52 protein-coding genes (1 of these 52 cut by a window edge) are annotated in these 56,447 nt (G+C 61.5%); 15 read left to right on the forward strand and 37 right to left on the reverse strand.

The window, feature by feature from the left end; translation table 11 throughout:
• The 3 genes in view from QO005_RS12875 to QO005_RS12885 are tightly spaced (at most 16 nt apart) and all read right to left on the reverse strand, a layout consistent with a single transcriptional unit that may run on beyond the window.
• Nucleotides 1–426, reverse strand: the start of a protein-coding gene (locus tag QO005_RS12875) for a sarcosine oxidase subunit alpha (RefSeq protein ID WP_307158443.1). The gene continues 2,571 nt to the left of window position 1, outside the view; only the first 426 of its 2,997 coding nucleotides appear in the window; its start codon is at nt 424–426; its stop codon lies off the left edge, out of view.
• Nucleotides 423–743 carry a sarcosine oxidase subunit delta gene (locus tag QO005_RS12880; RefSeq protein WP_307158444.1) on the reverse strand — a complete coding sequence of 107 codons (321 nt, stop codon included), beginning with the start codon at nt 741–743 and terminating at the stop codon, nt 423–425. The genes QO005_RS12875 and QO005_RS12880 overlap by 4 nt, the downstream gene beginning before the upstream one ends.
• 16 nt (nt 744–759) lie before the next feature.
• Complete coding sequence (locus QO005_RS12885; protein WP_307158445.1) at nt 760–2,013, reverse strand: sarcosine oxidase subunit beta family protein; 1,254 nt, start codon at nt 2,011–2,013, stop codon at nt 760–762.
• Nucleotides 2,014–2,326: 313 nt separating this feature from the next.
• On the opposite strand from QO005_RS12885, the gene rpsU reads away from it, so the two are divergent.
• Nucleotides 2,327–2,557 carry a 30S ribosomal protein S21 gene (gene rpsU / locus QO005_RS12890; RefSeq protein WP_027488780.1) on the forward strand — a complete coding sequence of 77 codons (231 nt, stop codon included), beginning with the start codon at nt 2,327–2,329 and terminating at the stop codon, nt 2,555–2,557.
• Between the two features lie 462 nt (nt 2,558–3,019).
• On the forward strand, nt 3,020–3,874 hold the full coding sequence (locus tag QO005_RS12895; RefSeq protein ID WP_307158508.1) for a tetratricopeptide repeat protein: 855 nt from the start codon (nt 3,020–3,022) through the stop codon (nt 3,872–3,874).
• Between the two features lie 113 nt (nt 3,875–3,987).
• Here QO005_RS12895 and glgX read toward each other — a convergent pair whose 3' ends face one another.
• The 7 genes from glgX to QO005_RS12930 all read right to left on the reverse strand — a co-directional run bounded on the left by glgX (nt 3,988) and on the right by QO005_RS12930 (nt 15,587).
• Nucleotides 3,988–5,922, reverse strand: coding sequence for a glycogen debranching protein GlgX (glgX, locus tag QO005_RS12900; protein WP_307158446.1), 1,935 nt, complete (start codon nt 5,920–5,922; stop codon nt 3,988–3,990).
• A gap of 25 nt (nt 5,923–5,947) precedes the next feature.
• Nucleotides 5,948–7,576 carry an alpha-D-glucose phosphate-specific phosphoglucomutase gene (locus tag QO005_RS12905; RefSeq protein ID WP_307158447.1) on the reverse strand — a complete coding sequence of 543 codons (1,629 nt, stop codon included), beginning with the start codon at nt 7,574–7,576 and terminating at the stop codon, nt 5,948–5,950.
• Between the two features lie 6 nt (nt 7,577–7,582).
• Nucleotides 7,583–9,019 (reverse strand): glycogen synthase GlgA, encoded by a 1,437-nt coding sequence (gene glgA / locus QO005_RS12910; protein WP_307158448.1) that lies wholly within the window; start codon nt 9,017–9,019, stop codon nt 7,583–7,585.
• Between the two features lie 3 nt (nt 9,020–9,022).
• The gene (gene glgC / locus QO005_RS12915; protein ID WP_307158449.1) at nt 9,023–10,285 is read right to left on the reverse strand and encodes a glucose-1-phosphate adenylyltransferase; all 1,263 of its coding nucleotides are present in this window, start codon (nt 10,283–10,285) and stop codon (nt 9,023–9,025) included.
• Nucleotides 10,286–10,315: 30 nt separating this feature from the next.
• Nucleotides 10,316–12,535, reverse strand: a complete 2,220-nt coding sequence (gene glgB, locus QO005_RS12920; protein ID WP_307158450.1) for a 1,4-alpha-glucan branching protein GlgB — start codon at nt 12,533–12,535, stop codon at nt 10,316–10,318.
• The gene (locus QO005_RS12925; RefSeq protein WP_307158451.1) at nt 12,535–14,997 is read right to left on the reverse strand and encodes a glycogen/starch/alpha-glucan phosphorylase; all 2,463 of its coding nucleotides are present in this window, start codon (nt 14,995–14,997) and stop codon (nt 12,535–12,537) included. The genes glgB and QO005_RS12925 overlap by 1 nt, the downstream gene beginning before the upstream one ends.
• A 161-nt stretch (nt 14,998–15,158) precedes the next feature.
• Nucleotides 15,159–15,587, reverse strand: a complete 429-nt coding sequence (locus QO005_RS12930) for a MerR family transcriptional regulator (protein ID WP_307158452.1) — start codon at nt 15,585–15,587, stop codon at nt 15,159–15,161.
• A 155-nt stretch (nt 15,588–15,742) separates the two neighbouring features.
• Between QO005_RS12930 and QO005_RS12935 the strand changes: the two genes are divergently transcribed.
• Nucleotides 15,743–16,753 carry a cation diffusion facilitator family transporter gene (locus tag QO005_RS12935; protein ID WP_307158453.1) on the forward strand — a complete coding sequence of 337 codons (1,011 nt, stop codon included), beginning with the start codon at nt 15,743–15,745 and terminating at the stop codon, nt 16,751–16,753.
• A gap of 34 nt (nt 16,754–16,787) precedes the next feature.
• On the opposite strand, the gene QO005_RS12940 is transcribed toward QO005_RS12935, so the two are convergent.
• Nucleotides 16,788–17,417 (reverse strand): alpha/beta hydrolase, encoded by a 630-nt coding sequence (locus tag QO005_RS12940; RefSeq protein ID WP_307158454.1) that lies wholly within the window; start codon nt 17,415–17,417, stop codon nt 16,788–16,790.
• A 116-nt stretch (nt 17,418–17,533) separates the two neighbouring features.
• A complete protein-coding gene (locus QO005_RS12945) occupies nt 17,534–18,466 on the reverse strand; it encodes a ring-cleaving dioxygenase (protein ID WP_307158509.1) in 933 nt (310 codons plus the stop codon).
• A gap of 220 nt (nt 18,467–18,686) precedes the next feature.
• On the opposite strand from QO005_RS12945, the gene QO005_RS12950 reads away from it, so the two are divergent.
• On the forward strand, nt 18,687–19,595 hold the full coding sequence (locus QO005_RS12950) for a LysR family transcriptional regulator (protein ID WP_307158455.1): 909 nt from the start codon (nt 18,687–18,689) through the stop codon (nt 19,593–19,595).
• Between the two features lie 34 nt (nt 19,596–19,629).
• On the opposite strand, the gene QO005_RS12955 is transcribed toward QO005_RS12950, so the two are convergent.
• The 5 genes from QO005_RS12955 to QO005_RS12975 form a co-directional block, all read right to left on the reverse strand.
• Nucleotides 19,630–20,889: a TadE/TadG family type IV pilus assembly protein gene (locus tag QO005_RS12955; RefSeq protein ID WP_307158456.1), complete on the reverse strand. Its 1,260-nt coding sequence runs from the start codon at nt 20,887–20,889 to the stop codon at nt 19,630–19,632.
• 184 nt (nt 20,890–21,073) lie between these two features.
• Entirely contained in the window at nt 21,074–21,952 is an 879-nt protein-coding gene (locus QO005_RS12960) for a transglutaminase family protein (protein ID WP_307158457.1), read from the reverse strand.
• A gap of 18 nt (nt 21,953–21,970) precedes the next feature.
• Nucleotides 21,971–24,403: a circularly permuted type 2 ATP-grasp protein gene (locus QO005_RS12965; protein ID WP_370878064.1), complete on the reverse strand. Its 2,433-nt coding sequence runs from the start codon at nt 24,401–24,403 to the stop codon at nt 21,971–21,973.
• Between the two features lie 4 nt (nt 24,404–24,407).
• Complete coding sequence (locus QO005_RS12970) at nt 24,408–27,734, reverse strand: transglutaminase family protein (protein WP_307158458.1); 3,327 nt, start codon at nt 27,732–27,734, stop codon at nt 24,408–24,410.
• Nucleotides 27,735–27,850: 116 nt separating this feature from the next.
• Nucleotides 27,851–29,278: a mannose-1-phosphate guanylyltransferase/mannose-6-phosphate isomerase gene (locus QO005_RS12975; RefSeq protein WP_307158459.1), complete on the reverse strand. Its 1,428-nt coding sequence runs from the start codon at nt 29,276–29,278 to the stop codon at nt 27,851–27,853.
• Nucleotides 29,279–29,642: 364 nt separating this feature from the next.
• On the opposite strand from QO005_RS12975, the gene gshB reads away from it, so the two are divergent.
• Nucleotides 29,643–30,593, forward strand: coding sequence for a glutathione synthase (gshB, locus tag QO005_RS12980; RefSeq protein ID WP_307158460.1), 951 nt, complete (start codon nt 29,643–29,645; stop codon nt 30,591–30,593).
• Between the two features lie 34 nt (nt 30,594–30,627).
• Nucleotides 30,628–31,407: a cyclase family protein gene (locus QO005_RS12985; RefSeq protein WP_307158461.1), complete on the forward strand. Its 780-nt coding sequence runs from the start codon at nt 30,628–30,630 to the stop codon at nt 31,405–31,407.
• A 17-nt stretch (nt 31,408–31,424) separates the two neighbouring features.
• On the opposite strand, the gene QO005_RS12990 is transcribed toward QO005_RS12985, so the two are convergent.
• The 11 genes from QO005_RS12990 to QO005_RS13040 all read right to left on the reverse strand — a co-directional run bounded on the left by QO005_RS12990 (nt 31,425) and on the right by QO005_RS13040 (nt 42,424).
• Nucleotides 31,425–32,768 (reverse strand): LLM class flavin-dependent oxidoreductase, encoded by a 1,344-nt coding sequence (locus QO005_RS12990; RefSeq protein WP_307158462.1) that lies wholly within the window; start codon nt 32,766–32,768, stop codon nt 31,425–31,427.
• A gap of 2 nt (nt 32,769–32,770) precedes the next feature.
• On the reverse strand, nt 32,771–33,544 hold the full coding sequence (hutC, locus tag QO005_RS12995; protein ID WP_307158463.1) for a histidine utilization transcriptional repressor HutC: 774 nt from the start codon (nt 33,542–33,544) through the stop codon (nt 32,771–32,773).
• A 17-nt stretch (nt 33,545–33,561) separates the two neighbouring features.
• Nucleotides 33,562–34,353, reverse strand: a complete 792-nt coding sequence (locus QO005_RS13000) for an amino acid ABC transporter ATP-binding protein (protein WP_307158464.1) — start codon at nt 34,351–34,353, stop codon at nt 33,562–33,564.
• Nucleotides 34,350–35,018, reverse strand: coding sequence for an amino acid ABC transporter permease (locus tag QO005_RS13005; RefSeq protein ID WP_307158465.1), 669 nt, complete (start codon nt 35,016–35,018; stop codon nt 34,350–34,352). The genes QO005_RS13000 and QO005_RS13005 overlap by 4 nt, the downstream gene beginning before the upstream one ends.
• A complete protein-coding gene (locus QO005_RS13010; protein WP_307158466.1) occupies nt 35,015–35,656 on the reverse strand; it encodes an amino acid ABC transporter permease in 642 nt (213 codons plus the stop codon). The genes QO005_RS13005 and QO005_RS13010 overlap by 4 nt, the downstream gene beginning before the upstream one ends.
• Before the next feature lie 259 nt (nt 35,657–35,915).
• A complete protein-coding gene (locus QO005_RS13015; RefSeq protein ID WP_307158467.1) occupies nt 35,916–36,743 on the reverse strand; it encodes a transporter substrate-binding domain-containing protein in 828 nt (275 codons plus the stop codon).
• Between the two features lie 411 nt (nt 36,744–37,154).
• Entirely contained in the window at nt 37,155–38,321 is a 1,167-nt protein-coding gene (locus tag QO005_RS13020; RefSeq protein WP_307158468.1) for a polysaccharide biosynthesis/export family protein, read from the reverse strand.
• A 368-nt stretch (nt 38,322–38,689) separates the two neighbouring features.
• Nucleotides 38,690–39,316, reverse strand: a complete 627-nt coding sequence (locus QO005_RS13025) for a nucleoside triphosphate hydrolase (RefSeq protein WP_307158469.1) — start codon at nt 39,314–39,316, stop codon at nt 38,690–38,692.
• Nucleotides 39,313–40,095, reverse strand: coding sequence for an ATP-binding cassette domain-containing protein (locus QO005_RS13030; RefSeq protein WP_307158470.1), 783 nt, complete (start codon nt 40,093–40,095; stop codon nt 39,313–39,315). The genes QO005_RS13025 and QO005_RS13030 overlap by 4 nt, the downstream gene beginning before the upstream one ends.
• On the reverse strand, nt 40,095–41,177 hold the full coding sequence (locus tag QO005_RS13035) for an ABC transporter permease (protein ID WP_307158471.1): 1,083 nt from the start codon (nt 41,175–41,177) through the stop codon (nt 40,095–40,097). The genes QO005_RS13030 and QO005_RS13035 overlap by 1 nt, the downstream gene beginning before the upstream one ends.
• A 221-nt stretch (nt 41,178–41,398) precedes the next feature.
• Entirely contained in the window at nt 41,399–42,424 is a 1,026-nt protein-coding gene (locus tag QO005_RS13040; protein WP_307158472.1) for a sugar ABC transporter substrate-binding protein, read from the reverse strand.
• Nucleotides 42,425–42,744: 320 nt separating this feature from the next.
• Between QO005_RS13040 and QO005_RS13045 the strand changes: the two genes are divergently transcribed.
• Entirely contained in the window at nt 42,745–43,974 is a 1,230-nt protein-coding gene (locus QO005_RS13045) for an ROK family transcriptional regulator (protein WP_307158473.1), read from the forward strand.
• A complete protein-coding gene (locus tag QO005_RS13050) occupies nt 43,974–44,402 on the forward strand; it encodes an RbsD/FucU family protein (protein ID WP_307158474.1) in 429 nt (142 codons plus the stop codon). Before QO005_RS13045 ends, QO005_RS13050 begins: the two co-directional genes overlap by 1 nt.
• A 222-nt stretch (nt 44,403–44,624) precedes the next feature.
• On the opposite strand, the gene QO005_RS13055 is transcribed toward QO005_RS13050, so the two are convergent.
• Nucleotides 44,625–44,789: a DUF1328 domain-containing protein gene (locus tag QO005_RS13055; RefSeq protein ID WP_307158475.1), complete on the reverse strand. Its 165-nt coding sequence runs from the start codon at nt 44,787–44,789 to the stop codon at nt 44,625–44,627.
• Nucleotides 44,790–45,016: 227 nt separating this feature from the next.
• On the opposite strand from QO005_RS13055, the gene QO005_RS13060 reads away from it, so the two are divergent.
• A complete protein-coding gene (locus QO005_RS13060; protein WP_370878065.1) occupies nt 45,017–45,235 on the forward strand; it encodes a NepR family anti-sigma factor in 219 nt (72 codons plus the stop codon).
• A complete protein-coding gene (locus QO005_RS13065) occupies nt 45,232–45,798 on the forward strand; it encodes an RNA polymerase sigma factor (protein ID WP_307158476.1) in 567 nt (188 codons plus the stop codon). The genes QO005_RS13060 and QO005_RS13065 overlap by 4 nt, the downstream gene beginning before the upstream one ends.
• A gap of 126 nt (nt 45,799–45,924) precedes the next feature.
• Here the strand turns inward: QO005_RS13065 and QO005_RS13070 are convergent, their stop codons facing one another.
• A complete protein-coding gene (locus QO005_RS13070) occupies nt 45,925–46,305 on the reverse strand; it encodes a hypothetical protein (protein ID WP_307158477.1) in 381 nt (126 codons plus the stop codon).
• A gap of 114 nt (nt 46,306–46,419) precedes the next feature.
• Here QO005_RS13070 and QO005_RS13075 point away from each other — a divergent pair, with 114 nt between their 5' ends.
• Nucleotides 46,420–47,175, forward strand: a complete 756-nt coding sequence (locus tag QO005_RS13075) for a Crp/Fnr family transcriptional regulator (RefSeq protein WP_307158478.1) — start codon at nt 46,420–46,422, stop codon at nt 47,173–47,175.
• Between the two features lie 85 nt (nt 47,176–47,260).
• On the opposite strand, the gene QO005_RS13080 is transcribed toward QO005_RS13075, so the two are convergent.
• A complete protein-coding gene (locus tag QO005_RS13080; protein WP_307158479.1) occupies nt 47,261–47,425 on the reverse strand; it encodes a DUF1328 domain-containing protein in 165 nt (54 codons plus the stop codon).
• Between the two features lie 250 nt (nt 47,426–47,675).
• On the opposite strand from QO005_RS13080, the gene exbB reads away from it, so the two are divergent.
• Genes exbB through QO005_RS13095 form a run of 3 tightly spaced genes read left to right on the forward strand, consistent with a single transcriptional unit; the run spans nt 47,676 to nt 50,051 of the window.
• Nucleotides 47,676–48,647: a tonB-system energizer ExbB gene (gene exbB, locus QO005_RS13085; RefSeq protein ID WP_307158480.1), complete on the forward strand. Its 972-nt coding sequence runs from the start codon at nt 47,676–47,678 to the stop codon at nt 48,645–48,647.
• A gap of 4 nt (nt 48,648–48,651) precedes the next feature.
• Nucleotides 48,652–49,113 carry a TonB system transport protein ExbD gene (gene exbD / locus QO005_RS13090; protein WP_307158481.1) on the forward strand — a complete coding sequence of 154 codons (462 nt, stop codon included), beginning with the start codon at nt 48,652–48,654 and terminating at the stop codon, nt 49,111–49,113.
• Nucleotides 49,110–50,051, forward strand: a complete 942-nt coding sequence (locus QO005_RS13095) for a TonB family protein (protein WP_307158482.1) — start codon at nt 49,110–49,112, stop codon at nt 50,049–50,051. The genes exbD and QO005_RS13095 overlap by 4 nt, the downstream gene beginning before the upstream one ends.
• A 550-nt stretch (nt 50,052–50,601) precedes the next feature.
• On the opposite strand, the gene QO005_RS13100 is transcribed toward QO005_RS13095, so the two are convergent.
• From QO005_RS13100 to rocF, 4 genes are all read right to left on the reverse strand, one after another.
• Nucleotides 50,602–52,005, reverse strand: coding sequence for a family 4 glycosyl hydrolase (locus QO005_RS13100; protein WP_307158483.1), 1,404 nt, complete (start codon nt 52,003–52,005; stop codon nt 50,602–50,604).
• Between the two features lie 76 nt (nt 52,006–52,081).
• A complete protein-coding gene (locus tag QO005_RS13105; protein WP_307158484.1) occupies nt 52,082–52,240 on the reverse strand; it encodes a YqaE/Pmp3 family membrane protein in 159 nt (52 codons plus the stop codon).
• 113 nt (nt 52,241–52,353) lie between these two features.
• Nucleotides 52,354–53,406 (reverse strand): ornithine cyclodeaminase, encoded by a 1,053-nt coding sequence (gene ocd, locus QO005_RS13110; protein WP_307158512.1) that lies wholly within the window; start codon nt 53,404–53,406, stop codon nt 52,354–52,356.
• A gap of 29 nt (nt 53,407–53,435) precedes the next feature.
• Nucleotides 53,436–54,371: an arginase gene (rocF, locus tag QO005_RS13115; protein WP_307158485.1), complete on the reverse strand. Its 936-nt coding sequence runs from the start codon at nt 54,369–54,371 to the stop codon at nt 53,436–53,438.
• 118 nt (nt 54,372–54,489) lie between these two features.
• On the opposite strand from rocF, the gene QO005_RS13120 reads away from it, so the two are divergent.
• Entirely contained in the window at nt 54,490–54,930 is a 441-nt protein-coding gene (locus QO005_RS13120) for an Lrp/AsnC family transcriptional regulator (RefSeq protein ID WP_307158486.1), read from the forward strand.
• Between the two features lie 15 nt (nt 54,931–54,945).
• On the opposite strand, the gene QO005_RS13125 is transcribed toward QO005_RS13120, so the two are convergent.
• Both QO005_RS13125 and QO005_RS13130 read right to left on the reverse strand, forming a co-directional pair.
• A complete protein-coding gene (locus QO005_RS13125; protein ID WP_307158487.1) occupies nt 54,946–55,251 on the reverse strand; it encodes a hypothetical protein in 306 nt (101 codons plus the stop codon).
• Nucleotides 55,252–55,383: 132 nt separating this feature from the next.
• A complete protein-coding gene (locus QO005_RS13130; RefSeq protein ID WP_370878067.1) occupies nt 55,384–56,445 on the reverse strand; it encodes a glycoside hydrolase family 5 protein in 1,062 nt (353 codons plus the stop codon).
• Nucleotides 56,446–56,447: the final 2 nt, after the last annotated feature.

Genomic DNA, 56,447 nt, shown 5'->3' on the forward strand with positions numbered 1-56,447 from the left:
GTAAATCTTGTGCCAAAAGCTCTTCGGCCACATGAAGGTCTTGTAGTAGAAACCGGCGGCGAAGAAGGGCGACAGCAGATCGTTGACCGCCCCAAAATCCAGCGAGATCGACGGCCAGCGGTTCTGCGTGGAAATCTTCATCCCATCGAACACATCCTGCACGGTGGCCCGTACATTCGGCTGGCGGCGGGAGGGATCGCGGGAGACATCCAGAAGCGCGTTCGGCTCTTCCGGCCCGGCGGTCAGGATACCGCGCGGACGGTGATATTTGAACGACCGGCCGGCAAGATGGATGCCGTTGGCGATCAGTGCCGAAGCCACCGTGTCGCCTTCCAGCGCCGTCAGAATGCGGCCATCGAAGGTGAAGCGGGCCGTTCTGGCGGGCGTGAGGCGGCCGAAGCCTGGAATGCGATTGGCGCCGCTCATTCGGCAGCTCCCTTGGTTTCAGAGGGATTGGGAAGGGCATCGAGATCGGGCTTGGGTTCGCCTGCCTTGTAGGAGAGGAGGAACCTGTCGCTCACCGTATCGCGCACGGCATTGAAGAAGCGGCCACAGCCATGAATATGCCGCCAGCGCTCGAAGATGATGCCCTTGGGATTGTCGCGGAAGAAGAAGTAATCGGCAAATTCCTGGTCGGAAATCTCGGCGATATTCGTCGGGCGGGCAATGTGGGCTTCGCCTGCGGCGCGGAACTCAAGTTCCGAACGCTCTTCATTGCAATAGGGACATTTGATCAGAAACATCGGTCATTTCTCCCTGTCAATGCGCCACGGCCGCGGCAGCAGCCTCGTCGATCAGACGGCCCGTGGTGAAGCGGTCGAGTGTCAGCCCCTTGGCCAGCGCGTGCGGCTCGCCCCTGGCAATGAGGTGGGCGAAGAGATGGGCGGAGCCCGGCGTCGCCTTGAAACCGCCCGTTCCCCAGCCGGCATTGACGAAGAGGTTCGGTACCGGCGTCACGCTTTGGATCGGCGACCGGTCCGGTGTGTTGTCGGTAATGCCGCCCCATTGGCGCATCATCTTCACACGGCGGAAGATCGGGAAAAGCTCGCAGATCGCGTCCAGCGTATGGGTGATGATCTGCAAGCCTCCGGTCTGCGAGAAGGAGTTATACTGGTCGGTGCCAGCCCCGATCACCAGCTCGCCCTTGTCCGATTGTGAAATATAGGCATGCACTGTGTTGGACATGACCACGCAGGGGAAGATCGGCTTCAGCGGCTCGGAGACCAGCGCCTGCAAGGGATTGGACTGGAGGGGCAGACGCACGCCCGCCATGCCCATGACCAGCGAATTGTGCCCGGAGGCGGAGACCCCGATCTTCTTTGCGCCGATAAAGCCCTTGGAGGTTTCCACCCCGGTCACTTCGCCATTGGCTCCACGGCGGATGGCGGTCACCTCGCAATTCTGGATGATGTGGACGCCACGATCCGAGGCGGCGCGCGCATAGCCCCAGGCCACGGCATCGTGACGGGCGGTGCCGCCGCGCCGCTGGAGGGCGGCGCCATTGATCGGATAGCGGGCGGTCTTGGAGATATCGAGCGGCGGACAGTAGGCTTTGGCCTGTTCGGGCGTCAGCCACTCATTGTCGATGCCATAGAGCGAGTTGGCATAAACGTGGCGTTTGAAGCTCTGCTGGTCGTGGATGTTGTGCGAGAGCATCATCACGCCGCGCGGCGAATACATGACATTGTAATTGAGATCCTGACTCAAGCCTTCCCACAGCTTGAGCGAATGCTCATACATGTCCATGCTCTCTTCATAGAGATAGTTGGAGCGGATGATGGTGGTGTTGCGTCCGGTATTGCCGCCGCCGATCCAGCCCTTTTCGATCACGGCGACATTGGTGATGCCGTGTTCCTTGGCCAGGTAATAGGCCGCGCCCAGCCCGTGCCCGCCACCGCCGATGATGATCACATCATAGGATTTCAGGGGCTCCGGCGAGGCCCAATGGGCGCCCCAGCCCTTGTGGGCACGCATGGCTTCCCGCGCCACGGCAAAAATCGAATATTTGCGCATCCGCATCCGCTCCTTGGATGGCGCACGGGTTAGTGCGCCACTTTGATCAATGTTAGCTCTTGCAGAACCTCGTATCGCATGAGCCCTTTTTTGCGACACGACGGTATCCCCGTTTCGACACGGAGGAAATATCGAACGGCGGATGGTTTTTTCCAGTCACCGAACGCTCGCATGTCTGGACTTCGCTGTGGGCTTCTGTTAAGAGCCCTCCCTAATCGCATGGTCGAGAGGCCAAGCGGATGATTATTTTTGTTCCGCCGTCTGCTCGGCTCCGGCGGATTTGAACCACAAAACCAAAGGAACGGGATTCGACGTGCAGGTACTTGTCCGCGATAACAACGTTGATCAGGCGCTCCGCGCCCTGAAGAAGAAGATGCAGCGCGAAGGCATCTTCCGTGAAATGAAAATGCGTGACTATTATGAAAAGCCGTCGCAGAAGCGTGCGCGTGAAAAGGCTGAGGCTGTTCGCCGCGTTCGCAAGCTCGCTCGTAAGCGCATGCAGCGCGAAGGCCTGATCGCAGGTCCGGCCCGTCCCGCACGTTGATTGGACCGGCGGAAAATAATTGCATTTTCCGCGATCCTGATGCGCGTCAAAAAAAGGGCCGCTTTCCGGCGCTTGACCAGATATGAAGCGGCGGCGACATGTTCGCAGCCGCTTTTTCTTTGCTTGAAGGTTACGCCTGACGTCGAGGGATCTACAGCGCCGTGCGCCATACATGGCGCACAAAGGTTCGCTGGTGCACTTTAAATCTGCTGCATAATTTTATCCTTAAATCCACTCCGATTTAAGGAATTATGCAGTAGAGCGCCGGACCGAAACGTCGGCACCGGTGGCGGAGCGTAAAAAACTGTGGGTGTCTGGCACGAGATGTCGTGCCGTGGTCGATGGTTGTTGAAAACAACTTTATAGAACCTTTAACCCTGTGCTGCGTTGGTGGGCATCCTGCCGAAGCATCATCGGCGTTATGAAGACAGGCGGAACGAAAGCATGGCGAAGAAAGCTGAGATGTCCTTGTGCTCCGGGGAGCGGCGGATACTGGTGGTAAAGCGGGGACTGTACGCCCTTGGCATCGCGTCAATGCTGGCTGTCGCGGGTTGCCAGTCCACCAACCAGACGGCGGACATGATCAGCATCGAGAAGGAGCAGGGGTCGCGCGAAAACATCGACTCGCTTTCTTCCGTCATCGCCGCAAACCCCAACGATCCGAACGCCTATAACGTTCGCGGTTCGGCCTATGGCCGCGCCGGTGAATTCACCAAGGCGGTCGCGGATTTCAACAGGGCGCTGCAGCTCAATCCGAATTTCTATCAGGCCTATGCCAACCGCGCACTGGTCTATCGCAATATGGGCAAGCCTGTGGAAGCCGCCAATGACTATACGGCGGCCCTCAAGCTCAATCCCAATTACGACATTGCCTATATCGGCCGTGGCAATATCTACCGTCAGGCGGGCCGGGTGGACGAGGCCTTCCAGGATTTCAACCGCGCCATCGAACTCGACACCACCGATGGCCGCGCCTATCACAATCGCGGCCTGATCTATCAGCTGCGCGGCCAGCACGATAAGGCGATTGATGATTTCTCCAAGGCCATCTCGCTGTCGCCCAGCGCGCCTGAGCCCTATAATGGCCGGGGTGTGAGCTATCTGGCGCTCAACGACGATGAAAATGCCTTCGCCGATTTCAATCATGCCATTGAACTCAACCCGAAGCTGGCCGAAAGCTGGGCCAATCAAGCGCTGGTCTATGAGCGCAAGGGCGACAAGGTCAAGGCGGCCAAGTCCTACCAGCACGCCGTCAATCTCGATCCGAAATACCAGCCCGCCCGCGATGGCCTGAACCGCACACGCGGTGCGTCATAAGGCATTGTCCCGAGAAAAGTGTGTAGCGGTTTTCCGTCCGGAAATGCGTAAAAACAAAGAGTTAGAGCGTTTCAATGTTTCCGTGAAACAATGAAACGCTCTAACGGCTGCGATCAGTCAGCCGCCGTTAGAATGGTGACGCTGCGGGCCGGGCATCGTACGGGCGACAATTGCGTTTCGCCGTCCAAAACCTTCCACCCTTTCTCTCCCGGCAGCGGCATCTCCAGCGCCTCATGGCCGCGATTGAAGATGATGGCGAGCTGCGGGCCGGTTTCACCGTTGAGCACCATGCCGAGCGCCGTGGCGGACGGATTTTCCCAATCCTCCACCGTCATGGGTTGGCCTGCTGCATTCAGCCATGTCACATCGCCCTTGCCGCTGAAAAAGTGCTGGTCCCGCAGCGACGCGCAGCTTTTGCGTAGCGCCGAGAGCTTTGCCGTCAGCCTTATCAGGTCCTCATCCCATGCCTGCCAATCCACCCAGGTCATCGCATTGTCCTGGGCATAGGCATTGTTATTGCCCTGCTGGCTGCGGCCCCCTTCATCGCCTGCGGTCAGCATGATGCTGCCCCGGCTGACGAACAGGGTGGATATGAGGGCGGCAAGATCGGCCTTGCGGGCGGCCAGCACGGCAGGATCGTGGCTTTCGCCTTCGACACCATTGTTCCAGGAGTGGTTGTCGTTATGGCCGTCGCGATTGTCTTCGCCATTGGCCTCATTATGCTTGAAGGCATAGGCGGTGAGGTCCGCGAGCGTAAACCCGTCATGGGCGGCAATGAAATTCACACTGCGGGTCTGGTCCTCGCCATTGCGCCCGAAAAGATCGGAAGACCCGGCAAGGGCGGTGGCAAAGGCGCCGGTCATGCCGGCATCGCCCCGCCAATAGCGGCGGATCGTGTCGCGGGCGCGGTCGTTCCACTCCAGAAAGGGGGGTGGAAAATTGCCGAGCTGATAGCCGCCGGGACCGATATCCCAGGGTTCGGCAATCATGACCCGGTCCTGCAACAGATCGTCGGAGAGCAGGGCTGTCAGCGTTTCGCCCCGTGGCTCGAAACCTTGCGACGTGCGTCCGAGAATGGGTGCTAGGTCGAAGCGGAACCCGTCCACCCCTGCCGAAGCTGTGAAATGCCGGAGCGTGTCGAGGATCAGCCGCCGCATCTGCGGATGGTCGCAGGCCAGCGTATTGCCGCAGCCGGTGTGGTTCACCAGCGTGGCAGGATCGCCCTCCACATGCCGGTAATAGCTGAGATTGTCGATACCGCGCATGGAGAGCGTCGTGCCATACCGGTCGCTTTCGCCGCTATGATTGAAGACGAGATCGAGAATGACGCCGATGCCAGCGTCTCTGAGCGCTGCCACCGTGCGGCGCAGTTCCGGAACCCCGCCGGGGCAAAGACGCGGATCGAGCGCCATCAGCGCCACCGGATTGTAGCCCCAGCTGTTGGAAAGTCCGAGCGGCGGCAGGTGCCGCTCATCGATCCAGGCGGTGATCGGCATGAGTTCTACGGCATCGACACCCAGCCGCTTGAGATGGGCAATGACCGCCGGATGGGAAAGCGCCGCCACCGTACCGCGTTGGGCCTCCGGCACCTGCGGATGCAGCCGGGTAAAGCCGCGCACGGAAATCTCATAGATCAGGCCGCCGGGAGTGAAGAGGGGAGGCTGCTGCTCGGCCTGGAGTGTACGCGTGACGATCGCCTTCGGCACGAGATCGGCTGTCTCCTCGCCGAACTGCGTGAGGCGAGGGTCGTGCCGAAAGGGGCGGTCGAGTTCTATCGCATAGGGATCGACCAGCAGCTTGGCGGGGTCGAACCACAGACCACGGTCGGGATCATAAGGCCCATAGGCCCTGTAGCCATACCGGTCTCCGGCTTTGACGCCGTCTACGAAAAGGCGATGCAGATCGCCGTCCCGGTTCATCCTCAGGCGGCGGAGTTCACGATGGCCCCTTGCATCGAACAGGCAAAGCTCCACCTGCTCGGCATGGTGGGACCAGAGCGAAAATTCCGCTCCGGCCTCCGTGAGGATCACGCCGCCGCCCGTTGTCATAGGGCCATCAGGTATGGGGGGACCATCAGGTAATGACGCTCGGTGCGTCGCGGCCTGTGCGGCGCTTGATGTCTGCCAGTTCCTCCGCTGCGGCGATCAGATCGGCCAGTGCTTCCTGGGTTTCGATGCCGTGGCGGGAGGAATCAGGCTCGTAGCGCTCGATATAGACGCGCAGCGTCGCACCCGATGTGCCGGTGCCGGACAGCCGGAAGACCACCCGCGAACCGCCCTGGAAGAGAATACGCACACCCTGTTTCTTGCTTTCCGAGTGATCGACCGGATCGTGATAGGCAAAATCATCCGCCTTTTCCACGGTCAACTGGCCGATCTTCGTGCCCGGAAGTGTGAGAAGCTTGCCACGCAGCGCCTCCATCAGGCCGTTGGCGGCGTCGGAATCCACTTCCTCATAGTCATGGCGCGAATAATAGTTGCGGCCAAAGGTGGCCCAATGCTGGCGCACGATTTCCTGCACGCTTTCGCCGCGCGAGGCCAGCACGTTCAGCCACAGCAGCACGGCCCAGAGACCGTCCTTTTCGCGCACATGGTTGGAGCCGGTGCCGGCGCTTTCCTCGCCACAGATCGTCACCTTGCCGGCATCCAGCAGGTTGCCGAAGAATTTCCAGCCGGTCGGCGTCTCGAAAATGCCGATCTTCAGCTTTTCAGCCACGCGGTCGGCGGCGGCGCTGGTCGGCATGGAGCGGGCAATCCCGGCAATGCCGCCGGAATAGCCGGGCGCCAGGCTGGCATTGGCGGCCAGAATGGCAAGGCTGTCGGATGGGGTGACGAAAATGCCCTGGCCAATGATCAGGTTACGGTCGCCATCGCCATCGGAGGCGGCGCCGAAATCCGGCGCATCCGGCCCCATCATCTCGTCATAAAGCTCCTTGGCATGCACGAGGTTCGGGTCGGGATGATGGCCGCCAAAATCCGGCAGCGGGGTGAAATTGCGCACCGTCCCTTCCGGCGCGCCGAGACGATTCTCGAGGATTTCCTTGGCGTAAGGCCCGGTGACGGCGCTCATGGCATCGAACACCATGCGGAAGCCGAGGCTGAACATGTTGCGGATGGCGTTGAAATCGAACAACTGCTCCATCAGCGCTGCGTAATCGGCCACCGGATCGATCACCTCCACATGCATGTCGCCGAGATCGAAGCTGCCGATCTGGTCGAGATTGATGTCCGGCGCATCGACCGTCTTGTAGGAGGTGATCGTCTTGGAATTGGCGTAGATGGCGTCGGTGATCTTTTCCGGCGCGGGGCCGCCATTGCCGATATTGTACTTGATGCCGAAATCTTCCGTCGGGCCGCCGGGATTGTGGCTGGCGGAGAGCACGATGCCGCCAAAGGCCTTGTATTTGCGGATGATGTTCGAGGCAGCCGGCGTCGAAAGAATGCCGCCCTGGCCCACCAGCACCCGGCCAAAGCCATTGGCCGCCGCCATCTTGATGGCCTTCTGGATGACGTCGCGGTTATAGAACCGTCCATCGCCGCCGATGACCAGGGTCTTGCCTTTGAAATCCTCCAGCGAATCGAAGATCGACTGGATGAAGTTCTCGGCGTAATTCTCCTGCTGGAAGTGCGGAACCTTCTTGCGCAGGCCGGACGTGCCGGGCTTCTGGTCAGAATAGGGTTTGGTTGGAACCGTGATGATCATGCGTTGTCAGCCTTTTTCGAGGAGGCGGTTATAGAGGTCGACATAGCGCCTGGCGCTCAAGCTCCAGGATACGTCGGTTTTCATGCCCTGCTTCTGGATCTGTTGCCATGTTTTTGTGTCGTGGAAGAGACGTATGGCCCGGCGAAGCGCCTGACGCAAGCCTTGGCGTGAGACAGAGGTGAACTGAATGCCCGTAGCGGCGGCACCGCCAAGGGCCGCTTCATTGGCATCGATGATGGTATCGTTGAGCCCGCCGGTGCGCGCCACCACCGGCACGCAGCCATAGCGCAGGCCGTAAAGCTGCGTCAGCCCGCAGGGCTCGAACCGCGAGGGAATGACGATGGCATCGGCCCCTGCCTGCATCAGATGCGAGAGCGGCTCGTTATAGCCGATCTGCATGCCGATCCGGCCGGGATGGCGGCTGACGGCCGCCTGAAGCGCCGTTTCCAGTTCCGCATCACCCGAGCCCAGAATGACCAGCGAACCGCCATCGGCCACCAGATCGTCGGCCACCTCCGCCAGCACGTCCATGCCCTTTTGCCAGGTCAGGCGGGAGATAATCGAGAAGATTGGCCGTCCGTCCTGCTCCAGTCCGAAATGCTCTTGCAGTTTCAGGCGGTTGGCGGCCCGCTTCTTCAGCGTCGCCGGGGCATAGGTGCCGGCGATGTCCTTGTCTGTAGCGGGGTTCCAGACATCGGTGTCGATGCCGTTGACGATGCCATAGAGGGCATCGGCGCGGCTGGCGATCACCCCCTCCAGCCCCATGCCGAATTCCGGTGTCAGGATTTCCTCGGCATAGGACGGGCTGACAGTGCTCAGCGCATGCGCCGTCACCAGCCCGCCCTTCAGGAAGGAGGTGCCGCCATAATATTCCAGCGCCTCGCCGAAAGCATGGGGTGGAAGTCCGAGGGCGGCCACCACGTCCGGGCCGAAATGGCCCTGGAAGGCGATATTGTGGATGGTGATCAGCGAAGGAATTTCCGGCTCCAGCGCATAGCGCATAAATACCGGCACCAGCGCCGCCTGCCAGTCATGCACATGCACGAGATCCGGCTTCCAGCCGGGTATCAGCCCCTGCGCAATCCGCGCCCCGGCCAGCGACAGCGCGCCGAAGCGTTTCCAGTTGTCGGGATAGTCCTTGCCGTCCGGGCCGAGATAGGGTCCGCCGTCGCGCTCGTAAAGGGCAGGGCATTCCAGCACCAGCAGGTCCAGCCCGGCATGGCGGGCCGATAGAAGCCTTGCCTGCTCGCCCAGGAGATCGGCAAAGTCCAGCACCGGCTCAACTCTGTCGAGCGCCGCCAGAACTCTGGAATAGCCGGGCAGCAGGGTGCGGGTCTCTACCTTCAGCTTGTCCAGCGAGATCGGCAGGGCGCCCGCCACATCGGCCAGGCCCCCGGTCTTGATCAGCGGATAGACTTCCGATGCGACGGACAGAACCTTCATCGATCAACTGCCGAGCTTGTCGATCATCGCCTGGGTAATCAGGCAAATGCCGTTTTCCGAACGGCGGAAGCGCTTGGCGTCGATTTCCGGATCTTCACCGACGATCAGCCCCTCGGGAATGGTGACACCGTGATCGATCACCACATTGGTGAGGCGCGCATGCCGCCCGACGGTGACCTTGGGCAGGATGACGCAGCCTTCCAGCCGGGAATAGGAATTGGCCCTGACGCCGGTAAACAGCAGGCTGCGATAAAGCGCCGAGCCGGAAATGATGCAATCGCCCGAGACCAGCGAGGAAATGGCCGACCCACGGCGGCCCTCGTCGTCATGCACGAACTTGGCGGGCGGGTTGATCTCGGCATAGGTCCAGATCGGCCAGGATTTGTCGTAGATGTCGAGTTCCGGCACGATGTCCGTCAGGTCGATATTGGCCTGCCAATAGGCATCGATCGTGCCGACATCGCGCCAATAGGGCTTGCGCTCGAAATCGGAGCGCACGCAGGAATTGGCAAAGCGGTGCGCCACCGCCTTACCGTTCTGCACGATATAGGGGATGATGTCCTTGCCGAAATCCCGGCTGGAATTCGGGTCTGCCGCATCGCGTCGCAGGCAGTCCATCAGGAATTTCGTGTGGAAGACATAGATGCCCATGGAGGCAAGCGACATGGCCTCGTTTCCGGGAATGCCGGGCGGATCGGCGGGCTTTTCGATGAAATCGATGATCCGGTCCTTGTCGTCCACATGCATGACCCCGAAGCCGGTGGCCTCCAGCCGCGGCACTTCCAGGCAGCCGATGGTGACATCCGCGCCGGAATCCACATGCTGTTGCAGCATGAGTTCATAGTCCATCTTGTAAATATGGTCGCCCGCCAGGATCACCATATATTCCGGCGCATAGGGCTCGATGATGTCGATGTTCTGGTAGACGGCATCCGCCGTGCCTTCATACCATTGCGTTTCGGACACGCGCTGGCTGGCGGGCAGGATATCGAAGCTTTCATTGCGCTCCGGGCGGAAGAAATCCCAGCCGCGCTGCAGGTGGCGGATCAGCGAATGCGCCTTGTATTGGGTGGCGACGCCGATGCGGCGAATGCCGGAATTCAGCGCGTTCGACAGGGCGAAGTCGATGATGCGCGCCTTGCCGCCGAAATAGACGGCGGGTTTGGCGCGTCGGTCGGTCAGTTCCTTCAGACGGCTGCCACGCCCTCCCGCCAGCACATAGGCCATCGCGTCTCGCGACAGTGGCTGGATCCTCTTTTCCGTCATGCGCTCATCCTCCCGCAAGCCTTTCTCGATCTATTCCAGTTCCAGCATGATCACCGCCAGCGGCGGAAGCGACAGGCTGGCCCTTGCCCAGCCTCCTTCCGCTGCTTCGGCGTCCACGCGGCCGCCATTGCCCTTGCCGCTGCCGCCGTAAATATCGGCATCGGTGTTCAGGATCTCCCGCCAGCGCCCCGCCGCCGGCAGCGAGATTTCATACTGCGGATGATAAAGTGGCGTCAGATTGGCGATCACCGCAACCGGTTTTTCGCCCGGCGCCTTGCGCAGCCAGGCAAAGACCGATTGCTCCATGTCTTCCGAGATCAGCCATTCGAAGCCTTCGCCCTCGCAATCGCGCGCATGCAGCGCCGCCTTGCTGCGATAGGTGTAGTTCAGGTCGCGCACCAGCCGGCGCATGCCTTCATGCATGCGGTATTGCAGCAGGTTCCAGTCCAGCGGGCGGCTTTCGCTCCATTCGCTCCACTGCGCGAATTCCTGGCCCATGAACAACAGCTTCTTGCCCGGATAGCCCCACATGAAGGCGTAATAGGCGCGCAGATTGGCAAATTTCTGCCAGTCGTCGCCCGGCATCTTGGCAATCATCGAGCCTTTGCCATGTACCACCTCGTCATGGGAGATCGGCAGCACGAAATTCTCGCTGAAGGCGTAGATCAGCCCAAAGGTGATTTCCTGGTGGTGATATTTGCGATGCACCGGATCACGGGCGAAATAGCTCAGCGTGTCGTGCATGAAGCCCATGTTCCACTTGAAGCCGAAGCCGAGCCCGCCTTCATGCACCGGCTGCGACACCTTCGGCCAGGAGGTGGATTCCTCCGCAATGGTCATGATTTCCGGGTGCGCGGCATAGACTTCCTGGTTCATGCGCTGGAGAAAACGCACCGATTCCAGGTTTTCCCGCCCGCCATATTCGTTGGGAATCCACTCGCCATCCTTGCGGGAGTAATCGAGATAGAGCATGGAGGCGACGGCATCGACGCGCAGCCCGTCGAGATGGAATTTCTCTGCCCAGTAGAGCGCGTTGTTGACCAGATAGGAGAGCACCTCCACCCGCCCGAAATTGTAGATCGCGGTGTTCCAGTCGGGGTGGAAGCCCTTGCGCGGGTCCTCATGCTCGTAAAGTGCGGTGCCGTCGAACCAGCGCAGACCGTGGGCGTCGGTTGGAAAATGCGCCGGAACCCAGTCGAGAATGACGCCGATGCCGACCTTGTGGCAGCCATTGACGAAGCGGGCAAAGCCCTCCGGCTCGCCGAAGCGGGCGCTCGGCGCGTAAAGCCCGGTGGTCTGGTAGCCCCAGGAGGGATCGTAGGGATGTTCGGTGACGGGCAGGAATTCGATATGGGTGAAGCCCATGTCCACGACATAGGGAATGAGCGTATCGGCCAGTTCGTCCCAGCTTAGAAAGGTGCCATCGGCGCGTTTCTGCCAGGAGCCAGCATGGACTTCATAAATCGAGATGGGCTGACGGCGCTTGTCGATGCTGCCCCAATGGGCGCGATGGGCGTCATCTTCCCATTTCGGCTTAAGTTCGGCGGCGGTGACGGAGGCGGTCTGCGGGCGAAGCTCGCTGCGCCTTGCAAAGGGATCGGCCTTCAGCGGCATGAGCGTGCCGTCCGGGCCGATGATTTCGAACTTGTAGGCCGAGCCTGCCGAGATATCCGGCGCGAAGATTTCCCAGATCCCGGTATCGCGCCTCAGCCGCATCACATGGCGGCGACCATCCCAATCGTTGAAATCGCCAACCACCGAGACCCGCTTGGCATTGGGCGCCCAGACCGCGAAATGAAAACCATCCACCCCCTGATGCTTCATGGGATGGGCGCCGAGCTTGTCGAACAGCCTGAGATGCGAGCCTTCGCGGACGAAATAATCGTCCATCGGCCCCAGCACCGGCCAGAAGGTGTAGGGGTCGGTCACCGACCATTCCACATCGCCGCGCTCGGCGCGGTAGCGCAGCGGCTGATAGGTCTTCAGCGCCACCGGCCCGGCGAAGAAGCCATCGGGGTGAACAAGCGCCAGCTCTCCGGCAATGGCGCCGTCCAGCGTCAGTGCCGTCACCTGTTCCGCGCCGGGAATGAAGGCGCGCGCCACAAAACCCTCCGCCGTCTCATGGGCGCCCAGCACGGAGAACGGATCGGTATGCGTGCCCGAAAGCAGCGCCTCGATTTCCGCAGCCGGGGGAACAGGCGCGACGGCGGCGCGTGCGCCGGTCTCGCCCTCAGGGGCGTTTTTTTTCATCAGGCTCTCCAGATGTCAGCCGTATATTGTCTGATCGTCCGGTCGGAGGAGAACCAGCCCATGCGGGCCGTGTTGAGAATGGCCTTGGAATTCCAGGCGGCCTTGTCGGTCCAGAGCTGGTCCGTATCGCGATGGGCCTTGGCATAGGCATCGAAATCCGCCGCCACCATGAACCAGTCGTGATTGTAGAGCCCGTCGATAAGGCCGGAGAAGCGGCTGCGATCGTCCGGCGAGAAGACGCCCGAGGCAATCGCCGACAAGGCCTGCGACAGCTCGCGGGAGGCTTCGATGATGGCGCGGGGATTGTGTCCTTCCGCCCGCACCTTGCCGACCTGTTCCGCCGTCATTCCAAAGATGATGATATTCTCCTCCCCGACGTGGTCGCGCATTTCCACATTGGCGCCGTCCAGCGTGCCAATGGTCAAGGCACCGTTCAACGCGAATTTCATGTTGCCGGTTCCGGAGGCTTCCATGCCGGCGGTGGAAATTTGTTCCGAGAGATCGGCGGCGGGCACCATGACCTCCGCCAGGGAGACGTTGTAATTGGGTACGAATACCACTTTCAGCAGGCCGCGCACGGAAGGATCGTTGTTGATCACCCGCGCCACGTCGTTGATGAGTTTGATGATCAGCTTGGCATTGTGGTAGCTCGGCGCGGCCTTGCCCGCGAAGAGCTTGACGCGCGGCACCCAGTCACGCTCGGGATGCGAGCGGATCTGGTCGTAAAGCGCCACGGTTTCGATAATGTTCAGAAGCTGGCGCTTGTACTCGTGAATGCGCTTGATCTGGATGTCGAACATGGCCGACGGATCGAGGCGAATGCCCATGCGGCTCGCCACCAGATTGGAAAGCGCCTCCTTGTTGGCGCGTTTGACGGCGGCGAACTTGTCCCGGAAGGCGCTGTCACCGGCAAAGCCGTCAAGGCTTTTCAACGTCTCGGCGTCATCCATGAAACCGTCGCCGATGGCCTCGCGCAGCAGGCTGGTCAGCTTCGGATTGCATTGCAGCAGCCAGCGGCGCGGCGTAATCCCGTTGGTCTTGTTGTTGATACGGTCTGGATAGAGCTTGTGCAGGTCGGCAAACACCGTCTCCTTCATCAGCTCGGTGTGGAGTGCTGAAACGCCGTTGATCGAATGCGAGCCCATGAAGGCGAGATTGCCCATGCGCACCCGCCGCTCGCCGCTTTCGTCGATCAGCGAGATGGCGGCAATTTCCCGGTCGGAGAAATTCTTCTGCTTGCGCGCTTCCACCAGACATTTGGCATTGATGGCGTAGACGAGCTGCATGTGGCGCGGCAAAAGGCGCTCGAACAGCGGCACCGGCCAGCTTTCCAGCGCTTCCGGCAAAAGCGTATGGTTGGTGTAGGAGAAGGTGCCCTTGGTGATTTCCCAGGCGGTATCGAAATCCACGCCGTGAATATCGGTGAGAAGCCGCATGAGTTCCGCCACCGACACCGCCGGATGGGTGTCGTTGAGCTGGATCGCCACCTTTTCCGGCAGGTCCGTCAGCGTATTGCCCTGTTGCAGGTGGCGGCGCAGAATGTCCTGCAGCGAGGCGGAGCAGAAGAAATATTCCTGCCGCAACCGCAATTCCTGACCGGCTGGCGTCGCATCCGCCGGATAGAGGACGCGGGTGAGCGATTCGGCCTTGTTGCTCTCGCGCAGCGCCCCGATATGATCGCCAGCATTGAAGGCGTCGAGCAGGATCGGGTCGATCGGCTGGGCCGACCAGAGGCGCAGCGTATTGATCCGCTCGCCGCGCCAGCCGACGATCGGCGTGTCATAAGCGGCAGCAATCACCCGTTCGCTCGGCTTCCAGACATGGCGCACCTCTTCATTGCTGCCCGTCAGCGTTTCGACACCGCCGCCGAAGCCGATTTCATAGGCGCTTTCGCGGCGCTCGAATTCCCAGGGGTTGCCGTGGGCCAGCCAGGTTTCCGGCAGTTCCACCTGCCAGCCATCGGCCATCTGCTGGCGGAACAGCCCGTGCACGTAGCGAATGCCATAGCCATAGGCGGGGATGTTGACGGTGGCCATGCTCTCCATGAAGCAGGCGGCCAGACGGCCAAGGCCGCCATTGCCAAGTGCGGCATCCGGCTCCAGACCGGCGATGACGGCAAGATCGACGCCAAGCGAGGTCAGCGCCTCGCGGATTTCCTCCATCAGCCCGAGATTGGACATGGCGTCGCGCATCAGCCGACCGATCAGGAATTCCAGCGAAAGATAATAGACGCGCTTGGCATTGGCCGCGTAGGTGGCGCGGGTGCTTTCCATCCATTTGTCGATGATCCGGTCGCGCACCACATAGATGGTGGCGGTCAGCCAGTCATGCGGCTGGGCGACCTTGGCATCCTTGCCGATGCTGTAGGTCAGCCTTTCGATGATCTCGGCGGCCAGTGCCTGCGGATCGGAAACGCGGGGGCTCGGGAGCGGGAGATCTGTCTTGCTGATGGACTGGGTCACGACAAAGCCTTGAAAAATGGAAGGAGTTCAGCCTGGCCTCTGCCGGTTCATCCCGGCTTGTGGCCTCATGAGCACTCTATGCATCGTTGCAGGTGAGTTGCAACAGCCGATTTCAGCCATGACCGGGCGATGCTTGCGGCAGTCCCTGGCAGGGCGGGTGTTCAGGGGTCATGCAGACGTCCGTGATCGTGGGAACTGTCGGCAAGACCTCGCAGGATGCCGCACTCTCCCACTTTCCCATGCCCGCTACCGCCCAGCATGAGGACGAGTTCCGCTTTCAGCCGTTCGAGCCTTTCAATCCGTTCCTCCACCGCCGTCAGATGCTTGCGGGCAATGGCGTCCACCTCGGCGCAGGGCCGGTCCGGCTCCGCCGAAAGCGCCAGCATTTCCCGGATCGCCTCCATGTCGAAGCCCAGCTCCCTGGCATGGCGAATGAAGCTCAGCCGTTCCACATCCTGCCGGCCATAGATGCGGCGATGGTTTTCGGCCCGCTCTGCTGGCGGCATCAGCCCGGTTTCCTCGTAATAGCGGATGGTCGTCACCTTGATGCCGCTTTGGCGCGCCAGCGTTCCAATGGAAAAATTTGTCATTGGCTCTTGATCCTCCAGTCACTGGAGACTGTAATGTCCAAGCCCGAAAAGTCACGAGGCTGTTTTCCCTTGAGCATTGTCCCGAGAAAAATGGATACCGGTTTTCCGTCCGGAAATGCTTGAGAGAAGGCCGGCCAGCCAGGGAGCAGGGCTTTATGTCCATTTCAAATCACCGTCATTCCCATGTTGGGCATCCCCATGCCGGGCATGCCCATCACGGCCATGACCACCACGACCACCATCATGACCACCATGGCCATTCCCATGGCGGCCTCGGCCATGGGCATGCCCCGGCAAGTTTTGGCCGGGCCTTCGCCATCGGCATTGCGCTCAACATCGTTTTCGTCGCCACCGAGGCAGGCTATGGCTTTTATGCCAATTCCACCGCGCTGCTCGCCGATGCCGGGCATAACCTGTCGGACGTTCTGGGCCTGATCGTGGCCTGGGTTGCCGTGGCGCTTGGCAAACGCCTGCCGACGGCGCGCTACACCTATGGGCTTGGCGCCTCCTCGATCCTGGCGGCGCTGGTCAATGCCATGCTGCTTCTGGTCGCCATCGGCGCCATTGCCTGGGAGGCGGTGCATCGGTTTTACGAGCCCGCCCCGGTTGAGGGGGTGACGGTGATGATCGTGGCCGGGATCGGCATTTTCGTCAATGGCATCACGGCCTGGCTGTTTGCATCCGGCAGCAAGCACGACCTCAATATTCGCGGCGCCTATCTGCACATGATGGCGGATGCCGCCGTCTCGGCGGGCGTGGTCATTGCCGGTCTTCTCATCATTTATACGGGGTGGAGCTGGGTGGATCCGGCGGTCAGCCTTGTCATCGTCGTGGTGATTTTCATCGGCACCTGGGGCCTGTTGAAGGGCAGTGTGGCGCTCTCCTTGCAGGCCGTGCCCTCCGGCGTCGATGCGGCGGCGGTGCGCGCTTTTCTTGCCGGATTGCCGGGAGTGAGCGCCTTGCACGACATGCATATCTGGCCGATCAGCACCTCGCAGACGGCGCTGACGGCGCATCTGGTGATGCCGGAGCATCAGGGCTCCGCCGATGCGTTTCTGGATAAGGTGCAGGATGAACTGCTCCGCCGTTTCGGCATCGATCACGCCACCTTGCAGATCGAGACCGGTGAGATGGCATGCAGGCTCGCACCCGATCACGTCATTTGAACGGCGTTTAGGGTGCAGATCTGATTAAATCAGATCATTGCCGAAAATGCTCCAGCCATTCCGCCGACAGCGTCAGATCGGCCTGCGACAGGTTGTGACCTGCGGGCAGGATCTCCTGGGTGACGCTGTGACCGGCACCCTCTAGCGCGCGCACCAGCCGCCCGGCATTGTCCGCCGGAACGATAGGGTCCATCAGGCCAGACAGCACCAGCACCGGCACGCCTTTTTCTCTGGAGACCGGCGGTTCGGCAAGCGGCGCCATGGCGCGCAGCAGCACGGCCCCGGCCAGCGCCTCACGATGCAGAAGCAGCAGGGCGGCGGCGATATTGGCGCCGTTCGAAAAGCCCACCGCAATCGGTGCTGCAAGACCATAGGCTTCGCGGGCAGCGGCAATGAAGCGTGCCAGATCGGCGGCGCGGGCCTTCAGATCCGCTTCATCGAAAACGCCTTCGGCCAGCCGGCGGAAGAAGCGCGGCATGCCCTGTTCCAGCACCTGTCCGCGCGGCGACAGAAGTGCGGCACCCGGGCTCAGCCGCGCACCCAGCGGCAAAAGGTCGTTTTCGTCGCCGCCCGTGCCATGCAGCATCAAAAGCGGCGCACGGCTCTTGTCCGTGCCGGGAACGAAGCGATGGACGAAGCCGAGATCGGTGGTGGAGAGGCTCATGGAAATCTCCTCGAAATCATGCCCGGTCGTCAGAAGCGAATGACGGATTTGCGATCGGCGGGCTGTGAGAGGGAAAAGAGCGGCCTCCACTCCTGTTGAGAGTGGAGGCCGGGCGATCAGGCGAGTTCCGGAAGAACCTGCTCGATCCGGTCGCGATAGGGTTCCAGACCCTTCGGCAGTTTCAGCGCCTGACCCAGCTGGTCGGCAGGCTCGTCCACGGCAAAGCCCGGATCGTTGGTGGCGATTTCGAAGAGCACGCCGCCCGGGCTGCGGAAATAGACGGAGCGGAAATAATCGCGATCCTTCTGTTCCGTGGTCTGGATGCGGTAATCCTTGCGCAGCTTGTCGGCAAGGGCGGCCTGCTCGGCATCATTGGCGGCGCGGAAAGCCACGTGATGCACCGAGCCTGCGCCCGGACGGGCAGGCAGGAATTCACCGGCGGCCCGGAGGTCGACAATGCCGCCGATCTCGATGCCGGGCGCCTTGTAGCGGGTGACGGTGCCCTGGGTGCCGATCTTCTCGAAACCGAAGACGTCGGTGAGGATGGCCGCCGTGGCCTCGATCTTGTCGAGCAGTAGGGTTACGCCCTGGAAGCCGCGCAAGGCATGCTCTGCCGGAATGCCATCCACCGTCCAGGCCGCTTCGCTTTCGATGCCCTCAATGCCCACCAGCGACAGGCGCATGCCGTCCGGGTCCTTGAAGGGCAGCACGGTTTCCCCGAAGCGCTGTTCCAGCCCCTCATGCACCACGCCCATTTCCACGAAGCGATGCATCCAGAAACCGAGCGACGCCTTCGGCACCCGATAGGTGGTTTCCTGGGTTTCGCCGATGCCGAGCCGTCCCGGTGCGGCATGTTCCCAGGGGAAGAAGGTCATGATCGTTCCCGGCTGGCCGGCCTCATCGCCGAAGTAGAAGTGATAGGTGCCGGGATCGTCGAAATTCACCGTCTTCTTGACAAAGCGCTGGCCCAGCACCCGTGTGTAGAAATCCAGGTTGCGATTGGCCGGACCTGCAATAGCGGTGACGTGATGAATGCCGTTTGCCATGATCGTTCTCCTTTTCAGAGACAGCGGCGCTGGGGCGTGTGCGGCAGCGTCCAATCCCTATGATAACTCTTTGATTTTCTTGAAGTGGAACTGTCCGTCCCGCTTCCGATGAGCAAGATGTAGGCGCATTCCCGCCGCTTTGCACGTCATTTAGCTTGCATAAATGCAAGCTTGACTTTGCAATGGCTTTTGTCACCTTGCGTAGAGGAAAGATGGAGGTTCGATGTCAAAGCCGCTTGCCTGGGATGATCTGCGTCTGGTGAAGGCCGTGGCCGAAGCAAAGGGTATGGCGGGGGCGGCGGCAGCGCTACAGGTGGATCACTCCACCATTTTCCGCCGTCTTGGTGCGCTGGAGAGGGCGCTCGGCACTCCGCTTTTCGAGCGGCGCCGTGGCGGTTATGACCTGACGCCTGCCGGGGAAGAGGTGCTGGCCGCCGCCGAACGCATCGATAGCGAGGTGCACCGGCTGGAGCGGCGTCTGACCGGCAAGGAAATTGCGCCAGCCGGTGAAATCCGCGTGGCAACCGCCGACAGTCTGTTGATGCATCTGTTGACGCCCTTGTTTTACCGGTTCCGCGCCACCTGTCCGGCTATCCGCCTGGATGTGGTCATCGGCAATTCAGCCCTCAATCTCTCGCGCCGGGATGCCGATATCGCGATCCGCGCCACCGATACGCCGCCCGAAACGCTGGTGGGCCGTCGCATCGGTTCCATTGCCTGGGCGCTTTACGGCCGGGGGCAGGATCGGCAGGCGAGGGGGGAGGCTTTCATCGATACGGCAGATTGGGTGGCGCTGTCGCAAGACATGGCGTCGCTGAAGGTGGTGCGCGATACCCGCCAGCTTCAGCCGGAGCGGCTGGTCTACCGCGCCAATTCGGTTCTGGCGCTGGCCGAAGCGGTGGAGGCGGGTATCGGCATCGGCCATTTGCCCTGCTTTATCGGCGATGTCCGCCCGGGCCTTGCCCGGCTCTCTGATCCTGTTCGTGATTATGCCGCCGAGCTTTGGCTGCTCACCCATCAGGATATCCGCCACGCGCCGCGAATCCGCGTCTTCATGGATTTCATTGCCGCCGAACTCGTGCCGCTGCGCCCGCTGATCGAGGGTATGTCAGGCCAGTTTCAGATCGGCTGAAACCGCCCAGAAGGCAAGGCTTCGAGCCTTGGTATCAATTCGTCAGGCGCGTATCGCTGGTGGTGGCTTTCTGGGCAATGTCGCCAAAGGCCGCGACAAGGCCCGCCATGGTGGTCGGTTCGTAATAATTGGCGCTGCTGCTGGCGCAGGCGCTGAGCAGCGACTTGCCCCGGGTCGGCGCCATGAAGGCGACGGAAAAGATCTGGATGCCATCCGCCTTGATGGTGGCGCATTGGGTGCGCACCGCCGAATCGATGCTGGAACTCCAGCTTGAGGAGCTTCCAGTCATTTCGCCATCGGTCATCAGGATGATGTAGCGGTCGAAATTGGCCACTCCCGCGCCGGTATGGGCGGTGGCCTCCGTGGTGTTGGCGGACTTCAGCGCGTCATAGGCAATGGTCAGTGCGCCGCGGGCATCGGTGCCGCCGGTCGGATAGGTCGGAATGTTCTGCACATAGGTGTTGGCCGAGGCCGTGCCCCAGGCAACCGACTGTGCCGTGAAGGCGGAGGAATTATAGGCCACGGCCCCAACGCGGACCAGTTTGGACGAGGGCGAGCCAGAGGCGGTATAGGTCGCATCGGCGGCATTCAGTGTCTGCGCCATATAGGCCACCGCCGTTTTCAACGAGGTGATCTTGTTGACATAGCAGGGCGAGGTTGCCGCCAGTTTTGGATATTTGCTCCAGTTGGATTCGGTATAGTTCTGGCAGGAGCTGCGGCTGCTATCCACCGTATCGGTAACGAAGGACATGGAGCCGGAGCGGTCCAGCACGAGGTAGAGAGACAGCGCCTTCTGGTCCACCTGCTTGGCGGCTTCCGCCTTGCCATAGGCGGTGATGGTGACGCTCGTCCAGCCCATGACCTGGGAAAGCGGGTTCATGGCCAGCGTATAGCTTCCCGTGAGCGCGATGTCATAGGTGGCGCTGCTGGAGGAGGTGGTTGTGGTATTGACCGTGCCGATGGCGTTCAGGTCCTTGGCCAGTTGCTCGGACGCATCCTGATCGTTGTCTTTCACCAGACCGTTGGCCATCTGCGAGGAGATGAAGGACTGCGCCAGTTTCATCGCATCGTCCTGGCTCATGCCCTTGCTCATGGCCGAGGCGGCGGCAAGCGCTGCGGCATCCACCGAGTTCTGGAGCAAGCTCTTGATCTGCACCATTTTCGTGACATCCATGGCCAGCCCTGCGACGCCGACGGAGACCGGCAGGAGAAGCGCGGTCATCAGGCCGAAATTGCCGCTTCTGTCGCGTAGAAAATGCCGAAATGCTGCCATCGCATTCGAAAGCGTCGTCATGACCGTCCTCAACAGCTGCGACTATTACGCCGCGGTCTTCTCCGCGAGCGGCTGAACAGCACCTCATGTGCTGCCGAATGTCCGCTGCGTCCTGCTGTAGAGCTAGTCTGCATATATTGCAGTCGGCTTAATCAAATTCCTAAAATTGCGAACAATCCCACATTGGGTTCGCTTCATCCCGACTTTATTTCAGTGGAATGAGATCAACCGCCTGGATTGTACTGTGGCTGCCATAGCTGCGCAGCACGCCGATCACCGGCGCGACGTCGGAATAGTCCCGGCCATAGGCGACCACGACATGATCGGTGCCGGCGGGAATATTATTGGTGGGATCGAATTCCAGCCAGCCGGTGGATTTTCCGCACCAGACCCGAACCCAGGCATGCATGGCGTCGGCGCCTGCCAGCCGCTCCTTGCCGGGCGGCGGAATGGTGCGCAGGAAGCCGCTGACATAGCCGGCGGGAATGCCGAGGCTGCGCAGCGCGAGAATCATCACATGCGAAAAATCCTGGCAGACGCCGCGCTTCAGCTTGAAGGCATCGGCCACGCCGGTATCCACCGTCGTGGCCTTGGCATCATAGGTAAAATCCTTGTGGATGCGGGCATTCAGCAGCTCTGCAATCTGCCGCACCGTCAGGCTTGGGCGGATCTGCTCGCGCGCATAGGCGGCAATCTCCGGATTGAGGCCAAGGCGCGGGCTGGGGCCGAGAAAATGGTGGGGCGATTGCGCATCGAGCTGCCAGACAGCGGCAAGCTCCGCGCCAAGGCTTGCCAGGAGCGGCGAGAGATCCGCCGTCATCGCCTGCGGCTCCACCTGGATGCGGGCCTGCATGCGGATATCCAGCTTCTCATGCGATGAGCGATAGGCGAAGGTGATGGCCGGATGCTCGAAGAAATCGTTGAAATTCGCCCGCTCTTGCGGGGCCGGGTCGATGGTGATCGAACCTGCAATCAATCTCTGCCGCCCCGGCAGCGAGAGCGGCATGATGCGCAGGATATGCCGCCCGCCTGCTGCCGGCACGTCATAGCTGTAACCCATGTGAAGGGAGAGGTCGTAAAGCATGTGCCGGTTCGTCTCCTCTCAGCCGAGATAGGTATTGGCCATGAGGTCGGAGAGCTTTTCCAGCTCCCGCTCCAGCTTCTGGTAGAAATCCCGGTCCAGCCCCTCCGGCGTCATCACCGCAAGGCTTGCCTGCACCCGCATCGTCTCGCGGAAGAAGGGCGACATCTGGCCATTGATCTGCGCATTCGGCAATTGCTCCACCTCCGCCCGAATCTCGTTCAACTGAAAGAGGATCGAGCGCGGGTTGAGCGGATCGAGCGCCAGAAGATCCGTGACCGTCAGATGCGCGGTGTTGACATTGTAGCGGCGGCGGTGGGTCATGACGTTGTCACCGATTTCCAGCAGCATGTCGAGCGCGCCGTCCGGCACGTCCTCGCCGGTCATATGGCCAAGCAGCCGTGTCATGTGCAGGCCGCGTTCGAGCATGCGGCCCAGCGTCAGAAAGCGCCAGCCGGTGAAGCGATACATGTTTTCATGCACCAGACCGGCAAAGCCCGCGAGCTTGCGCAGCAGAATCGTCATGGCATGGGCTGCATCGTCGCCGGGCTTGACCTTTTCATGCAGCCGCCGCGCGGTCTTGGCGAGATCGTTCAGCGCCAGCCAACCATCCGGCGAAAAACGGTCGCGGATATTGCTGGCGGAATAGACGGCGCTGTTGATATTGGCGATCAGGCTTTCCGGCACGCCCTTTTCCGTCTTGATGTCCAGCGCTTCCAGATACTGGCTGACATAGGCGAGCAGCGGCTGTTTCGGGTCCGCCGTTTCGGCAAAGCGGGCATTCCAGGCGCGCAGGATGCGCAGCGCGCCTTCCGCCCGCTCGATATAGCGGCCGAGCCAGTAGAGATTGTCGGCAGCGCGGCTTGGCAGGCTGCCCGGCATGTTGCGGGTAAACTGCTCTTCCGGCGGCAAAAGCGTGATCCGCTCCACCGGCTTGTCGGAGACGATCCACACATCCGCCGCCGAGCCGCCCGCCTGCATGGCAATGGCGGCCACGTCATCGCCGCTGCCGATGCGTCCAAAGCCGCCGGGCATGATCTGCCAGCCGTCCCGCGTGCGCGCGGCAAAGACGCGCAGGCTCATCGGGCGCGGCTGCAGCCGCCCCTCCACCATGGCCGGGGTGGTGGACAGCGTCACCGCCTCCTGGCCCACCAGCCTGCCGCCTTCGCCTTCCAGCCAGCCGACCACGGATCGCTGGGCATTGCTCCTGAGCGATGCCCCCAGCACCGACTGGCGGTTGTCATCGAAGAAGGGCTGGCGGGAATAGGCCGGGCCGATCACCATTTTCTCGATATTGCGCGCCACATGCTCGCGCTCGGCCTTCTGGCCGCACCACCAGGTGGCGATGGAGGGCAGCAGCAGTTCCTCGCCCAGGAGGTGGCGGCAAAGCGTCGGCAGGAAGGCGAGCAGCGCCCGGGTTTCGAGAATGCCGGAGCCGAGCGCATTGACGAAGCTCACCGCGCCGTTGCGCAGCGCCTGCACCATGCCCGGCGTGCCGATATGGCTCATCTGGTTGAGTTCCAGCGGATCGGCAAAGGAGGCATCGAGCCGCCGCCACAACACGCTCACCGGCTTCAGCCCGGCCACGGTGCGCACCATCACCTTGCCGCCCACCACCGTCAGGTCTTCCCCTTCCAGCAGCATGATGCCGAGATAGCGGGCGATATAGGCGTGCTCGAAATAGGTTTCGTTGGCCGGACCCGGCGTCAGCACGGCAATGCGCTCGTCGCTGGTCTGCTTCAGGCCCTGCAGCGCATCGCGAAACGCGCCGAAAAAGGCGGCAAGGCGGTGCACATGGGTTTCGGCATAGATGTCGGAAAAGGCGCGCGCCGTCGCCACGCGGTTTTCCAGGGCAAAACCTGCGCCCGAGGGGGCCTGGGTGCGGTCGGCCAGCACCCACCAGTTGCCGTCCGGTCCGCGGCCGATCTCGAAGGCGCAGAAATGCAGGTAATGGCCGCCTGCAGGCTTGACCCCCACCAGGGGCCGCAGGAATTCGCTGTTGGAGGCAATCAGCTGCGGCGGCAGGAAACCCTCCTGCACCAGCCGGTTGTCGCTGTAGAGGTCGGCAACGACCCGCTCCAGAAGTTCGGCCCGCTGCACGAGGCCCCGGGCCAGCCCCTGCCATTCGGCATCGGAAATCAGCACCGGAATATGCGAGAAAGGCCAGGCGCGGTCGCCGCCGCCCGCATCCGCCCCATAGGCTCGGTAAAATACCCCGGCATCGCGCAGATAGCGGTCGGCGCGGGCAAAGCGTTCCTGCAATTCCTCGGGCGTGCGCCGGTCGAGCGCTGCGACGAAATTCTGCCAGACCGGACGGATGCGGCCTTCCGCATCCAGCATTTCATCGGCGGCGCCGGGCAGAACGCGATAATCCGCGGCGAAGGTCTTGCGCACCTCCGCTGATGGCTCCATCACCTCTGCCACTGGCACATCTGCCGCCGGGCTCTTCGTCATCGTCTCACAATCCTTGCGGCCGCCTCAGGTCCAGCGTGTGCGGAAATTCCGGTGACACGCTTTCCGGCCAGAGCGGGTATGAACCGGCTGTATGGCCCCATGGTTCGAAGCGTGCAAGCCGCCGGGCTTCCGCTTCATTACCGTTCACAGGGAAAGTATCGTAATTTCGACCGCCGGGATGGGCGACATGGTAAATGCAACCACCGATCGCCCGTCCCGTCCATAGATCATAAACATCGAATGTTAGCGGTGTGTTGACGGGCAGCACCGGATGCAGGCCGGACGCCGGTTGCCATGCCTTGTAACGCACCCCGCCGACGGCCACACCGTTGACGCCGGTGCGCGACAGCGGCACGCGGCGGCCATTGCAGGCCACGGCAAAGCGCTCGGGATTGCCGGTTTCGAGCTTCACCTGCAACCGCTCGACGGAGGAATCCACATAGCGCACCGTGCCGCCGATGGCGCCCTGTTCGCCCATGACATGCCAGGGCTCCAGCGCCTGCCTGAGTTCGAGCTTCGAGCCTTCGTATTCCACCTCGCCGAAGAAGGGGAAGCGGAATTCCAGCTGCGCGGCAAACCATTCCGGCTTGAAATCGAAGCCGTGATCCTTGAGATCGGCCAGCACCTCCAGAAAATCCTGCCAGACATAATGCGGCAGCATGAAGCGGTCATGCAGCGCCGTCCCCCAGCGCACGAAATTGCCGGTGATCGGGTTTTTCCAGAACCGGGCGATCAGCGCCCGGATCAGGAGTTGCTGCGCCAGCGACATGCGGGCATTCGGCGGCATTTCAAAGCCGCGGAATTCGACAAGGCCAAGCCGCCCCGTTGGTCCATCCGGCGAAAACAGCTTGTCGATGCAGATTTCCGAGCGGTGGGTATTGCCCGTCACGTCCACCAGCAGATTGCGGAACAGCCGGTCCACCAGCCAGGGCAGGGGCGGGAGCGCGCCTTGCCCGGGAAGCGGGATCTGCGCCATGGCGATTTCCAGCTCATAGAGACTGTCATGGCGGGCTTCGTCGATGCGCGGCGCCTGGCTGGTCGGGCCGATGAACAGACCGGAGAACAGATAGGAGAGCGAGGGATGGCGCTGCCAGTGCAGCACAAGGCTTTTCAGGAGGTCCGGACGGCGCAGGAAGGGGCTGTCATTGGGGTTGGCCCCGCCGACCACGACGTGATTGCCGCCGCCGGTGCCGGTATGGCGGCCATCGATCATGAACTTGTCGGCACCCAGCCGCGTCTGGCGGGCCTCCTCATAGATCGCCGTGGTGATGTCCACGCAATCCTGCCAGTTGTGCGCCGGGTGGATGTTGACCTCGATGACGCCCGGATCGGGCGCGACGCGAATGACATTCAGCCGCTCGTCATGGGGCGGCGCATAGCCCTCGATATGGATGGGCAGCGAAAGTGCCGCCGCCGCCCGCTCGGCAGAGGCGAGCAGATCGAGATAATCCTCCAGCGTCACCGTCGGCGGCATGAAGACGCAAAGCCGCCCGTCGCGCACTTCCACGGAAATCGCGGTGCGCACATGGCCGCCGATCTCCTGATAGGACTGCTGCATGCGGTTCTGCTGGGTAATATCGGCCTGGAAGGAATGCTCCGGCATCACCCGGCCCTTTTCCGTGGAAAAATCCGGCAGCGGCGGGCGCTCGACCGTCGGGTCGGCGGGGTTGATATAGGGATACCAGGCGGGCGGAATATAGGGGAGCGAATTCAGCGGCAAACGATAGCCCACGGGGCTGTCGCCCGGCACGAGGTAGATACGTCCGCGCCGCGTGCTCCACACCTCGCTGACCCATGTGCGGCCGGAAATCCGCGCCTGCCAGGCCTGAACGGGAAGCACATAGCCGGAAGGCGTGGTCAGCCCGTTGGAAAACACCTTGGCGATGCGGTTGCGCTCTTCCGCATCCTTGAGCTTTGAATTGGCCGGATCGACATTTTCCGGCAGGTTGGATTCCTTGACGATCCATTCCGCCGGGTCTTCATAGGCTGGCATCACATAGCGTGGCTCCAGATCCAGTTCCACGGCAATGGCTTGCAGCAGCTTGGCGGCATCCTCGTGGGTGACCTGATAATTTTTGTCCTCCAGCGCCACCAGATCGGGGTTCTGCCAGACCGGCAGACCGTCGCGCCGCCAGTAGAGCGAGAAGGTCCAGCGCGGCAGGCTTTCACCCGGATACCACTTGCCCTGACCGTAATGCAGAAAACCGCCGGGGGCGAAGCGTTGACGCAGGCGGCGGATCAGCTGGTCTGCCTTGGCGCGCTTGGTCGGGCCGACGGCGGCCGTGTTCCACTCGTCGGACTGGAAATCGTCGATGGAGACGAAGGTCGGCTCGCCGCCCATGGTGAGGCGCACGTCGCCCGCCTGCAATTCGGCGTCCACCTTCTGGCCCAGCGCATTCAGCGCCTCCCAGCTGTCATCGGAAAAGGGCTTGGTGATGCGTGGATGCTCGGCCACCCGCTTCACCTGCATGTCGAAGGCGAAATCGGTCTTGACCTCGCCAAAAAAACCGCCGGAAATCGGCGCGGCATTGCGGTAATGCGGCGTGGCGGCCAGCGGAATATGGCTCTCGCCCGTCAAAAGGCCGGAGGTCGGGTCGAGCCCGATCCAGCCCGCCCCCGGAATATAGGCTTCGCACCAGGCATGGAGGTCGGTGAAATCCACCTCCGTACCCGAGGGCCCGTCCAGCGCCTTCAGATCCGGCGTCAACTGGATGAGATAGCCGGAGACGAAGCGGGCGGCAAAACCCAGACGCCTGAGAAGATTGACCAGCAGCCAGCTTGTATCGCGGCAGGAGCCCTTGGCCTTTTCCAGCGTTTCGTCCGGCGTCTGTACGCCGGGCTCCATGCGGATGACATAGCCGATTTCCCGCTGCAGCCGGGCATTCAGCCCGACGATCATGTCCACCGTGCCCTGGCCCGGCGTCTGGTCGATGGTCTTCATATAGTCATCGAGCAGCGGGCAGTCCGGCTCCGGCTTGCGGTAGATCGCCAGATCCTCGGCAATCTCGGCGGCGTAGCTGAACGGCCATTTCACCGCCTCTTCCTCGGTGAAGAAGTCGAAGGGGTTATAGACCGTCATGTCGGCGACGAGATCGACTTCGATCTTCAGTTCCGTCACCGGCTCGGGAAAGACGAAGCGGGCCAGATAATTGCCGTAGGGGTCCTGCTGCAAATTGACGAAATGATTGGCGGGTGAAACCTTCAGCGCGTGGCTGAGAACCTTGGTGCGCGAATGCGGCGCGGGCTTCAGGCGGATGATCTGCGGGCCGAGCCGGATCGGCTTGTCGTAGATGTAATGGGTCAGGTGATAAATGCTTGCCTTGATTGCCATGGAACCCCTCGTCCGTCATTGCGGACAGTCTTCTGTTATCGGGGTTGATCTTGTGCAATGCGGCAGAAGAAAGCAAGGCGGGGTTGATGAATATCAGTCCCGCCGAAAGTGTTGGATCAGGCCCGGCCGAATTCATCGACAAGGCGCACGATGTCGTCCTCGCCCAGATAGGAGCCGGTCTGGATTTCGATCATCTCCAGGAGGATCTTGCCGGGATTGCTCAGCCGGTGCACTGCCCCTTGCGGGATGTAGACGGACTGGTTCTCGTGCAGGATCATCACCTTGTCGTCGATGGTCACTTCCGCCGTGCCCTTCACGCAGATCCAGTGCTCGGAGCGGTGGAAATGTTTCTGCAGCGACAGCTTCTTTTCCGGATGCACGAAAAGCCGCTTCACCTGAAAGCGGTCGCCGTTCAGGATCGAGGTGTAGCCGCCCCAGGGGCGCAGCGACGTCGGGTGGGTCTCGGTGAGATTGGCTGTTTTCCGGTCAGCGGCGAGCGTCTTCACCAGCGCGCCGACGGCCTGGGCATTGTCGAGCCGTCCGACGAAAACGGCATCTTCCGAAGCAATCACCGCCACCCCTTCCATGCCCTGCACGGCAAGGTGATTGTGGCGCGAGACCACCAGCGAATTGCGGGTGTCATGCACGGTGGCATTGCCCTTGACGACATTGCCTTGCCCGTCGCTGTCGCCAATCTTCCACACCGCATCCCAGCTTCCGAGATCGGACCAGATGATCGGTGCGGGAACGACGGCGGCGTTCGGCGTCTTTTCCATCACCGCATAGTCGATGGAAATCGATGGTGCGGCGGCAAAGGCTGCCGCATCGAGGCGGATGAAGTCGAAATCGCGGGTTGCTTTGGCGACGGCGGCGCTGGCGGCTGCCATCACGTCCGGGGCGTAGCGCTCCAGCTCGGTGATGATCGCCCCGGCGGAAAACAGGAACATGCCGGAATTCCAGTCATAATTGCCGGAGGCCAGCAATTGTTCGGCGCGTTCGGCATCCGGCTTTTCCACGAAGCGGCTGACGGCGTGCACGCCATTGCCGAGTTCGGCGCCGCGCTCGATATAACCATAGCCGGTGGCCGGTTCGGTGGGGGTGATGCCGAAGGTTACCAGCTTTCCGGCGCGGGCTGCTTCCGCCGCTTTGCCGATGCAGTCGCGATAGGTGTCATTGACGGTAATGGCGTGGTCGGACGGCAAAAGCAGCATCCGCGCTTCCGGCCCGAAGCGATCGGCCACGACGCGGGCGGCCACCGCGACGGCGGCGGCGGTGTTGCGGGCCGTGCGCTCGAGCACGATGCCGGAAAGGGCGACACCCTGTTCGCGCGCCTGTTCGGCGACGAGAAAGCGAAACTCCTCATTGGTCACGACGAGCGGTGCTTCGTAAACCTTGCTGTCCGATACCCGCGACAGGGTGGACTGAAACAGCGTTTCATCGCCCACGACCTTGAGAAACTGCTTGGCCGCCGTGGCGCGCGAGAGGGGCCAAAGCCGCGTTCCCTTGCCGCCTGCCATGATGACGGGCACGATCTTCTCGGTCATGTTCGGTCCTTTCCGTTCAAAGCGGAGGCTGGCCGCGTGAGCCTACTGGCCCCGGACAGACCTCCGAACCTGAGCACCGGGTTTGTTGCATGTTTTCAAAGCCAGTCCAACCCCCGGCCTTGCCAATCACGCAAAGCGGTTAAGGGCGGATGGGGGAGTGGCGGCTGTCTAGAGCATGTCCGGTGAACACGGGTTCACCGGACATGCTCTAAGCTTTTGTTTCTACGCATTTCCGGACGGAAAACCGCAACTGCACTTTTCCTGGAAATGCTCCAGCGCTTCCCTTGCCTGTTGAAACCTTCTAGAACCTTGTCCAGTCAAACGGCGGCTGGGAGACCGTTCCCAGCCGGTTCAGGAGATGCCCATGGCTCTGAAAGTTGCGGTCCAGATGGACCATATTGCCTCCATCAACATTACCGGCGACAGCGCCTTTGCGATGATGCTGGAGGCTGAGGCGCGCGGCCACGCGCTTTATCATTATACGCCCGACCGGCTGGCCATGCGGGCCGATGAGGTCTTTGCCGCCGTGGAGCCGGTAGCGGTGCGCGACGAAAAGGGCAACCACTTCACGCTGGGCGAAAAGCAGCGCGTCAACATGGCGGAGATGGATGTGATCCTGATGCGCCAGGACCCGCCCTTTGACCTCGCCTACATCGCCGCCACGCATATTCTGGAAAAGATCCACCCGAAGACGCTGGTGGTGAACGATCCCTCCGAGGTGCGCAACGCGCCGGAAAAACTCTTCGTCACCGAATTCGCCGATCTCATGCCCCCGACGCTGATCACCCGCGACCGCGCCGAAATCGACCTGTTCCGCGCCGAATATGGCGATATCGTCATGAAGCCGCTGTTCGGTCATGGCGGGGCGGCAGTGTTCCGCATCACCAGCGACGATCTGAATTACGGCTCGCTCTATGACTTCTTCGCCGCCACCTTCAAGGAACCCTGGGTCATCCAGCAATTCCTGCCGAATGTAAAGCATGGCGACAAGCGCATCCTGCTGGTGGACGGCGAATTTGCCGGTGCCGTCAACCGTGTGCCACAGGAAGGCGATCTGCGCTCCAACATGGTGCGCGGCGGGGCTGCCCGCGAAGCGGAACTGACGGAGAAGGAACGGGAAATCTGCGCTCGCCTCGGGCCGAAGCTGAAGGAAAAAGGTCTGATCCTCGTCGGGATCGACGTTATCGACGGGCGTCTGACGGAAATCAACGTCACCGCGCCCACCGGCATTCGCGCCGTCAAGCGCCTGGGCGGCCCGGATGTAGCGGCCAGGGTATGGGATGTGCTGGAGGCGAAGGTCGCCGCCGGACGATAAAGGGCTTTTTTAAAAACATTCTGGAGGAGTTTTCATGCCGCGCCGCCTGGTTGACCTTTCCATTGCCATCGACAATGACACGCCTGCCGATCCGCCGCCCATGCGGCCTGCGATCAATTATCGCGATCATGCAGCGGGCGCCCAGGATATTGTCGGCATGTTTGCCGGGCTGAAGGCGGAGGATCTGCCGGATGGCGAGGGCTGGGCCATCGAGGAGATGCGGATTACCACGCATAACGGCACGCATCTCGATGCGCCGTGGCACTATCATTCGACCATGGATGGCGGCAAGCGCGCCATCACCATCGATGAAGTGCCGCTGGACTGGTGCTACCGCCCCGGTGTGAAGCTGGATTTCCGGCATTTGCCGGATGGCCATGTCGTGAGCGCCGCCGAGGTGGAGCAGGAACTGGCCCGCATCGGCCATGTGCTGCAACCGCTCGATATCGTCGTGGTCAACACGGCGGCAGGCGCCGCCTATGGCCGCCCGGATTATCTCGGCCGTGGCTGCGGGATGGGTCGTGAGGCCACGCTTTATCTGCTGGAGCGCGGCGTGCGCGTGACCGGCACGGATGGCTGGAGCTGGGACGCTCCCTTTTCCGCCACGCTGCAACGCTATCACCAGACACAGGATGCCTCACTGATCTGGGAAGGCCACAAGGCCGGGCGCGATATCGGCTATTGTCATCTGGAAAAGCTGGCCAATCTGGACCAGCTTCCCGCCACCGGCTTCGAGATTTCCTGCTTCCCCGTGAAAATCAAGGCCGCCTCCGCAGGCTGGACCCGTGCGGTGGCGATTTTCGACGAGGCGTGATGACTTGAGGGCGATCTCTATCCCTTCGCCGCATAGCGGTTGACGGGGGTGGAAAGCCCGAGATTGGCGCGCAGCGTCTCTCCTTCATAGTCGTCGCGGAACAGGCCGCGGCGGCGTAGTTCCGGCAGGACCAGCCGCACGAAATCGTTGAGGCTGGCCGGAAGCGTCGGCAGCATCAGGATGAAGCCATCGGCGGCACCCGCCTCGAACCATTCCTCCATGAAATCGGCGATCTCCGTCGGCGTGCCGGTAATGCCGTTGCCGGTGCTTTTTTCCGCGTAGAAACGGATGAGTTCGCCGACGCTATGACCTTCCATGATGAAGTCCCTCAGCCATTCGAACATCGCTTTCGACCCCTTCGGCTCGGCAGGCAGGCGTTCCAGCGGAAAGGGCTGGTCCAGCGGCACGCCGGAAAGATCGGCTTCCAGGAATTCGCCCAGCATCCAGCGGCCGACATCCGGGTGTAGATTGTCGATCAGGAAATTCACCTTGGCCTCGGCTTCGGCTTTGGTCTCGCCGACATTGATCACCACGCCCGGCATCATCTTCAGGTCGGCGGGTTTGCGGCCAAAGCGGGCCATGCGGCCCTTGATATTCTCGGCAAAGGCCTTGTTGCGTTCCAGGTTGGAGGCAAGGCTGAAGACGATATCGGCGGTGCGGGCGGCAAGCTCCATGCCCGCTTCCGAGCCGCCGGCCTGGGCGATGACCGGACGCCCCTGCGGGCTGGCGGCGATGTTCAGCGGGCCGCGCACCTTAAAATGCTTGCCCTTGTGGTTCAGCACATGCAGCTTGGTCTTGTCGTGATAGAGCCCGTTTTCCTTGTCGAGAATCAGCGCGTCGGGCTCGAAACTGTCCCAGAGGCCAAAGACCACATCCACGAATTCGGAGCCGCGCTCATAGCGCTCGGCATGCGGCGGCAGGCCTTCGAAGCCGAAATTATAGCCGGTCTCGTCATGGTCTGAGGTCACGACATTCCAGCAGGCCCGCCCGCCGCTCAGATGGTCGATGGAGGCGAAGATGCGGGCGATATTATAGGGCTCGTAATAGGAGGTGGAGGCGGTGGCCACGAATCCCAGCCGCTTAGTCAGCACCGACAGCGCAGAGATCAGCGACAGCGGCTCGAAGCGGTTCATCTTGGTCGGCGACCGCGCCAGCGCATCGGCATCGCCAACGGCGGCGGCGGGCGAATCCGCCAGGAACATGAAATCGAACTTCGCCGCTTCCGAGATTTTCGCGACGTTCAGCAGATGGTCGATGCGGTTTGCGCCGTGAACATCGGCATCCGGGTGCCGCCAGGCGGCGGGATTGAAACCGAAGGTATAAACGAAGGTGCCAAGCTTGAGTTTGTCGGTGCGTGCCATGGTCAGGATCTTTCGGCAGGAGCGGTGGAGAACAGTTGCGAAGGGGTGAAGCGGGCGGTGAGCCTATGCTGGCCGCCGGGATAGGTGAGCCGCACCTCGGTGATGCAGTCGGTGAGCCGCCAGGTCTGGCGTTCCACCACCAGCACGGCCGAACCGGGCGGCAGGTTGAGGGCGGCGCTGGCAAGGGGGGCGGCGGTGTCGGCGGCAATACGATGCTCGGCAGCCGTCCAGGGCACATGCTGCAACAGCCAGGGACCGGGGGAGGTGGCGGTGAAGTCGGCATCCGCCGCTTCGGGAACGGCGGTCAGGTTGATCAGCCGCTCCTCCAGACAAAAGGGCTTGCCACTGGCAAGATGCAGGCACCGCACCACAAGCAGCGGTGCATCCGCACTCACGGCCAAGGTCTTTGCCCGGTCTCTGCCAGCTTTTTCCGTGCTGACGGACAGGATGCGGTAGGCATGGCGCCTGCCGCTGGCGGCGACCTCGTCGCGAATGTCGTAAATGTCGAGAATGGCGCTCTGGCTTTGCTGCGCCAGCACGATGCTGCCGGTCTTGCGCCGTCGCTGCACCAGCCCCGCCCGGGCCAACTGGGTGAGCACCTTGTTTACGGTCATTCGGGAGCAGCCGTACTCGGCGGTCAATTGCTGTTCCGAGGGAATTTTATGGCCGGGCGGCCAGCGGCCCGTGATGATATTGGCTTCGATATCGCCCAGAATGCGGTCATGCAGCGAGCGGCCGGGCGCGGAATGCGCTGTTGTGTCTCCGGCCTCAGCCATCACCACCGCTTCCTCCCTCACGCCAGCATGGAAGCGCCGCGATCCAGATAGGTATCGAGAAACTGCTCGAGACGCGGATGGCGCGGCTTGGCGAAAACCTCCTGCGGCGGGCCGGAAAACAGAAGCTTGCCGTGGTCGAGAAAGCCGATCTGATTGCCGACGGTCGCCGCGAAACCCACCTCATGCGTGACCACCACCATGGTCATGCCTTCGCAAGCCAGATCGCGCATGACGTTCAGCACCTCGCCGGTCAGTTCCGGGTCCAGCGCCGAGGTCGGCTCGTCGAACAGCATGATCTTCGGCTGCAGCGCCAGTGCGCGGGCAATGGCGACGCGCTGCTGCTGACCGCCGGACAGCTGGGACGGATAGTGCCCGGCGCGGTTTTCCAGCCCCACCTTGCGCAATTGCGCCATGGCGCGGTCTTCCGCCTCCCGTTTCGGCAGTTTGTGCACGGTTTTCAGCGCTTCCGAGACATTGCCCAGCGCCGTCATATGCGGCCAGAGATTGAACTGCTGGAAGACCATGCCGATCTTCGCCCGCACCGCGCGGATTTGCGCGGCGGGCAGGCGCTCGCGCACCCCCCGGCTGTTTTCAAAAAAGCCTAGCGCCTCGCCATTGACGGTGATCATGCCCTCGCTGGCTTCTTCCAGAAAGGCGAGGCAGCGCAGCAATGTGCTCTTGCCGGAGCCGGAGGGGCCGATCAGGCAGCAGACCTTGCCTTCCTCGATATCGAGATCGATGTCCTCCAGCACGGTGGCGGTGCCGAAACGCTTGACGAGGTGCTTGACAGAAATGGCGGGCAGGCTCATGGCGCGGATACCTTGAAGGTGGACAGACGGGCTTCAGCGAGGCGGCCAAGCCATGCGGCCACCTCCACCGTGACCCAATAGACGAGGGCGAGCACGAAAATTGCTTCCAGAAAGGCATATTCCTGCGAGCCGATGGCGCTGACGGTGGCCGTCAGTTCCGGCACGGTGATGATGGACAGCACCGCCGATTCCTTGAGCAGGATAACCGCGAGGTTGACGGAGGGCGGCAGGACGATCAGCGCCATTTCCGGCAGCAGGATGCGGCGGATGATCTGCGGGCGCGAAAGCCCCAGGCATTCCGCCGCCTCGACATGGCCATGCGGCACGGCGGCAAACCCGGCCCGGAAGATTTCCGAATAATAGGCGGCGGAATAGACCGTCAGCCCCAGCAGACCGCAGGGCACGGGATCGAGCGACAGGCCGATGAAGGGGCCGCCGTAATAGACGAGGAAGATCTGGATGAGAAAGGGTGTGCCGCGCAGCACTTCCACCACCAGCCCCAGCGATGCGTCCACCGCCCTGCCGCCATAGCGGCGCAGGGTGGCGACCATGAAGCCCAGCGCAATGCCAAGCGCCATGCCGGCGATCCACAGAATAAGGGTGACGGCGGCGCCGCTGGCAATCTCCGGCAGGTGATTGAGGATGACCTTGGGATCGAAGATCATTTCACCCCTCCCGGCAGGGCTGCTTCCGCCCGGCGGCCGATCAGCGCGACAGTGGAGCATATGACCAGATAGATCAGCCCGGCGGAGGAAAAGATCTCGATCGGCAGATAGGTGGAGGAGGCAAGGTCCTGCGCCATGCGCGTCAGTTCGACAATGCCGACCACAGAGACCAGCGAGGAGGATTTGAGGATCATGATCGCTTCATTGACCAGCGCCGGAAAGGTGAGGCGAAGCGCAATCGGCACGCGGATACGCAGAAAGGTCTGCCGGGCCGAAAAGCCGGCCATGTCGGCGGCCTCGATCAGCCCGATGGGCACGCTTTCAAAGCCGCCGCGCAGATTTTCCGCCTGATAGGCGGCGGTGCAGAGCGACAGCCCGAGAATGGCCGCAACGATGCTGGGCACGTTCAGACCGATGAACGGCAGGAGATTGTAAATGAGCAGCAATTGCACCAGGAGCGGCACGCCGCGAAAGAAGCTGATGAAAAGCGTGGCGGGAAGCGTATAGACGCTTTTGCCCGAAAGCAGCGCTGCAGACAGCAGGATGGCCAGGGCAAAGCCGATCAGGATGGAAATCGCACTGATGCCAATCGTCCACAGGGCAGATTGCAACAGAAGCGTAAAGAGCTTGAAGGACATGGCGGTCTGGTCCGCTTTCGACCCCTGTGTAAAGGGGAAATTTCCGGCGATGGCCGCTCCTTTGCCGAAGAGCCGTCGTAAGATTATCCCCTGAGGCCCGCTTGCCGATTGGCATGGAGAAGGCAGGCCTCAGGATGAATTTCTGCTCCTGCATCATTCCTTAAATCGGAATCGGTCTAAGGATAAAATCATGCAGCAGATGGAAAGCGCTACCGCGAACCTTTGTGCGCCATATAGGGCGCACGGCGCTGTAGGGTGATCAGAAGGCTGGATCCTTGACCGCGTCCGGCGTATCGAACTTGGTGCCGAACCACTTCTCCTGAAGCTTTGCCATGCGGCCATCGCCCTTCATCTTGAGAAGGGCGGCATCCACCGCATCTATCAGGCTGGCATGATCGGCATCCTTGGTGCCGATGAAGCCGAAATAGCTCTTCTGGCCAAAGGGCGGCAGCACCACTTCGAAGGCGCCATTGCGCTGCTTGGCGACAAAGGCGATGTTCGGCAGCGAGTTGGCGACCGCCACCACACGGCCTGCCGCCATATCGGCATAGGCATCGTTGAAGGAGACATATTCCCGCACCGTGACCGGCTTGGCGAGCGTCTTGGAATATTCTTGCAACTGCGCCAGCTGCGAGGTGGCCTTGCCGACACCGACGGCCTTTCCGGCAATGTCTTCCGGCTTGGTGATGGTCTTGTCACCGGCCTTCTTCAGAATGGCAACCGTGGCTTCGGCGATTGGTGCGGTGAAGCGATAGCGCTCCATACGGGCCTTGGTAATGGTGGCCGGACCAGCGACGATATCGAACTTGCCAGCTTCCAGACCCGGCAGCACGCCATCCCAGGGCAAGGTGACCCATTCGATCTTCACGCCGAGTTCCTTGCCGATTTCGGCGAAGAGGTCGACATTCAGGCCGACGTGATCGCCGGCATCGATGAAATCGAAGGGGGCAAAGGCGGTTTCCGTGCCCACTTTCATGACGCCGGCGGCCTTGATCTTGGCCAGCGCATCCTCGGCATGGGCGGCAAGGCTGGTGCCCAGCAACAGTGCCGCGCCGAGCGCTGCCTTCAGCAATAGTCTTTTCTGCATGATATGTCTCCCGTTTCACCCGTGACCGCACCGCGCGCCAGATAGATGCGCGCCGGATGCCGCTGTTCTTCAACCCTGCTGCCCTGGATCTTGATCGATCCAAGACATTCCACAGGACGCCGTTCCCTTATCCATCGGTCTTGAACGACCGTCTTTTGACTAGACAAATAGAGCGAGGCGGAAGGCGGATGTCAACGAATTTGTGCAGATTTTTATTGTGCCTTTTTCTTCGGCAGAAACGCAAAGAAAAAGGCTTTCCCAGAAAAAAGGAGCCCTTACAGCGCTGTGCGTTTTATCAAACGCACAGCGCCGTAAGTCTTTAAATCTGCTGCATAATTTTCACCTTAAATCGATTCCGATTTAAGGAATTATGCAGGAGGCTCCCTTTTCCCATCCCGTGTTTTCAGGACATCAATCGGTCAGCGTGCGGACGCCGGAGGCGGTGCCGACCGGGGTTGCGATCAACTGCATGAACTTCAGGAAGTCCACCGTCGGATGACGCGATGCGTAGATAATGTCGCGGTTCTTGATCGGGAAGCTCTGGCCGACGATCAGGCTGTCCGGCGCATGCATGTTGAAGCGGTAGACGATGGGGTAGCGGCCATCCTTGTTGGCCATCATGCCCTTGGCCTGCAGGTCGTGGAAGCGCTGGGGTCCGAGCAGGTCCATGACGATTTCCGGCTCTTCGTAGCGGAATACGAAATAGCCTTCGGCATCCACCTTGTCGTCGGAACCGCCACCGGCCATGGCAATGGCTTCGAGCAGGTTAAGGTCGTTGGCGCCGAAATTCTGGCGGGCGTTCTTCGCCACTTCGCCGAGCACGGTGAAGGTGCGCGGGTCATGTGTCACGAAAATCTGGTCGCGCGGGTCGACATAGATGTTTTCACGCGGGTTTTCGATCAGCGATTTCAGCAGCACGGAGGCGGTCTTGTTGCCGCGCACCAGCGTGACATAGGTCTCGTAAGGCTCGCTGGAGGGTCCGCCCGCCCGGGCGATCACCTCGGTAATGCGGTCGCCAGCCAGACTGAGTTCCACGCTCGACGGCTTGCCGACCGCACCCGATACGGTGACGCTGCGCGAGGTGGTGCCCGCAGCCGTGACCAGCACATCCGGTTCCACAGCCTTGTTGACGAGCTTTTCCAGAATGGCCTTGCGGGCCTCTTCCTGCGTGCGGCCAGCCAGCTTGATCGGACCCACATAGGGAATGGTGCCGGTGCCGTCCGGTTGGACCACCACTTCGATGGTGGTCTGTTTGGATTCGGAGGTGGAGAACAGGCCATCGGAGCCCGCCTCGAAAATGCTGATCTTCAGCTGGTCGCCGACGCCGATGACGACGCGGCTCGCTGCGCCGCCAATGCCGAAGCGCCGGCTGAGCAGGCTGCTGGAAAAGCTTGCCACCATGCGGGCCGTCTTCTGGTCGACATCGACCACATCATAGACGGCCGCATTCGGCCTGTTCAGTTCCTGGCGGGATTTACCGGCCTGTTTTTCGATCTGGGAGGAAAGCGGCCCGGAAGCGGGAAGGGTGTCGCAGGCTGCAAGACCCGCAGTCAACATCACTGCGATGACCTTTTTCAACGGAAAACTCTCCACTCGCATCCACTCCTGCACGCATCCGACTCGCGATCGAAACTCGATCTCTCATGAGGGGCGTCATTCTAGTAGCCACCTTCCGCGGCTGTTTCAAGACACCCCCGGAGGCCGGAGGCTATTGAATCATTCTTAACGAATTACCTTTGCCGAAGCTTTTCTCATGCTTTCTTCGCTGCATTGCGACAGAATCTGTCTGAAAACGGCACAGGCTCTGGGAAATGGGAGCTTTCAGCCTGTGGATAAAGATGCTTCTCCGCTTTCGGCGGAGGCGGCAGGCGGCGCAGGGCGCAGAATTTGAGGGGTTTTCCCTTGTGGATGCAGAACATCCCGGCTCGGTAAACGCCGGGATGGATTTACAGATCGACGATATCGACGGAGATATCGGCGGGACGGGAGCTTGCAATCACCCGGCGGCCATTCGGCAGGTCGTTGCCGTTCAGCTTCCAGTCGATCGCCGCCTCGTCCAGGCCGTAATGCACCCAGCGCTGGCGCAGGCGTTCTTCCAGAACCTCAAGCGGCGGGCCGACGAAGATTGTCAGGTCAAAACATCCGCCAAGCCGCGTCCAGGGGGCTTCATCGAGCAGCAGGTAATTGCCTTCCACCAGAATGAACCGTGTGTCGGGGGAAATGGCGCGCGCCGAGGCGATGGCGATTTCCCGCGAGCGATCGAAGACGGGGACGAGAACTTCCTCATCACCTTTGCGGACGGCGGAGACGATATCGAGAAAGCCGCGGACATCGAAGGTTTCCGGCGCACCCTTGCGGGGCAGAAGGCCGCGTTCTTCCAGCAGGACATTGTCCATGTGGAAGCCGTCCATCGGCAGGATTTCCGAGGTTTCGCCCGCCTCGATCAGCGCCTGGCGCAGCGCGTCCGAAAGGGTGGATTTGCCCGCGCCGGGCGGACCGGCAATGCCGATCATGAAACGGCTGGCCCCCTGGGCCAGCCGCAAAACCTCGTCTTTCAATGTCTCGAGCTTCATGCCGCGAGCACTTCCTTCGGCGGCTCCTTGGCACCGGTCATGAAGGCCACCGCGTCGGACATGGTATAGTCCTTCGGGTTGATCACGCAGAGCCGCTTGCCGAGCCGGTGCACGTGAATGCGGTCGGCCACTTCGAAGACATGCGGCATGTTGTGCGAGATCAGCACGATCGGCAGCCCACGCGCCCGGACGTCGAGGATCAGTTCCAGCACGCGACGGCTTTCCTTGACGCCAAGCGCTGCGGTCGGCTCGTCGAGAATGACCACCTTGGAGCCGAAGGCGGCGGCGCGCGCCACGGCCACTCCCTGGCGCTGGCCGCCCGAAAGCGTCTCCACCGCCTGGTTGATATTCTGGATGGTCATCAGGCCGAGTTCGGAAAGCTTGTCGCGGGCAAACTTTTCCATGGCCGGACGATCCAGCTTGCGGAACACGCTGCCCATGACGCCCGGCTTGCGCAGTTCGCGGCCGAGGAACATGTTGTCGGCAATCGACAGCGCCGGAGACAGCGCCAGGTTCTGATAGACGGTCTCGATCCCGGCCTTGCGCGCCTCGATGGGCGAGCGGAACTGCACCGGCTTGCCTTCCAGGCGAATCTCGCCCTCGTCCGGGGTGATGGCTCCGGAAATCGCCTTGATCAGCGAGGACTTGCCGGCACCGTTATCGCCGATGACGGCCAGGATTTCGCCCGGGTAGAGGTCGAAATCGGCATTGTCGAGAGCGGTCACCTTGCCGTAGCGCTTGATGAGGCCGCGAGCGGAGAGAATGGGGTCGTTAGCCATTAGCCTGCTACCTTTCTGATCCACTGGTCGATGGCGACGGCGGCAATGATGAGCACGCCGATCAAGAGATAGGTCCATTGCGGGTCGGTGCCGACGAGGCGCAGGCCGAGCTGGAACACGCCGACGATCAGCGCGCCGAACAGCATGCCGAGAATGGAGCCGCGGCCACCGAAGAGCGACAGGCCGCCGATCACCACGGCGGTGATGGATTCGATATTGGCAAACTGCCCGGCGGTGGGCGAAACGGAGCCCAGACGACCGATCAGCGCCCAGCCGCCCAGCGCACAGATCAGGCCGGACAGCGTATAAACGGAGATGAGCATGCGCTTGACGTTGACGCCCGCCAGTTCCGCCGCATCCGGATCGTCGCCCACGGCATAGAGATGGCGGCCCCAGGCGGTCTGGTTCAGCACGTACCAGAGCGCCAGAACCAGCAGCACCATGGCGATGACGCCATAGGTGAGAACGGCGCCGCCGAAGCGCAGGTTTTCACCGAAGAACTGCAGGATTGGTGCATTGGCCACAAGATCCTGCGAGCGGATCGTCTCGTTGGCGGAATAGAGGAAGTTCGAGGCAAGCACGATCTGCCACATGCCGAGCGTGACGATGAAGGGTGGCAGCTTGACGCGCGCCACCAGCCAGCCGTTGATGAAGCCGCAGGCCGCCCCCGCCACAAAGCCACAGAGAACGGCCAGCGGACCGGGAATGCCGTAATGCACGGCGAACTGGCCCATGATGACGGAGGAGAGCACCATGATGGCGCCGACCGACAGGTCGATACCGGCGGTCAGGATGATCAGCGTCTGGGCGGCGCCGATGATGCCGGTGATGGCCACCTGTTGCAGGATCAGCGTCAGCGAGAAGGCGGAGAAGAATTTCGAGCCGAGAATGGCGCCGAACACCGCCACCGACAGAAGCAGCACGATCAACGGCACGGCAGCCGGGCTGCCATGCAGGAAGTGCTGGAATTTCTGCAGCGGTGTCTTGTCGTTGGTGTCGAACTGGGCAACTTGCGTCGAGCTGCCAGAAAGCACTTTTTCATATTCGAGATGCGGTTTGGTGGCGGCTTGTGGCTCGCTCATCGATCTTCCTCCCGTCTGCCTCTTGCGAGGATGTGAGGGCCGCACGGGCGCACGCATTTCTCCCGTTCGGCAATGAAATTTTAACTATTTTCAAAAGGGCGATTGCACGCTTCAGTTGCTTGCGCCTCTTGCGGGAAGGGCGGCCCTTGTGCCGGCCGGTGGGTTTGCCCACCGGACCCGTTCCAGGCCGCCCTTTGCCGTGTCAAAAAATTAGCGAGGCATCAGCCCCAGCACTTGGCGGTGCCTTCCTTGGTGTCGATGGAAGGAACGCCCTTGGCCGGCTTGTCGGTCACCAGCGAAACGCCGGTGTCGAAGAAGTTCTTGCCTTCGGTCGGCTTCGGCTTGGTGCCGGTATCGGCGAACTTCTTGATGGCCTCGATGCCGAGAGCCGCCATCATCAGCGGATACTGCTGCGAGGTTGCGCCGATAATGCCTTCCTTGACGTTCTTCACGCCCGGGCAACCGCCGTCAACGGAAACGATCAGCACGTCCTTCTGCTTGCCAACAGCCTTCAGCGCTTCATAGGCGCCAGCAGCAGCCGGTTCGTTGATGGTGTGAACGACGTTGATGTTCGGATCCTTCTGGAGAAGGTTTTCCATGGCGGTACGGCCGCCTTCTTCGTTGCCGTTCGTCACGTCATGGCCGACGATGCGCGGGTCGCTTTCATCGCCGATCTTGTTCGGATCCTTGGGGTCGATGCCGAAGCCGATCATGAAGCCCTGGTCGCGCATGACGTCGACGGACGGCTGGGCCGGCGTCAGGTCGAGGAAGGCAACCTTGGCGGTCTTGGCCTTGTCGCCGAGCGTTGCGGCGGCCCACTGGCCGATCAGCTTGCCTGCGAGCAGGTTGTCGGTGGCGAAGGTGGCGTCGGCAGCGTCGATCGGGTCGAGCGGCGTGTCGAGGGCGATCACCAGCAGGCCGGCGTCGCGGGCTTCCTTGACGGCGGGAACGATGCCCTTGGTGTCGGAAGCGGTGATCAGGATACCCTTTGCGCCGTCGGCGATGCAGGTTTCGATGGCGGCAACCTGGCTTTCGCTATCGCCGTCGATCTTGCCGGCATAGGATTTCAGCGTCACGCCGAGTTCCTTGGCCTTGGCGGTGGCACCTTCCTTCATCTTGACGAAGAAGGGATTGGTGTCGGTCTTGGTGATGAGGCAGGCGGAAACGTCCGCTGCGTGCGCACCGGAAGAAAAGGCAACGCCGAGGGCCAAGGCGCCGAGCGTGGCGCCGATCAAACTGGTCTTCATTTGAATCCTCCCAAAGGATAATCGATAAACGGCGCCCGCTGAAGGCCCCGTCCGGTCAACAGAGGCCTGCATCTCCCGCCCGGCTCTCCCTGTTTCCGGGGTTAGAACAGCATCAAAGCGCGGCCCTGTCAATAAATAAATCGAGTTGAATTATTAATTCGCTGTGGCATTCTGCACAGCATGCGACGGCGCGGGAGGATTGGCTGACGCCGAAGGATCGATCGTGTATCGCGATGCTGCCGGGTGGGGAACGGGGAGCGGGATAGGCGGTCGGTGCACCGGTTGATGAGCCGGAAAGAAGAAAGCCGGGAGGAATGGCAATGACGGATCAGGCAAGCGCCGAGCAGGCGCAGCAGTCCCCGATCCTGGAGATCAGCGGCGGCGCCAACCAGATCGGCGTGCGCGCCTATAACGAGCGGCTGGTCATGTCGCTGGTGCGGCGGCATGGCGGCCTGTCGAAGGCTGAAATCGCGCGCCGCAGCGGCCTTTCGGCCCAGACGGTCACGGTGATCATGCGCGCGCTCGAAAAGGAAGGCCTGCTTATTCGCGGTGAGCCGATGCGCGGCCGTGTCGGCCAGCCGTCCGTGCCGATGCTGCTCAATCCCGACGGTGCCTTTTCCTTTGGCGTGAAGATCGGCCGGCGCAGCGCCAGCCTCGTGCTGATGGATTTCGTCGGCACCATTCGCCAGGAGGTGACCTGCACCTATCCCTATCCCATGCCGGACTCGCTTCTGGACTTCATCGTCGATGGCATTGCTGGCATTGAGGCGCGGCTGAGCGTGGCGGAGCGGCGGCGGGTGGCGGGTGTTGGCATTGCCGCGCCTTTCGAATTGTGGAGCTGGGCGGAAGAAACCGGCGCGCCCGCCGAGGATATGGCCGCCTGGCGCAAGGCCGACCTGCATGCCGATGTCGCCGCGCGGGTGCCCTATCCGGTCTTTCTGGAAAACGATGCAACGAGCGCCTGCGCCGCCGAACTGGTCTTCGGCGTTGGCCCGCAATATCCGGATTTCGTCTATTTCTTCATCGGCTCCTTCATCGGTGGCGGCATCGTGCTGAATTCGGCGCTGTTTTCCGGGCGCACCGGCACGGCAGGCTCGCTCGGTCCGCTTCCGGTGCAGAACCGGCAGGGCAAGACGGTGCAGCTTCTGAAGATCGCCTCGATCTTCGTGCTGGAAAACCTGCTGCGCGACCATGGCTATGACAGCCAGCCGCTCTGGTATTCGCCGCGCAACTGGATCGACTACGGCGAGCCGCTGGAGATCTGGATCCAGGATTGCGCTGCGGCTCTTGCCCAGGCCATCGTCGCCTCGGCCTCCGTCATCGATTTTTCCGCCGCCGTCATCGATGGCGGCTTTCCCGAATGGGTGCGCAGCCGGCTGGTCGAGGCCACGCGGGCGGCGGTGCAATCCCTCGACCTGCAGGGCGTGCTGATGCCCGACATCGTCGAAGGCGTGGTGGGTCATCAGGCCCGCTCCATCGGCGGGGCCAGCCTGCCGCTGTTTTCCCGTTATCTTTTGGATCAGAATGTGTTGTTCAAGGAGCGTCAATAATGCTGAAAGGCATCAATCCCATTCTCAGCCCCGATCTTCTCGCCACCTTGCGGGCCATGGGCCACGGCGATGAGATCGCCATCGTGGATGGGAATTATCCGGGTCTCGAACATGGCCGCCGGCTTGTGCGCCTGGATGGTCATGGCCTGATCCCGGTTCTCGATGCGATCCTGTCGGTCATGCCCATCGACGATTTCGTGCCGGAAGCGATTTTCCGCTCCACCGTTGGCAAGGATCGCGATGCGCTCGACCCCGTGCATGAAGAAATCATCGCCTGCTGCGCCCGCCATGAGCCAAAGCAGCCGGTGGTGCCGCTGCTCGGGCCGGATTTCTATCCGCGCGTCAAGGCCGCGCACACGGTCGTGCAGACCGGTGAGCCGCGTCTTTATGCCAATGTCATTTTGAAGAAGGGGGTCATCTATCCGTGACCCGCCGCACTCCGGGCCGCTGTTTGCGGACCGCAGCGGCCCGGATGCATTCATTCATCTCTCAATAGACAAAGGCAGCGAATGCGAAAGACGCATTCGCTGCCTTTAGAGCATTTCCAGGAAAAGTGTAGTCACGGTTTTCCGTCCGGAAATACGTAAAAACAAAAGCTTAGAGCATTGCCGCGAGAAAAGCGCAATCGCGGTTTTCCGTCCGGACATGTTTTAGACGCGGCGGAAGAGCCTGCTGACCAGCGAGATCAGGAAGAGAACGATAAAGACGAAGAAGAGGATCTTCGCGATACCTGCCGATGCACCGGCAATACCACCGAAGCCGAGGGCTGCGGCAACAAGGGCGACGACGAGAAAGAGCAGCGAATAGTAAAGCATGGACGACCTCCTGTCATATCCGTGGGAAACACTGTCCTATCCAGACAATGATGTTCGGACTGGAAAACGGGCCACCGTGCATTAAGTTCCACTAAATCATGACGAGCAAAGAGAAGCGCCCGCTTGCGACGAAATTCTGCATTGTTCGAAATAGTTCATAACAGGCAGGAACCTTCGTCCCGATTGCCCGTTAACGGAGCGACTTGAAATCAAGGCTCAGAAACAGCATGAATAACAATTATCACAACATGAAGGATGCGGGCGATGAAGCGCCGGGCCATGCGCAGTCCGGGACGCATCACACAATAAGCGCAAAGCTCAAGCATTTTTACAATACGGTTCAGGAAGAAGGCATACCGGACCGCTTCGTGGAACTGCTGGAGCGGCTGGAAGCTGCGGAAAAGCAGGCTGGCACAGGAAGCGCGATCAAGGACAAGGCCCGATGAGTGTAGACAAGCAAGGCGAAGACCGGGGCTTCAAGCGCGAGATGCTGGCAGCATTGCCAAATCTTCGCGCTTTTGCCGTTTCCCTGACCGGCCGTCATCATCTGGCCGACGATCTGGTGCAGGACACGATTATGAAGGCCTGGGCCAAGCAGGATCATTTCGAGCCGGGCACGAATATGAAGGCGTGGCTGTTCACCATCCTGCGCAACGAATTCTATTCGCAGATGCGCAAGCGCGGTCGTGAAGTCTCCGATCCCGATGGCATTTTTACCTCCCAGCTTGCCGTCCATCCGCAGCAATATGGCTCGCTGGACTTGCAGGATTTCCGCAAGGCGCTGGAGCAGCTTCCTTCCGATCAGCGCGAGGCGATCATTCTGGTGGGCGCTTCGGGCTTTGCCTATGAGGAAGCCGCTGAAATCTGCGGCTGCGCCGTCGGCACCATCAAGAGCCGCATCAACCGCGCCCGCAACAAGCTTCAGGAAATTCTGGGCGTGAGCGGCGAGGGCGATTTCGGCCCCGATGCCAATGATGCAGCGGTGACGAAACGCGCTTTCGCGGTCTAATACCAAGGCTCGAAGATGCTGACGCATCCTCGCCTTGAAGGGATTCGAATATCTCAAATGCATCCAGGGCTTGAGATATTCGAAAAGGGAACACGAACGGTCATTTTCAATGACCGTTCGTGTAATTCAATCGATTGTCCTGAGTGAAAGTCTGCCCGCGGCGGTGCGAACCGCCGACAGCAGGCTTTGCTCATGAAAGGGTTTGGGCAGGATTGCGACGTCGTCTTCATGGCCGGTCAATCCCGGCACATCCTCGAAGGATGTGAGAAAGACGATGCCGAGGCCTTTCTGCCGCAGCAGCGTATAGCGGCTGCGGTTGCTGGCGGCGGAGGCGGCCGCCGCCAGCAGCACGATATCGAAGTGAGCGCTGTCAAGCTCCCGTTCCATGTCACGTTCGGCGCAGACCGTCACGGAGCTGCCGGTCAGTTCCGTCAGCAACAGCTCGATCTCCAGCGAGATCAGGGCCTGTTTTTCCGCAACCAGAATTCTCAACGCATCGGGGGCCATGCAGGGAACCTTTTTCAAAAAGGTGCCTTATCAGGGAACAAGATGATGCCGTCATTTAAAAAAGACATGACCGCCGGTTTTCCTGAAACGGGAAGGTGGGAAGAGGGTGAGCCAATGGAAGAAGACCGCCTTCGTCTGGGCGTGCACACGGCCTGTCTGGTCTGCCCGCTGCGCAGCAATCCTGCTTATCGCGATTTTTCGCCGGAGGAGCTGGAGTTTACCCGGCATTTTCGCAGCGGCGAACTGCATGCCGGGGCCGGTTCGGCGATCTTTCATGAGGGCAACCAGAATGCGCATCTTTATACGGCGCTGTCAGGCTGGGGCTTCCGCTACAAGACGCTGTCCGACGGGCGCCGGCAGATTCTCAACTATATCCTGCCGGGTGACATGATTGGCCTACAGGGCGCGATTTTCGAGGAAATGAACCATTCCGTCGAAGCGCTGACGGAAATGCGGCTCTGCGTTTTCGAGCGCAAGCCGCTTTATTCGCTCTTCGAGAAACATCCTGGGCTCGGCTACGACCTGACGTGGATCGCCGCGCAGGAGGAAAGCATTCTCGACGAGCATCTCTTGAGTGTCGGCCAGCGCACCGCAATCGAGCGTGCCGCCTATCTTCTGGCCTTCCTGCACCATCGCGGGCGGGCAAGCGGCGTGCTGACCTCCGAGCGCACGCTGATGCCGCTGACCCAGGCGCATGTGGCCGACACCCTGGGGCTTTCCATTGTCCACACCAACAAGACGCTGCGCAAACTGGCACTGTCCGGCGCGCTGCGCTGGCTGGATCGCGGCTGCGAGGTGCTGGACCCGGACGCCTTGCAGCGGCTTGCCAAATGGACGCCAAACGACCAAAGGCGGCGGCCATTTCTGTGAAATTCCTGCACGCATGAAAAAAACATAGGGTGCAAATGCAAATGGCCGGTTCGAAACCGGCCATTTTTCTTCATTCTCATACGTGTCACGCCACGACGATCACGCCCGTGACCAGTGCGATGATAACCAGCACCAGCACGATGAGGATCAGGATGCGTGCGATGCCGAAGGACGCGCCCGCAACACCGCGAAAGCCCAAAAGGCTCGCCACGGCGGCGATCAAAAGAAAAATCAGGATCCAATGCAGCATTTGCCAGCCTCCTTTTTAATTGCGATCAACGCGTTAACGCGGGCCAGTAGCCAATGTTCCATGGCTTGAGCCGCCCGGTAAGACTGGCCTTTTCGCCATGTTCACCGAGGTGAGACATCAGGGTCCTCCAGCAGGATGCGGCTTTTCCATCGAATATTACTTGAAAAATCCAATCATGTTTTATATCGGGTGGATAACAGTCTCCGCGTGCAGGCGGAAACGAGGCGTCAGACATCGGAAGGGTATCGTCATGGTCCACCGTCGCCGGAAACCATTCATTGCCGCAGGTTTTGCCGTGTTGCTGGCAGCCGTCCTGCCCCTTTCCGGGGCCAAGGCCCAGGATTCAACGGCACCTCAGGCCGTGCCGCCGCAGGTGGAGGCGACAGAGCCCCACTCCGGCCAAGCCGCGCCACAGCCGGTCGCTCCGGTTCCTTCTCAGCCTGCTCCGCAGATCCATGCGCCCGAGCTTGCCGCCGCTCAAGCCGGGGCGGCAAGGGCGGATATTCCTCATGACCTCTCGCCCGTCGGCATGTTCATGGCGGCGGATTGGGTGGTGAAATCGGTGATGACAGCGCTGGCTCTTGCCTCGCTTGCCACCTGGACCATTCTGATTGCCAAGACCCTGCAACTGTCCACGGCCAAGGCCGGGCTTCGCCGTGGTCTGAAGGCGCTGACGCAGGCGCGTTCGCTGGCGGAGGCCGTTGCGGTTCTCGGCGGGCGTCGCGGCACGGTGTCTGCCATGGTGCGGGCGGCAGCCGAAGAGGTGAAGCTTTCGGAACCGGCGCTCGATCACGCAGGCAATGAAGGTGTCAAGGAACGTGTCACCTCGGCGCTGACGCGCCTTGAAGTGCGGGCGGGCCGGGCGATGACCGGCGGCACGGGCATGCTGGCGACCATCGGCTCCATTGGCCCCTTTGTCGGCCTGTTCGGCACGGTCTGGGGCATCATGAACTCCTTTATCGGCATTTCGCAGGCGCAGACCACCAATCTCGCCGTCGTCGCGCCGGGCATTGCCGAGGCGCTGCTGGCCACGGCCATCGGTCTGGTCGCGGCCATTCCGGCCGTCGTGGTCTATAACATCTTCGCCCGCGCCGTGACCGGCTATCGCCAGCAACTGGTGGATGCCGCCGCCGTCATCGAAAGGCTGGTCAGCCGCGATCTCGACTTTCGCAAGCTGCCCGCCGAAGTAAAGGCCGCCCGGCTGAAAGTGGTGACGGAGTAGGTCCATGGCTGGCGGTATTCGCGATCATGGTGACGATCTCGTGGAAAACCACGAGATCAACGTCACGCCCTTCATCGATGTCATGCTGGTGCTGCTGATCATTTTCATGGTCGCTGCGCCGCTGGCGACGGTCGATGTCAATGTCGACCTCCCAGCCTCCAGCGCAGCGCCCTCCAAGCGCCCGGATGAGCCGGTCTATCTGACGCTGAAGCAGGATCTGAGCCTGTCGCTCGGCAATGAGACGGTGCCGCGTGAACACTTGGCCGCAGCGCTTGCGAAAATCTCCGGCGGCGACAAGGAAACGCGGATCTTCCTGCGGGCCGACAAGGCGGTAGGCTATGGCGATTTCATGGGCGTGATGAACCTTTTGCGGGATGCCGGCTATCTGAAAATCGCGCTGGTGGGGCTTGAAACGCTGCCGCAGCCGGGCGTGGCCCCTGTCACAGAGGATATAAACGGGCAATGAGCGGCATTGATCATCCGACGGGCCGTCCGTCCCTGGTCAACGGGCTGATCTGGTTCGTTGCCGGGCTTGCGGCGCTCGGCGTTCATGCCGGAGCGGCGGCGCTGATGCTGCGCGAGGCGCCGGTGGAGGTGGGGGATAACCAGCCACCCGCCGCCATCATGATCGAGATGGCGCCCGAGCCGGAAGCCGTCACTACGGATGATAATCAGGTGTCGCCGGACCAGAAGACGGTCGAAGAGGTCAAGACCGCCCAGGCGGAGCCGACGCCCGAGCCGGTAGAGCCGCCGCCGCAACCGCAGCCGGACCCACCACCCCCCGAGCCGGTGGTCCAGCCGGAACCCGAGCCGCAACCGGAACCGGAACCGGCGCCACCCGAACAGGCAGAGGTCACGCCGCAACCGGCCCCCGAACCTCCGAAGGAGGAGCAGGAGGTGACGACTGCGCTCGACAATGTCGAGGTGCCGCTGCCCCTGACACGGCCCTTGCCGGAGAAGCCGAAGCCGGTGGAGGAGGCCACACCCGCCCGCAAGCCCAAACCCAAGGCCGCCCCGCAGCCGCAGGCGCAGAAAGAGCAGGTCGAGGCAAAGGCCGAGACGGCCCCTTCAGAGCGCACGGCAGCACCGAAAACCAGTTCCGGACTGTTTTCTTCCGCCCAGACCCCGGCAAAATGGCAGGCGCGGCTGATGGCCTATCTGGAGCGGCGCAAGCGCTATCCGCGGGAATCAGAGGCGCGGGGCGAGCAGGGAACGGTCTATGTGCGGATGCAGATCGATGACGAAGGCAATGTCATCGCCGCATCGATCAGCCGCTCTTCGGGGTTTCCGGCGCTGGACAATGCGGTGCTCGACTCCATCCGCAAGGCCTCTCCGGTGCCGGCGCCGCCGCCCGGCGTCAACAAAACGATGAGCCTTCCCTTCCTCTTCCAGTCGAAGGGCTGATCTCAGCCTTTTGGGTTAGACCGGCAGGAAGCCTGCTGATGTCAGGCCGCTCTAGGGTCAAAACTCAATCAGGATGGGTGTTCTGCAAGGCGTATTTTGTGTCTGAGTAGGAGGAAGGGTGCAGGAAATGCCGATCATTTTCAAACCTTTCCGACGCCCGCAGGCGCAAAATACGCCTTGCCCGAAGGGTTGAGCGGGATGGGCAGCCTGATTGCGAACAATGCTCGACAAGGCCTCAGGGCCTTGCCTTGCGCTTGTTCGCGGCCATCCAATCCCATCCCGTTCAACAGAACACCCATCCTGATTGAGTTTTGACCCTAGGGTGTGTGGACATTCGCCCTTGAGCGGGCTGCAAACGGCAATTTCCTGCGCTTACCTAGGCTCATGTACTCAAGTACACTCCGCTCCGGGTCTCGAAAATCACCGTTTTCGCCACGCCCAAAGCCGAATGTCCACACACCCTACAGCGCCGTGCGCCATATATGGCGCACGAAGATTCGCTGTGTGCTTTATATCTGCTGCATAATTTTATCCTTAGATCGCTTCCGATTTAAGGAATTATGCAGTAGCAGGCCAGTTCCTGCGGCAGGCAATGGCGTGTGGCGGCAATCATCTCGCCGAACATCTGCTCCGCCCTGGCAAGACCGATGGGCTGCACCAGCGGGTCCGAGAGAAAAAGCGGCAGCAGCGCATCGGCGTTGCGGTTCAGAACCGCGTCCAGCAGTGCCGTCTGGCGCAGCGCGTGCGGCAGAACCAGCGTTTCGACGGCAGGCGGCAGGCGGCCCGCGAAAACCGGCTGGATGCCGAGGCCGCTGAAACGGGCATTGGTTTCAACGATCACGCCTTCCGGCAGACCCGCCACCTGGCCGCGATTGGGCAGGTTGACATTGCTGACATGTTCCTCGCCACCCAGCAGCGCGCGCAATTGCTCAACAATAGCTTCCTCGGAAGGGGCGGGTGGAGGCAGGGGCGCGCCCGAATCCAAGGCTTCTGCCGCCGCCACCTTCTGGCTGCGCTCGCGAATACGGTACTCCACCGGCGTCAGGCCGAAGGCGAAGTCCCGGTGCCGGTCGAGATACCAGCTCTGCGGCACGAATTCGGCAAGGTGCCGGTCGCCTGCGGCGGCGGCAATGCCGAAACGGCAGGTGAGGTCGAACTTCACCTTGCTCATGTCTTCGAAATAGCGCTCATGCTCATCATTCATGTCGATAGGCCGCTCGCGCCAGCCGCTGTCACGATGCTGCTCGGCAAAGGCCAGATAATCGGCCATCATGTCCACGCCATCGACGCTCATGGCATTGACCCAGGTGAAGTGGTTGATGCCCAGCACGTTGACCTTGGCATCGGCCATGCGATAGTGGATTTCGCCCCGCTTCTGGTTGGCCAGAAAGGCCAGCGTGCGCCGCGTCTTGATCACTTCATGGCAGGCGCCCCAGGCACGGATGTCCGGGAAAGCGCGAAACAGCGCACCCGTCAGCACCGACATGGGATTGGTGAGGTTCACCACATAGGCTTTCGGGCAATGTTCGCCAATGGCAAGCCCGATCTCGTAAATGGCCGGAATGGCGCGCAAAGCTCGGATGAAGCCACCCGGCCCGACGGTATCGCCAACGGACTGGACGATGCCATAGCGCTCCGGAATGGCGATGTCGCTTGCCATTTCGGCGAAGGTGCCGGGCAGGATGGAGATCACCACGAAATCCGCCCCGGTCAGGGCGGCGGCCAGCGTTTTTTCCGCTGTGTAGGTGACCTTGGCGCTGGGCGCTGCCGCCGAATAGCGTTGTCCGATGCGGGCGTTCCGTTCGGCGGCGGCATGGTCGATATCGTAAAGCGCCACCTCCGCTGTCAGCGTGCCGTCATGGGCCAGATCGCCCATCAGCTTCGTCGCCCAGTTCAGCGAGCCGCCGCCCACATACGCAATCCGCACCGGCCGTGCATTGTCAAACGTCCGCATATCGTTCCTCCCAAAACATATCTGCTAGTATGTCAGATTGTTGGGCGGCAGTATACCGTTGACACTGGATTGATCCCTACTTCCTGAGGATCACCCAGATTGCGTGGATAATGCCGGGAATATAACCGCAGAGCGTCAGAAGGATATTCAGCCAGAAGTGCAGGCCAAGTCCCACCTGAAGAAAAACGCCGACCGGCGGCAGGATAATGGCAAACAAAATGCGGATGACGTCCATCGTTAATCCTTTCCTGTTTGCTTTCTCAAATGGCAATGCCCGCCCTTTTGATCCAGAGCGGGCATGATAAATTTTATTTTAACTGCATTTTACAGCAAAAACGTGTCTTGTCCTTATAATTTCGCCTTGCAGCGGAGCAGCATGCCATAGAGATCGCGCGGCTCGTCCGGGTCGGCCAGCAGGTCCAGTTCGGTAAAGAGGCCGGTTTCGGCAAGCTTGTCCCGCACATAGCGCAGCGCCGAAAAGTCCTCGATGGCAAAGCCGACGGAATCGAAAAGGGTGATATCGCCGGGGCTGCGACGACCGGGCGCACGGCCTGCCATCACCTGCCAGACCTCCCGCACCGGAAAATCCGCCGGCATTTGCTGGATTTCGCCTTCGATGCGCGTCTGCGGCGGATATTCCACGAAAACATCGGACCGTTGCAGAATGTCCCGATGCAGTTCCGTCTTGCCCGGACAGTCACCGCCCACGGCATTGATGTGCACGCCGGGACCGACCATGTTGTCGGTGAGAATGGTGGCGCATTGCTTGTCGGCGGTGACGGTGGTGATGATATCGGCGCCTTCCACCGCCTCCTCAGCCGAGGCGCAGATGGTGATCTCGAAGCCATGGCCCTTGAGATTGCGGCGGCATTTTTCGCTGGCGTCACGGTCGATGTCGAAGAGGCGCAGCCGGTCGATGCCGCAGATCGCCTTGAAGGCAATGGCCTGGAATTCCGATTGTGCGCCATTGCCGATGATGGCCATGGTCCGGGCATCGGGCCGCGCCAAGTATTTTGCCACCAGCGCCGAGGTGGCCGCCGTGCGCAGCGCCGTCAGAATGGTCATTTCCGACAGCAGCATCGGATAACCATTGCCGACATCGGCCAGCACGCCGAAGGCGGTGACGGTCTGGCGGCCTTCCCGCATGTTCTTGGGGTGGCCGTTGACATATTTGAAGCCGTAAAGCGTGCCGTCGCTGGTGGGCATCAGTTCGATCACACCCTCCTCGGAATGGGAGGGAATGCGGGGGCATTTCTCGAACATCTCCCAGCGGCGGAAATCCTCTTCGATCACCGCGGCAAGCTCGGTGAGGAACCGCTCTACACCCACCCTCAGCACCAGTTTCATCATGTCGTCGACACTGACGAAGGGCACGACATTCAGCTTTGGCAAAGGGGTCATGGCCGGTGTCGCAAGGGTGGTGGCTGTGGTCATCGAAAGCTCCCGCTAAAATCCTGGGTGGGCCGGTCCATCACCTGCCGTCCCATCAGGCTGGCCGCCAGATCCGCCATCAGCGTGGCGGTTCGGCCGCGTTCATCGAGGAAAGGATTGAGCTCCACGAGGTCGAGACTGGTGACGAAGCCGCTGTCATGCAGCATTTCCATCACCAGATGCGCCTCGCGGAATGTCGCCCCGCCCGGCACCGTGGTGCCAACGGCAGGCGCAATGCCGGGATCGAGAAAATCCACGTCCAGGCTGACATGCAAAAGCCCGTTGGCGGCTTCCACCCGGGAGAGGAAATCGCGCAGCAGCACGGCAACGCCATGTTCATCGATCATCCGCATATCGTGCACGGTGACACCGCTGCCCTTCAGCGCCTGCCGCTCCGCCGGGTCTACGCTGCGAATGCCGATCATCGTCACCCGCGTGGGGTCTACAGAGGCGAGGAGCGGCGGATAATAGCCGTCAAAGCCGGGCCTGCCGGTGAAATAGGCAACCGGCGTGCCATGCAGATTGCCGCTGACGGTGCTCTCCAGCGTGTGAAAATCCGTATGCGCATCCAGCCACAATACGAAAAGCGGCTTTCCCTTCTCCTGGGCGCGGCGCGCCATGCCGGCAACCGTTCCGGCGGACAGCGCATGATCGCCGCCAAGAAAGATTGGCATGGCGCTGGCGCTTTCCCGGTAGGCGATCTCCGAAAGCGTTTCGATCCAGGCGGCGGTTTCGGCCAGATGATGGACGGCGGCATTGGGATGCGGCATGTCTGCGAAGGGGCGGGGTGCGACGTTGCCGAGATCTGTCACGCGGTGGCCGAGGTCGCGAAGGGCATCTGGCAGGCCTGCAATGCGCAGCGCACTCGGCCCCATTTCGCAGCCGAGGCGGCCAGCACCGGTCTGAATGGGAACGCCCACGAGTGTCACATCCATCGAACTCTCCTTTATTTATCCATTTGAGCAGGCAAAGCTGGCGGTTTGAACAGGGCATATTGGCAGAAATGGCAAATTGGCTTATCATTCTGGCAAATAGCTTTGAGCATTATGGCAGATGGACGCTCTCGACGAACACCTCATCACGCTGCTGCGCCACAATGGACGGCGCAGCATTTCCGATCTGGCGGCAGAAGTGGGGGCCTCGCGCGCCACGGTTCGGGCGCGGCTGGAAAAGCTGGAAAAGGATGGCATCATCCTGGGATACACGGTCATTCTGCAGGCCGATACGATCGAACTTCCGGTGCGCGGCATCATGATGATCGAGATTGAAGGCCATGTGACGAACAAGGTGGTGCGCAGCCTGAGCGGCTTCCCGGAAATCTCGGCCATTCACTCCACCAATGGCCGCTGGGATCTGATCGTCGAATTCGGGGTGAGTTCCCTGGGGGAGTTCGACCGCGTGCTGAGCCGCGTGCGGCTGGTGCCGGGCATCAGCAACAGCGAGACCAGCCTTATTCTCTCCACGCCGCGCAGCAGCCGGGCGCGGCTTGGATAATCATCGACTGTCCGGTTACCGCAACTGGTCGAGCGCCACGGCGCGAACCCGGCCATTGACCGGGCTTTCACCGGCCAGAGCCCGCAATTGCGCCGCCGGCATGATCTTTTGCAGCGGTTGGGCAATAGCGTCCGGCGCCACCGGCACGCAGTCCCCGTACATCTTCAGGGAATAGCTTTCGAGCGCCTTCAGGCGATCCGGCAGTGCCGCCCGGCATTCAGCCGAATTCGTATAGCTGATGACGGCCACCGGCTCTTTCACGCAGCTGGACTGTTCCGGGTGGCAGGCAACCACCACCATGATGGCAGCGAAACTGATCATATCCAAACTCCTTACCCTTGACCGTGAAACGCAGGCTTGATCAGCCGGTTCCGGTCAGGATGGGGAGATTGTGGGGGCGTGCACGCAATTGTGACCGGAAAGTCACAATTGCGGACAGGGATAGAGATGATTTTAACGCTTGCGAAGGGCGGGGCAGTCTCCCGATGCGGCGGAATAGTCCTTGAGGAAGGGTTGCAGGCCTGCAAGCTGGGGCCGGTCGCCGCTCTTGCCCGGCTGGATGTTCAGCATTTCGCTTTCCGGCCACCAGTCGCCTGCGGACCAATAGGCCCAGCCGACCCAGCGGTCGCTGTTTTTCTCGACGGCGGCCGTCATGCTGCGGATGGCATCGACGCAGGCCGGTGCGCCCGGCGCGCCGAATTCGCCTAGATAGCCGCGCTTGCCGTTCTTGCGCAGCCAGCGGGTGACGTTGTCGATGGCTGCCACGGCATCGGCAGCGCGGCTGCAATTGTCATGGGTGCCGGAAAAATCCTCGTCGAAATACTGGTGCACCTCATAGGCGTAATTGTTGCCGGGATCTTTCACGCCCAGCATGATCACGCCATTGGCGCCGCCATAGCTCTCGCTTTCCCAGCTATGGGCGCCCGTCCACGAAACGCCCGGCACGAGGATGAGGTTTTTGGCGCCGGTAGCGCGGATTGCGGCAATGGCGCCATTGGCCGCTGCCAGCCATTGGCTGGCCGGCATGTCGAACGGCTCGTTCATCAGGCCGAAGACGATGGCCGGATCATTGGCATAATGCTCCGCCAGCCTTCCCCAGAAATCGGCGAAGACCTCCACCGGTACATCGGCGGTGTTGACCTGCTTGCCATAGTAGATGCCGAAATTATGCGGATCGAGAATGATCCGCATGCGCTGGCTTTTCAAGGATTTGATCGTTGCGTCCAGCCGCTGCAACTCCTCCTCCGCCAGGTCCTTGCCCGGTTCCGGCTGCAAATGCTCCCAGCGAAAGGGCAGACGGGCGGAGTTGAATCCCTTTTCCGCGAAATAGCGGATGGTCGCCTCGCTCGGATAGGCATAGTCCTTGAACGGCTTGCCGCCGACATCGCCGAATTCTGCGCCCGAAAGATTGACCCCGCGAAAACACGCCTCTGCCGCCTGAACCGGCGTGACGCAGGCGGCAAGGGCTGCCAGTAGCCAGGAAAAGCGACGGGCGAGCGTTTTTCCGTGCTTCATCG

This window comes from Allorhizobium paknamense (assembly GCF_030815125.1).
Lineage (GTDB): Bacteria > Pseudomonadota > Alphaproteobacteria > Rhizobiales > Rhizobiaceae > Allorhizobium > Allorhizobium paknamense.

What these genes read in the sequence shown, in the direction of transcription:
- QO005_RS12880 (WP_307158444.1), bottom strand. Translation starts at nt 743, where the DNA reads ATGTTTCTGATCAAATGTCCCTATTGCAATGAAGAGCGTTCGGAACTT.
- QO005_RS12885 (WP_307158445.1), bottom strand. Translation starts at nt 2,013, where the DNA reads ATGCGCAAATATTCGATTTTTGCCGTGGCGCGGGAAGCCATGCGTGCC.
- QO005_RS12895 (WP_307158508.1), top strand. Translation starts at nt 3,020, where the DNA reads ATGTCCTTGTGCTCCGGGGAGCGGCGGATACTGGTGGTAAAGCGGGGA.
- glgX (WP_307158446.1), bottom strand. Translation starts at nt 5,922, where the DNA reads ATGACAACGGGCGGCGGCGTGATCCTCACGGAGGCCGGAGCGGAATTT.
- QO005_RS12905 (WP_307158447.1), bottom strand. Translation starts at nt 7,576, where the DNA reads ATGATCATCACGGTTCCAACCAAACCCTATTCTGACCAGAAGCCCGGC.
- glgA (WP_307158448.1), bottom strand. Translation starts at nt 9,019, where the DNA reads ATGAAGGTTCTGTCCGTCGCATCGGAAGTCTATCCGCTGATCAAGACC.
- glgC (WP_307158449.1), bottom strand. Translation starts at nt 10,285, where the DNA reads ATGACGGAAAAGAGGATCCAGCCACTGTCGCGAGACGCGATGGCCTAT.
- glgB (WP_307158450.1), bottom strand. Translation starts at nt 12,535, where the DNA reads ATGAAAAAAAACGCCCCTGAGGGCGAGACCGGCGCACGCGCCGCCGTC.
- QO005_RS12930 (WP_307158452.1), bottom strand. Translation starts at nt 15,587, where the DNA reads ATGACAAATTTTTCCATTGGAACGCTGGCGCGCCAAAGCGGCATCAAG.
- QO005_RS12935 (WP_307158453.1), top strand. Translation starts at nt 15,743, where the DNA reads ATGTCCATTTCAAATCACCGTCATTCCCATGTTGGGCATCCCCATGCC.
- QO005_RS12940 (WP_307158454.1), bottom strand. Translation starts at nt 17,417, where the DNA reads ATGAGCCTCTCCACCACCGATCTCGGCTTCGTCCATCGCTTCGTTCCC.
- QO005_RS12950 (WP_307158455.1), top strand. Translation starts at nt 18,687, where the DNA reads ATGTCAAAGCCGCTTGCCTGGGATGATCTGCGTCTGGTGAAGGCCGTG.
- QO005_RS12955 (WP_307158456.1), bottom strand. Translation starts at nt 20,889, where the DNA reads ATGACGACGCTTTCGAATGCGATGGCAGCATTTCGGCATTTTCTACGC.
- QO005_RS12960 (WP_307158457.1), bottom strand. Translation starts at nt 21,952, where the DNA reads ATGCTTTACGACCTCTCCCTTCACATGGGTTACAGCTATGACGTGCCG.
- QO005_RS12965 (WP_370878064.1), bottom strand. Translation starts at nt 24,403, where the DNA reads ATGACGAAGAGCCCGGCGGCAGATGTGCCAGTGGCAGAGGTGATGGAG.
- QO005_RS12970 (WP_307158458.1), bottom strand. Translation starts at nt 27,734, where the DNA reads ATGGCAATCAAGGCAAGCATTTATCACCTGACCCATTACATCTACGAC.
- QO005_RS12975 (WP_307158459.1), bottom strand. Translation starts at nt 29,278, where the DNA reads ATGACCGAGAAGATCGTGCCCGTCATCATGGCAGGCGGCAAGGGAACG.
- gshB (WP_307158460.1), top strand. Translation starts at nt 29,643, where the DNA reads ATGGCTCTGAAAGTTGCGGTCCAGATGGACCATATTGCCTCCATCAAC.
- QO005_RS12985 (WP_307158461.1), top strand. Translation starts at nt 30,628, where the DNA reads ATGCCGCGCCGCCTGGTTGACCTTTCCATTGCCATCGACAATGACACG.
- QO005_RS12990 (WP_307158462.1), bottom strand. Translation starts at nt 32,768, where the DNA reads ATGGCACGCACCGACAAACTCAAGCTTGGCACCTTCGTTTATACCTTC.
- hutC (WP_307158463.1), bottom strand. Translation starts at nt 33,544, where the DNA reads ATGGCTGAGGCCGGAGACACAACAGCGCATTCCGCGCCCGGCCGCTCG.
- QO005_RS13000 (WP_307158464.1), bottom strand. Translation starts at nt 34,353, where the DNA reads ATGAGCCTGCCCGCCATTTCTGTCAAGCACCTCGTCAAGCGTTTCGGC.
- QO005_RS13005 (WP_307158465.1), bottom strand. Translation starts at nt 35,018, where the DNA reads ATGATCTTCGATCCCAAGGTCATCCTCAATCACCTGCCGGAGATTGCC.
- QO005_RS13010 (WP_307158466.1), bottom strand. Translation starts at nt 35,656, where the DNA reads ATGTCCTTCAAGCTCTTTACGCTTCTGTTGCAATCTGCCCTGTGGACG.
- QO005_RS13015 (WP_307158467.1), bottom strand. Translation starts at nt 36,743, where the DNA reads ATGCAGAAAAGACTATTGCTGAAGGCAGCGCTCGGCGCGGCACTGTTG.
- QO005_RS13025 (WP_307158469.1), bottom strand. Translation starts at nt 39,316, where the DNA reads ATGAAGCTCGAGACATTGAAAGACGAGGTTTTGCGGCTGGCCCAGGGG.
- QO005_RS13030 (WP_307158470.1), bottom strand. Translation starts at nt 40,095, where the DNA reads ATGGCTAACGACCCCATTCTCTCCGCTCGCGGCCTCATCAAGCGCTAC.
- QO005_RS13035 (WP_307158471.1), bottom strand. Translation starts at nt 41,177, where the DNA reads ATGAGCGAGCCACAAGCCGCCACCAAACCGCATCTCGAATATGAAAAA.
- QO005_RS13040 (WP_307158472.1), bottom strand. Translation starts at nt 42,424, where the DNA reads ATGAAGACCAGTTTGATCGGCGCCACGCTCGGCGCCTTGGCCCTCGGC.
- QO005_RS13045 (WP_307158473.1), top strand. Translation starts at nt 42,745, where the DNA reads ATGACGGATCAGGCAAGCGCCGAGCAGGCGCAGCAGTCCCCGATCCTG.
- QO005_RS13050 (WP_307158474.1), top strand. Translation starts at nt 43,974, where the DNA reads ATGCTGAAAGGCATCAATCCCATTCTCAGCCCCGATCTTCTCGCCACC.
- QO005_RS13055 (WP_307158475.1), bottom strand. Translation starts at nt 44,789, where the DNA reads ATGCTTTACTATTCGCTGCTCTTTCTCGTCGTCGCCCTTGTTGCCGCA.
- QO005_RS13060 (WP_370878065.1), top strand. Translation starts at nt 45,017, where the DNA reads ATGAATAACAATTATCACAACATGAAGGATGCGGGCGATGAAGCGCCG.
- QO005_RS13065 (WP_307158476.1), top strand. Translation starts at nt 45,232, where the DNA reads ATGAGTGTAGACAAGCAAGGCGAAGACCGGGGCTTCAAGCGCGAGATG.
- QO005_RS13070 (WP_307158477.1), bottom strand. Translation starts at nt 46,305, where the DNA reads ATGGCCCCCGATGCGTTGAGAATTCTGGTTGCGGAAAAACAGGCCCTG.
- QO005_RS13075 (WP_307158478.1), top strand. Translation starts at nt 46,420, where the DNA reads ATGGAAGAAGACCGCCTTCGTCTGGGCGTGCACACGGCCTGTCTGGTC.
- QO005_RS13080 (WP_307158479.1), bottom strand. Translation starts at nt 47,425, where the DNA reads ATGCTGCATTGGATCCTGATTTTTCTTTTGATCGCCGCCGTGGCGAGC.
- exbB (WP_307158480.1), top strand. Translation starts at nt 47,676, where the DNA reads ATGGTCCACCGTCGCCGGAAACCATTCATTGCCGCAGGTTTTGCCGTG.
- exbD (WP_307158481.1), top strand. Translation starts at nt 48,652, where the DNA reads ATGGCTGGCGGTATTCGCGATCATGGTGACGATCTCGTGGAAAACCAC.
- QO005_RS13095 (WP_307158482.1), top strand. Translation starts at nt 49,110, where the DNA reads ATGAGCGGCATTGATCATCCGACGGGCCGTCCGTCCCTGGTCAACGGG.
- QO005_RS13100 (WP_307158483.1), bottom strand. Translation starts at nt 52,005, where the DNA reads ATGCGGACGTTTGACAATGCACGGCCGGTGCGGATTGCGTATGTGGGC.
- QO005_RS13105 (WP_307158484.1), bottom strand. Translation starts at nt 52,240, where the DNA reads ATGGACGTCATCCGCATTTTGTTTGCCATTATCCTGCCGCCGGTCGGC.
- ocd (WP_307158512.1), bottom strand. Translation starts at nt 53,406, where the DNA reads ATGACCCCTTTGCCAAAGCTGAATGTCGTGCCCTTCGTCAGTGTCGAC.
- rocF (WP_307158485.1), bottom strand. Translation starts at nt 54,371, where the DNA reads ATGGATGTGACACTCGTGGGCGTTCCCATTCAGACCGGTGCTGGCCGC.
- QO005_RS13120 (WP_307158486.1), top strand. Translation starts at nt 54,490, where the DNA reads ATGGACGCTCTCGACGAACACCTCATCACGCTGCTGCGCCACAATGGA.
- QO005_RS13125 (WP_307158487.1), bottom strand. Translation starts at nt 55,251, where the DNA reads ATGATCAGTTTCGCTGCCATCATGGTGGTGGTTGCCTGCCACCCGGAA.
- QO005_RS13130 (WP_370878067.1), bottom strand. Translation starts at nt 56,445, where the DNA reads ATGAAGCACGGAAAAACGCTCGCCCGTCGCTTTTCCTGGCTACTGGCA.